The sequence below is a fragment of the Bacillus sp. P4_E1 genome (assembly GCF_056401715.1).
The window spans coordinates 1-57671 of sequence record NZ_JBFUIV010000008.1; the positions used below are offsets into that span (position 1 = coordinate 1).

Genomic DNA, 57671 nt, shown 5'->3' on the forward strand with positions numbered 1-57671 from the left:
TCGCAAAGTCGCAAAGGAAACTGCCATGACAATGCTTGTATTGAATCATTCTTTTCTCATTTTAAATCTGAAATGTTTTATCTCAATTATTATCAAACAAAAGAAGAATTGATTCAAGCAATTGAAACATACATCTATCATTATAACTACAAACGATTCCAAAAACGACTCAATCATCGAGCTCCGATTGAATATCGAATCTCAATGGCTGCTTAGTCTTTTTTTAAAGCTGTCTACTTGACGGGGATAAGACCAATGCCTTTTTCTTTTTATATTTCCTGTGCTTCTTCAAAATGCATTTGCGGAGGAGCTGAACGGAACATATTTGTAACATATAGAAGGTACCCAATTCCAATAGCAGCCCAGCAAAGTCCCAAAATAAGTGAATGGATATTGAGATTAAACCATAGTACGGCTACAGTAGCAGCACCCAAAATAGGCATAACTAAGTAATTTAAGAAATCTTTTATCGTCTTATATCTTTTTTGCTTGATTATATAGTAAGAAATTACAGACAAATTAACAAATGTAAATGCAATAAGCGCTCCAAAGTTAATAAGAGATGCTGCTGTTTCTAAATCAATGAATATAGCGAAGAGCGAAATAATTCCTACAAAAATAATATTATATACTGGGGTTCTCCAGCGAGGATGAATGTATCCGAATATTTTCTTCGGAATTACATTATCTCGCCCCATTACGTATAATAACCTGGATACACTTGTATGAGAAGCTAAACCGGACGCAAGTGTCCCCATAAGGGTTCCTACTAAAAAGAAAGCTTGAAATAATTTCCCGCCAACATATAGTGCAATTTCTGGAGATGCTGATTCTTGATTTTTAAATACAGATGTATCTGGAAACATAGATTGTGTAAAATACGTAGTAGTAATGAATAAAACTCCGCCGATTAAAGCAGTAAGAAAAATAGCTCGAGGAATTGTTTTCTTCGCGTTTGGTGTCTCTTCTGAAAATGTAGTTACTGCATCAAAACCTAAAAACGAGAAACAAAGAATTGTCGCACCTGCAACTAACGGTGATATTTGTATATCTGATTGAAAAAACGGCTGAATGGAAAAGATTTCTCCTGTTCCCTCTCCCGATAATAAACCTTTTATAACTAGAAAAACAAACACAGCCATTACTAACACCTGAAATATTACTAAGAAAGTATTGAAATTAGCAGTAGCATTTACGCTAATCATGTTTATTAATGTAATCAGGAGAACAAAGCCAATGACCCATACCCAATTAGGAACACTTGGGAAAAATGCTGACATATAAATTCTCGTTAATAGTGCGTTCACCATTGGTAGAAACAAATAATCCAATAATGCGGACCATCCAACAAGAAACCCCAGCCTTGCACTAATTGTCTTCTGTGTATACGTATAAGCAGATCCTGCCGTAGGAAAAACCTTTACCATTTTGCCGTAGCTTGCAGCGGTAAACAACATCCCTGCTAATGCAATAAGATAAGCTCCTGGAACATGACCACCCGTTTTTTCAGAAACGATTCCAAATGTATCAAACCCAACCATCGGTGTCATATACCCGACCCCTAGCATAACAATTGACCAAAGCCCTAATGAACGTTTTAAACCAACTACTTTTCCCACCTATCATTCCTCCTACTTTCTCTATCTAATTTCCATTTAAAAATCGACAGTTAAAAGGAAGCGTTTTCAAATGACTATATATCACACCGCATATTACCTCCCTTTTTGTTAATTTTTAAATATTCATGCAATTTTTAAGCCAAAATTTCTAGCATTTGAAAATTCAATACTAAAAAGAACGTATAGGTGGAGTTGGTCCTCATTTCTTCTCATTTTTTATTCATTTTGACATAAGTTATTCAATCTCTCATACGACTAAATATGAAAAATAAAACTTTAATCCTTGTTTTTTCATTCCCACTTCCTCAAAAATTGGGCTTTTACAAGATTAAAATATTCCCATGAAATAATAACATTATGTAAACTATTCATAGCAAAAAAGCTGTMTTTTCTATAAAGACAGCTTTTTCTATAACACTATATTAAAAATTGAATACGAAGTCATCGTCTGCTAACTTTTCAACATTCGTTGCTTTTACGTAACCATTTCCTTTTACAGAGAAGAAGTCATGGTTTTTCGTATCTGTACGTAAACCATTTAAAACGATTGGGTTAATTTCTTCTTCCTCAAACTTCGGCTCAAGTCCTAAGTTCATAAGTCCTTTATTCGCATTGTAACGAACGAAACGATTTACATCCTCTACAAGACCGATAGAAGTGTAAATTTCTTCTGTATATGCCAATTCAATTTCATACAGTTCCATTAATAACTCTTGCGTTTCCGTTTGTACTTCTTGTTGCTCTTCTGCAGAAAGTTCTGTGAAGATTTGTTGTGCTAAAATACCAACGAATACGCCGTGAATTGACTCGTCACGAATTATTAAGTTAATAATCTCACCACTTGCCGTCAATTTACCTTGACCCGCTAAGTAAAGTGGATAGAAGAATCCACTATAGAATAAGTAACTTTCTAAGAACACACTTGCTACCATTGCCATGTATAACTCTTTTTTCGTTACTTCAGGCTTTAATAAGCGACGATAGTAACTAGTAACAATACCAGCTTTTTTCTCAAGTAATGGATGGTTATCTACCCATTCAAAAATATCATCAATTTCTTCTTCAGTAGCTAACGTTGTGAAAATATGGCTGTAACTCTTCGCATGTACTTCTTCCATAGCGCCCATGAAAGCTAATACACTTTTCGCTTGTAAATTTTCAAGATGAACAAGTACAAGTGGCATCCCTTCGCCACCTTGTTTCGTATCTAAAAGTGTTAAACCACCTAATACACGCTTATAAGCAATTTGCTCTTCTTTTGATAATTGTGCCCAAGTATTTTTGTCAGAAGACACTGCGATTTCTTCTTCTGTCCAAAACTGAGCGATGTTTTGCTTCCAAAACATTAAACTAAAATCATCTTCTTTTTTGTTCCAGTTTACCGCACGCATTAAATCGCCCCTTCTCTAAATAAACATAAAAAATTGATAACTAAGCATGAGCAGGGTTCAGAAAAACCCTGCTCATAATGTCTCACTTTTTATATTAAACGGTACAAGCCACGCACTCTTCCACGCTTAATTTACGTGTTCTCGTATAATAAAGACTCTTCAAGCCTTTTTTATGTGCATAAATGTAGTAACGTGCTAACTCACGTGTTGAAATATCACTATTAACATAAAGAATTGTACTAATTCCTTGGTCAATATGTTCTTGAACTTCTGCGATTAAATCAATTAATTTAAACTGATTCATATCATAAGAAGATTTATAGTACCAAAACGTATCTTTTGATAAATACGGCATTGGATAATATGTTGTCGCATTCGCATACGTTCTTGATTCAATTTGACTTACGATTGGCATTACGCTTGAAGTTGCATTTTGAACGTAACTGATCGATTGTGTCGGAGCGATTGCAAGACGATATGAGTTGTATAAACCATTCTTCTGTACTTGCTCTTTTAAACTTGTCCAATCTTCTTTTGTTGGAATATGAATTCCTTCAAATAATTGCTGAATTTTTTCAGTTACTGGGCTGTAATCTGTCGTTTCATACTTTTCAAAGTATGTGCCGTTTGCATAATCAGACTTATCGAAGTCTTTAAATGTTTCGCCTTTTTCTTTAGCGATCTCCATACTTTTCTCAATCGAGTAGTAATTTAACATCATAAAGAATGTACGAGCGAATTCTTTCGCTTCAGCACTTTCATAAGCGATTTTATTTTTTGCTAAATATCCATGTAAGTTCATTGCTCCAAGTCCAACTGAATGAAGCTCATCATTTGCTTTTTTCACAGTTGGGGCATTCGGAATGATCGTCATATCAGAAACAGCTGTTAAAGCTTCCATTCCCGCATGAACTGCTTCACGAATTTCTTTATTTTCCATTACGTTTACGATATTTAACGATCCTAAGTTACAGTTAATATCACGGCGGATAATGTCTTCTGTACCGTAATCATTTATTTCAGAAGTTTCTTGTAGCTGGAAGATTTCTGTACATAAGTTCGACATCTTCACAGTTCCAATATCCTTCAGTGGATGCTGGTTATTTGCATTTGATTTAAACATTAAGTATGGGTAACCAGACTCAAGCTGAATCATAGCAATTTTAATAAGCATATCACGCGCACTAATATCTAATGGCTTCTTCTTCACTTTCGGATTGCTCATTAATTCATCGTACATTTCGTCGATATCTATATCATCTAAATGTTTTCCGTACTCTTTAAATACTGTATAAGGCGCGAAAACATGGAAAGGTTCGTTTTTCTCAGCAAGCTCAAAGAACTTACTTGGAACGATAATTCCGATTGATAGAGACTGAATACGGCTCTTCTCATCGGCATTTATTTTTTTAGTATCAAGGAATTCAATAATATCCCAATGGAAAATGTTTAAGTATACTGCACCTGCACCTTTTCGTTGCATATTGTTACTCCATATCGTCAAAACGTATGGGGGATAGTCATTTCTGCTATCCTCTCTATATCGCTATAGAGTTCAGACCATATCTTCTTCTCGCCAAATTCTTCATTTAACCATTTATCATATGTTTGATGCACATGAATATGGCATAAACTATAATAACTGTATACACCCTTTGAATTTGGTTGTTTTGAGAAGCCAGGTTCGAGCTACTTAGTCACCTACATAGCCACTTGGTCGTTGAACCTTCTCCTTATCTAATAAATTTAGGAGCTCGGCTGCTGATTTCCTGCAATCTTGGATTTTCAGGGTTCGCTACGTAATTTCTTCGTAGTATCCTACCTTGATATACTCAGGCGTTCCAGCAATTGACCTGGTTTTATAGTTGAGCCATAAAGTTAACCCAACTGATTCGCATACGAAAACGAATCTTCAAGTAATTTCATAACAGGTACTACACCACTTGCGGCGTTATCAATACCTTTAATTTGCTCACCACGTGCGCGTAGCTTAGATAAGTTTAAAGCTACTCCACCACCGATTTTCGATAATTGCATTGCAGTATTAATGTTAAAGCCGATTGAATTTAAGCTATCATCCATCTCTAACAAGAAACAAGACACCATTTCTCCTCTTCTGCTTCTTCCCGCATTTAAAAAGGTTGGTGTCGCTGGTTGGTAGTTTTGTTTTACAATCATGCTTGCGAAGTGTTTTGCCTTCGCAACATCACCGCGTCCTAAGTATAATGACACAATTGCTACACGATCTTCATAGCTTTCTAAGTATTGTTTTTGATCATTCGTTTTTAACGCATAATCTTTATAGAACTTAGATGCTGCCATATAAGATTGGAACTCGAAGTTTTCACCATAAGCGATGTTATAAACTCCTTCTACTTCCTCCAAGCTATACTCGTCCAGAACGTTGTAATAGTAATCATGTTCTTTCATATACTCCATTCGCTCTGCCACGCTATTAAAATGAACGGTATTCTCTCTAGCTTCTTCCATAAAGACTTCTAACGCCTCTTTATCTTTATGAAGCTGATAAAAACCGTCCTGCATTTGCGTGATTTCATTATTCAGTTCAATGTGTCGCAATCTCCCGCACCCTTTCTTTAAAATATTCTACATCATTATTTGTTCCAGATAACTCAAATTTTGATACAATAGGCACTTCATATTTAGTAGAGATTTTGTCAGCACTTGCACCAAACATGTCTCCCCAATTACGATTGCCACTTGCAGATACGCCTTTTAATTTTTCATTATTGCGTTCTAAAAAGTCTAAAACACGTTCCGGTACATTTCCAAAACCTGTTGTATACGTAATAAGAATAAAGTCTTCATCTAATACTAGAGCTTCATCAATTTGAACGGCCGGCATATTTAATTTGTGAATGAAACGCTTCACGTTTCCTGTCATAGAATCATATGCAACTAACATTTCCGACCCTCCCTCTCCAATCTATATTCTCTGTATGTCGTTTCTTGATTTCTCTATATATTGTATTACGTTTCAAAATAAGACACAAGATATATGTATAAATTCTTTCTTTTTTTAACTTTTACTTTTCGACATGACCGTCGATTTTTTTCAATACAAAGACTATGAAACAACATTCTAAAACTCATGTCAATAAAGTGCTTTTCAAAAAAGTTGTCAACGAATTTAACCTTATTTTTAAAAAAGTTACCAATATTTTTTGTCATAAAACAGTAAATGCTGGAGTAATATATTTCTCCAGCATCACGCAAAAAAGAACAGATATTAAACGATAATCTGTTCTAACAAACGATTACATTTATCAATTTTACTTTATTAAATATTATACATATTCTTTCGTTCCTCGTTACATACTAAAAGATAACTATTATAGAAAAAGATTATTATTATGGAACTTCAATTTATTTATGAAAAAAATTATTCAGGGTGCTCAATACGCAAAATATCTCTTACAAATATATGATGTGGATTCTCATCTTTATCGAGCATTGTACATACAGGAGCTTCTTCATCAAAGTATACGATCATTCCTTCTACGTACTGATATGTATGTTGAACTTGTACCGTTACTTTAATTTCTACTGCTTGTTCATACGCCCTTTTTATTTTCTGAAGCATTTTTGCTGAACATTTTCGTTTCTCTGGATACATAACCATTCCCATAAACCTATTCCCAGCTCTATCTTTCCACATATAATCCCAATGTGGCAATATGCCTTGTTTAAAATCCCCCATAATTCCCCTCTCCTTTATCTTCTATTTATGAACGTGGTGTTTCTGAATATGTATAAATTACCTGTCCACCGCGCTGTGCGTTCCCGATAATATGTTTAAAATCTTCTCGATTTACAACAACTTCTCTGAACGTATAAAATACATCTTTCTTCGCAACATACTCCTTTATTTCATCATTTTTCAGCTGATCCAAAATTGTATTTGCTAATTGTTTATCCATGTATTTCACCTCTCTGCAATATTTTATTCTATCGCATCTTCTATAGGTCGACAACGGTAAAATTATCCCGTTACTATTATGTAATTCACTTTCATTATTTTTATATCTATATCACTTTATTATATTCGCACTAAATATCATATACTAACATAGCTACTTCTCTATATCAAACTTTTTGATACCCTGTATAACAAAGTTCCAAATCACTGTTTGATATTTTATTTTATGCTACAATATACATTTAGAACTAGGAGGGATACTATGATTCGGAAAGCAAAAAAGACAGATGCGGTAGAAGTAGCACCTTTATTGTATAACGCTCTGCACGAAATTGCTGAAAAAATCACAGGTAGCACAGTTGAAGCAAAAGTAATACTAGGACTTGAAACATGGTTCGTAAAAGAAAATAATCGATTGAGCTATGAAAACTGTTTAGTGGCTGAACAAGGTGGAAAGGTAGTTGGGGTTATTGTCGTTTATCACGGTAGTGACACTGAACAACTTGATGCACCAATCATACACTACTTAAGAGAACTACATGAAGACGAATCCATTACGTTAGAAAAAGAAGCTGAACTTGATGAGTATTATATTGACACGTTGTCAGTTTCAAGTATGTACAGTGGACGTGGTATTGGCTCTAAATTAATCGATGCAGCTGAACTTCATGCAACTGAAAAAGGGCATGAAAAAATTGCCTTACTTGTTAATTTAGAAAACAAACGCGCTTTTTCACTATATGAAAAACTTGGTTACAAAGAAGATAAAACCGTTATGCTCGTCGGTGAATCGTATGCCCATCTAATAAAACCATTACGGTCATTGGTTTCTATATCTTAAAAGGACAATTCTTTTTTACTTGTTATGTAGAGAAAGAGGCTGCCAAAGGGACAGCCTCTTTTAAATTAATTTTGTATTTAATACATTTCCATCCATCGCCTCATGAAATGTATACGTTGTACATCCCCATGGCTTCCTATGAAAAATAGGCGAACCAGACCACCCCATTGCCCTCAGTTCAGTCCCAATCATCGCATTAAAATAACTATGACCTACAAGGGCAATATGTCCATGTACGAGCGCATAGCGGTGCAACATATTAGCGGCTTGCCTTGCTCTTTCTCGTACTTCCTTATAAGACTCAACCTCTTTACTATAACCAACTATCCATCGTGTACGTCCAATAAACATCCATACATTCGGTTTACATTTCAACCATTTTGGAGCATAAAAACTCGTTGGAACTTCCGCTTCCCTAAAAAGAGGATTTTGCACAAAAGATAGGGAATCCAATAACTCAGCCGCTGACTGTACAGCGCGCCTTTGATCACTCGTTACAACCAGTTTCGCTGATTCAATCGCCTCAATTGTTTCAATTGGTATAGGAGTTTCTTTTACTGTAGTCCCTAAATCATATTGCTTCATCCATTCACGAAATAAAATAATTGTCATTGGCTCTATAGTACTGTCCAAACGACCATGACGAATAAAAGAAATTCGCATTCTTTCCACTCCCCATTCATCACTTACGAACTATATTACGTACTATTTCTTCTTGCCATCATACCATGCATAAAAAGAAAGTTATATATCCCCACCACTATCATGTGTTATCGAAGTGTGCACACCATCCAGTCCATCAAAATATGTAGTTGTTTCATGATGACGCACTTTCTTCAACTGTATATATGAAAATAAAAATAATAAAATCGCTATAAAGCTCCCCACAATTTCAAACATCATTTTCCAGCCCCTAATTTCTCCCACTTTAGTAGGTCATTGTATCTTTTATTATACTCCCGTATAAAGATGTATGCATTTTCATCATTCTTCTCCTAAACAATATTTTTTACATATTTTCTTACAAAAAGTGAATATTTTTCGAATTTTTACTTTGGAAACATTTACAAAGTAGTAAATATAGTTCAAAATAAGAAGAAATAAAAAAGCCCAAATTATTCTTTTTTTGGGAAAACTGGAACAAGGAGAGTTGCTTATGCAGATCGCAGAAACTGGAGATATCATTGAATTTAAAGGTGGAATGCAAGGCCGTGTTCAAAAGGTAAATCAAAACTCCGTTATTGTTGATATAACAATTATGGAGAATTTTAGAGAACTAGATATGGAACCTCTTACAGTTGTAAGCCATAAAAACTATACTGTCATTAATCAACATGCATAATATAATAGAAAGAAAGGATCTGTATATCATACAGATCCTTTCTTTCTATATTAACGATTATCGATCTTTTCTGGATATAAATCGTGATTCATCATGCGGTAGTCTGCCATTTTCTCATACTTAGTTCCTGGGCGGCCGTAGTTACAGTAAGGATCGATTGAAATACCACCACGTGGTGTAAATTTCCCCCATACCTCAATATAGCGTGGATCCATTAATTTAATTAAATCATTCATAATAACGTTCATGCAATCTTCGTGGAAGTCACCATGATTTCGGAAGCTAAATAAATATAGCTTTAAAGATTTACTCTCTACCATTCTTTGTTCTGGAATGTAGCTAATATAAATTGTTGCAAAATCTGGTTGTCCTGTTTTCGGACATAAACTTGTAAATTCAGGACAATTGAATTTTACAAAGTAATCACGGTTTGGATGGTTATTATCAAATACCTCTAAAATTTCCGGGCTATATTCAAATACATATTTTGTATTTTGATTTCCTAATAATGTTACATCTTTTAAATCTTCATCTAATCTTCCTGCCATTTTAAACATCCCTTCTCATTATACCCCTCGTTTATTTCCCCATACTAACGCATGAAGCTGAGGCAGTACTTTCGCATCATTCATTTCTTTACAATTCACAGCTTTTTCAATAAGCCACTCATATTTTTCTAATAGTTTTTTTATAAGCACCGCATCATCCACTGTTTTCGTATCATCATTCCCTACTTGTAAGAAAAATGGTACATTCGGATAACGCTCGTGCATCTTAACTGCATATTCAAAATCTTGATCATCGAATACTACTACTTTTAAACTAAAATCTTTCCCTGCTAGTTTATGAATAACAGAATCTAACATATGAAAATCTGTTTTCATAGTTGAACTTGGTGGTTTTGGAGAAATCGTTACCTCATCAATTTGAAGCAACCAATCTTGCCATTTACTCCCTTGCGTTTCTACCGCTGTTCGCATTCCATTCTCCTTTAATATAGAAAGAAGAAATTGCATATTTTTCAGCAAAACAGGATTTCCACCCGAAATCGTAACATGAGAAAAATTTTCTCCACCAATTTCTACAAGCTCATTCCAAATGTCTTCCGGTGTCATTTGTTTAATTTGATCTTTGGCCGATCCATCCCATGTAAAAGCAGAATCACACCAAGCACAGCTATAATCACAGCCCGCTGTACGGATAAACATTGTCTTTTGTCCTACAACCATCCCTTCTCCTTGAATGGTTGGACCAAATATTTCTAAGACGGGAATTTTACTCATCGAGCATCCACTCCCGTCTTACTTCCGCATAACTAGTCGGCGTCTCAAAAAGACGAACAAATTCAACACGAGCTCCCTTATATTCGTTCGCACGATTATCTTTCGTTAATGCTTCTGCCATCTTTTCATAAATCCAAACGACCATATTTTCAGCAGTCGTATTCATTTCTGGCAATGTTTCGTTTAAATAACGATGATCTAAATAAATTTCTATTTCATTTTTCCAAATCTCTTTTATATCTCCAAAGTCAATTGCAAGGCCTATTTCATTTACATATCCGCTAATTCCAAATACGACTTTATATGTGTGTCCATGTAAATTTTTACATTTCCCTTCATAGCAGTGTAAATGGTGCGCTGCGTCAAATGTAAATTCCTTGCTGACCATTACTCTTTTATTATGATATTTGAGTTGTTCACGCTGAATATCCTTGTCCATTTTTTGCAAATTTTCTACGATGCGAAATCCAAAAAAGTTATCCATTAGTTGCTCGCTCCTTCGCGTTCTTGTAGATACGTATCTAATCCCGCTTTACGAAGTTGACATGCTGGACATTCACCGCAACCATCACCAATGATTCCGTTATAACATGTTAATGTTTTTTCTCTAACAAACTCAAATGCTCCAAGTTCATCAGATAATTTCCATGTCTCTGCTTTATCAATCCACATAAGTGGTGTATGAATAACAAACGGATAATCCATAGATAAATTTAATGTAACGTTTAATGATTTCACAAACACGTCACGACAATCTGGATAACCACTGAAATCAGTTTCACATACACCCGTTACAATATGACGTGCTCCAACTTGTTTTGCTAATACAGCCGCAAATGATAAAAATAGTAAATTTCGTCCATCTACAAATGTTGATGGCAATTCACCTTCTTCATGTGTAATCTCCATATCCGTTCTCGTTAACGCATTTGGAGCAAGTTGATTTAATAGGCTCATATCTAGTATCGTATGTTTAATTCCTAGCTCTTTCGCAATTTCCGCTGCACAATCAATTTCTAATTTATGACGTTGATTGTAGTTAAATGTTACAGCTTCCACTTCTTCAAACTGCTGTATCGCCCAAAATAAACATGTTGTACTATCTTGTCCACCACTAAAAACAACAACTGCTTTTTCTTTTTTCATTTCACTCATTCTCCTTCTCTACTACGAATAAGAAGAAAGAACGTTCTTGAACTGTCACAATAAAAAAACAAAACAATACCTAATGATATTGTTGTTTCCATAGTTTTTTATAGAGGGAGTTCGCGAACCTCTCCCATGCAGTGCACGGAATTTCTTCTTTCATTGACAAAGATTATTGTAACATATTGTATACTACCAGAAAAAATTTCTGATTTTTTCCGCTATTTCGCATTTCATTTATTTCATTTTATAGTATGATTAATTTAATGTTAAAAGAGAGGAGGCATCCCACTGGAACTCTTTATTATTTACCTCTTTTTAAATATATTATCTATTCTCGTTACAATGCTCGTATATCATTTATTTTGGAATCAGAAAGGGAAACGATCTCCTAAATTAAATTCAGCCATATTTATTGTATTGTGTTGCCTCGCTACCATACTATGTATCACTTTCGCAGCAAAAACAAATAATGGTTTTCAGTTCGACATGCGACATATCGTATTAATTGTCGGCACGTTAACGGGAGGGCCTATTGCTGGTGGTTCTATTTTAGCTGTATTAAACATTTATCGCTTTTTATTGGGAGGAATAGGTGCGTTTCCATCCTTTATCGCTTCTATTCTCCTATTTATTGTTCTACTATTAACTTACAAATTTTTTAATCGAAGTTCTAATCATATAAAAATAACACTTGCTATTTTTTACAGTCTTACTTATGGATTTGGTTGGATACCATTTTTCCTTGCAAGTGTTACAAATGAGGCAGATTATATACCACATATCATTGTGTACGAACTATGTACGATGATTGGTACAATCCTTATTTTATATTTACTACACATATTACAAATGCAAGTTCGTCTCCAAAATGAACTTATGAACGCTGAGAAATTTCATTTAATCGGCGAAATGGCAGCTTCTATCTCTCATGAAATTCGTAATCCTTTAACTGCAACGAAAGGTTTTTTACAACTTTTACAGTCAGATGCATGTTCTGAGAAAGAACGAAAATTATATATCGACATAGCCATTAATGGTATCGAACAAGCAAATCACGTTCTTACAGACTACTTAACTTTTGCAAAACCGAGTATTGAAAAAGAACAAAAATTACAAGTAGAGGAAGAATTACTTCATGCGTTGTCTTTGATCACACCTCTCGCCAATTTAGCAAATGTTCGTATAAATTATATAAAACAAAGTACATCTTTCTTTATCGCTGGCGAAAAGCAAAAACTGAACCAATGTTTATTAAATATTTTTAAAAATTGTATTGAGGCTATGCCTACAGGTGGCGATCTTATTCTTACATTAGTTCCAGACCATAAACATATACAATTATATATAAAAGATACAGGAGTTGGTATGGATCAAGAACAAATAAAACGCCTTGGATCACCTTTCTACTCAACGAAAGAAAAAGGTACCGGACTCGGAATGATGGTCGTCTTCAGCGTCATTCAAGCAATGGATGGAAAGATTGATATTATGAGCGAAAAAGGTACAGGTACAACTTTCTTATTAACTTTCCCACTCATACAAAAAACGTGATGAACTTCATCACGTTTTTTCTGTTCCTTCAACTAATTCTGCAAAAGCTTTCACTTTCCCATGCGGCTTTTGATTTTCTTTCCGAGCTTTCCAGGCGCGCTCTTCTTCTCTCTTTTTCTTTGACATGCTTTTCAACTCCTTCTTTTCTTTTCTCCATGTAGTATTCCAAAATGAGAAAGAAAACTATGCATGAGTAAAAAAGAAAAGAAGCGGTTCCCCACTTCTTTCATTTTAACGCTGTAAAATTGCATGTTTCGCTTCTTTTAGCTGTGTAAGATGTCTTTGTTCGTGTAAATCTAGAAATTGAACCCATTGATATAAATTCAAATCATTAAAAATAGGATGTTTTAATCCATTTTCAAATAATTCTTTTTCATCTATTACACTATGAAGGGCATGTAATAATTCTTGTCGTGAATGTTCTAGTAATTGAATTCCTTGCAGTTTTTTCATTAATGTTTCTGTTGGTTTCATTTGTTGAGGAGCTTCCCTTTTATGTGTGCGATCAAGCGTAAGTTGGAGGTCTTTAAATGGAGCAAGTTTTCTTTCTTTTTTTTGCAAAGCATATACAAGGGCAGATGTGACAGACTGTTCAACTAAATGCAAATGATGCAAAATTTGAATAATACTCCATTTATCACGGCGTGGCTTTACATTCACCTCCGTATCATTTAACATTTCAATTTCTGATAACAGCGTGCTTCGTGTAGACTGTAATGAGTGGACTAAAGTTTCTAAACTAACATCCATATTAGATTGAAGCATAGTGCTTTCCCCCCTTTTGTTGGTGAAAAGGGGCGCTCCCCATTAGAAACACCCCTAAAATAATTCTGAATTTTCTTTTATTATCTCATCATTTTTCTATTATGTCGATGTTAAACATAGGAAAAAAGTGCATGTTTTTTACAATTTTGTGTCGTCAACAGCACGTAACCACGCTTCAATTTCTGTAATTACACTTTTTACACACCCTTCAGCGAATGGTGATGTTAAATTTGCAACTTCTACTAATTCTAAGAATGATTTACTTCCACCTTGTTGACAAAGATTCACATAATCTTCCCAAACCTCTTGTCTATTATCTCTTGCACGTTTCCAAAATTGCAGTGCACAAATTTGAGCTAACGTGTAGTCAATATAATAGAAAGGTGAGCTATAAATATGACCTTGACGTTGCCAGAAACCACCACGCTCTAAATAATCATTATCTTCATAATCACGATGTGGTAAATACTTCTTCTCTATGTTACGCCATGCTGACTTACGTTCTGCTGGCGATGCTTCTGGATTTTCATATACATAATGTTGATATTCATCTACAGATACACCGTACGGTAAAAATAGAAGTGCTGAACTTAAGTGTGAGAAATAATATTTATCCGCATCTTCTTCAAAGAATAACTTCATCCATGGCCATGTAAAGAATTCCATACTCATTGAATGGATTTCACATGCTTCATATGTTGGCCAATTATATTCTGGAATTTCATACTTACGACTTTCATATACTTGGAAAGCATGACCAGCTTCATGTGTTAATACATCAATGTCCCCAGACGTTCCATTAAAGTTTGAGAAGATGAATGGCGCTTTATAATTCTCGATATATGTACAATATCCACCACCAGCTTTTCCTTTTTTCGCAACTAAATCTAATAAATCATTATCGAGCATGAAATTAAAAAACTCATCTGTTTCAGCTGATAATTCTTTATACATCGTTTTCCCGTGATTAATAATCCAATCGGCATCGCCTTTTGGAGTTGGATTACCTGTAGCAAACTCAAAGTTTTCATCATAATAAGCGAGCTTTTCTACACCAATGCGTGCTTTTTGTCTATTTCTTAACTCGGTTGCAACTGGAACGATATAATCTAATACTTGCTGACGATAGTTCGCTACCATTTCAGCATTATAATCTGTACGATACATTCTTGCATATCCTAATTCAACAAAGTTTTTAAAACCAAGTGTTTTTGCGATTTTCGTTCTCACTTTAACAAGCTCATCATAAATACGATCTAACTCTTCCTCGTTCTCAGCTAAAAATCCGTAGTATGCTTCACTTGCTGCTTTGCGTTCACTTCTTTCTTTTCCTTGCATAAACGGAATAAGTTGCGATAACGTTCTTTCTTCTCCTGCAAAGTCAATCTTTGCAGATGCTAATAACTGTGTATATTGCGAAGACAATTTATTCTCTAATTGTAAATCTTTCACTACTTCATCTGAATATGTTTTTAAATCACATTCAGCTAGAGCAAATAATTGCTTTCCATAATACGCTTCTAATTCTTCGCGGAATGGAGAATGAATTAACGCATTATAATACTTTGTACCATACCCTTGTACAACTGGAGAGAATTCATCAAAGAAATCCTGCTCATCCTTATAAAAGGCATCTGTCGTATCAACAGAATGACGAATGTAACAAAGGTTCCCCATTGTACCAAAGTCATTACGAATTTCGTTAATTGAATTGATAACTTGTTTTTGTTCTTCTACAGTTTTTGCGTTATCAAACTTCTCTAAAGCAACAGTAAATTTCCCTTTTAATTCTTCAATATTTGGCCGTTTATATTCATAGTCTTTAAATGACATGAACGAGCCCCCTCTCCATTATATGCATCATTATTATAATTCAATTCTTACTTACAAATCTCCTCTTATTCTTCAGCAAAATGCGGTAGATGATGTCATAAATACATGCACACAAAAAAGCCTTGGATTTCTTTATCCAAAGCTCCTTTGGAACATATCATCATTTTTCATACTTTCCAATTTTTTTCAATAGCTCGAGTAATTCATCCTTCTCATCCTTCGTTAACATTTCAAAAGACTGATATATAACTTGCTCATGACCTGGAAAAATAGAAGCAATAAAGCTCTCTCCAGACTCCGTTAATTGTGCATAAATAACACGCCTATCATTTGGACATGGAATTCGTTTTACAAGCCCTTTTTTCTCTAGCTTATCTACAACGTATGTAATGCTGCCACTAGCTATTAAAATACGCTCACCGATTTGCTGAAGTGGTTGGCCTCCTTTATGATATAGTAATTCTAATACAGCAAACTCAGTTGGATTTAATCCGTTACTTTGTATGGATTTATTTGTAGTATCCATAACAGAACGATGTACACGGGATAATGCAATAAATACTTTTAAAGATTGAGAAATGTCTTCTCGCTCATTATTTGATGTCATACCATTTCAACCCTTCACTTAAATTCTCCGCAACAAAAAGAAAAGCAACGTAGCACTTCATTACAACTTCCGAATGAATATTCACTCATTCCTTTTCCTTTCCCTAATGTAATGCAAATGATTCTTGAATAAAAACATGACAATTTTAACATAGTTTATATATAATGATAATAAAAAAAGAAGGAGTACCAAATTTGAAAGTCAAATTACAAAGCATAGTTTTTTACATACTGCTTGTTATACTGCCAACGATAGGGATTGGTGCCACATTTTTTTCATATCACACTTATCAAATGAAACAGGCAAACAAACTATCTGCTCACACTGTTCTCTTTTTATATAGAGACTATTTAGACCATCACCTTGGTGAAGCTATATCTGCCTTAGAAATGCTCGCAAAAGTCGTAGGGACCGAAACTGGAAACATCAATGGGATTAAACAGATTGTACATGATACCGATGGAAATGATGAACGTTTTTCCGGTCTATATTACGCTACGACAGATGGGATGATTACACTCGCATCCCAAGGCGATTCGCCGCCTATTGACGTTTCTGACCGCCAATACATCCAAGATGCGTTGCAATCTAAGAAAACAACTGTATCATCAGTTATTACAGATCGCGTTCTTGGACATCAAGCTATTATGATTGCGTCTCCAATATTTAATAGACAAAAGGAACTCTCAGGCTTATTATTAGCAAGTTTACGCTTTGACTACATTTCAGCCTCTTTAAATGCTATTAAACCACAATATCATTTCGAAGTGACTGATAAACATGATGTAGTTTTTCTAACCGATGATAATAACGAAACAAGCGATGGGCATTCTAACATGCTTACTACCCCACTCCAAAGATTAAATTGGAAAGTCTCTGTTTCTCCGTTACCTATTCATCAACAAACTTTATACCAGTTAGTTTCAATAGAGTGTATAGCTACTTTATTTTTAATGTCTATTTTATTTTTACTTGCTCAATATATGTTATTAAAACGTCAAACAAAACTAGAAAGACAACAAAATGAACTACAAAAAATTGAATTGGTTGGAACTTTTGCAGCTAGTACAGCTCATGAAATCCGTAACCCTCTTACTGGAATTAAAGGACTCGTTGCTCTGTTAAAAGAGAAATATAAAGATGAACAGGATCAGTTCTACTTTTCCGTAATCGAGCAAGAAATAGAGCGGATTAATGAAATTGTAAGCGAATTTCTTATTCTTGGAAAACCAACTGCCATCATTGAACAAACATATGATGTAAGAACGATTCTTAATGAGGTAGCATTAATTATCCAATCTGAATCGAATCTACATAACATTGTATTTCATTTACATTTGCCAGACCATCCTGTTCATATACGTTGCTCAAAAGACCATATGAAACAAGTGGTTTTAAACATTACAAAAAATGCAATTGAAGCCATGGCTTCTGGTGATACATTAACCATTGTAGTAACAAACAACGAAAAACACGCACACTTGCAAATTATTGATACTGGAAAAGGGATTCCTAAACATATTCAAAAACACCTCTTTCATCCGTTCTTTACTAATAAAGATACTGGAACAGGTCTTGGGCTTGTTATATGTAAACGAATTGTAGAGATGTACAATGGGCATATATTTATTGATAGTAAAGAAAACAAAGGAACGACAGTTCATATAGAGATTCCATTACATATAGTATAATTATCCTTATCCTAAAAGGGTAATTATACTTATTTCATAAAACCAGCTACAAACATTCTCCAAAAATTGTTTGATTTCCCTTCATACTCAATTTGAAAAATAGGAACCTTTATAATTGAAAACCATTTCGGTGTTTGTTTTTCTTTGTAACGCTGATACTGTACGATAAGCTTGTCCAATTCTTGACTAACTTGAATTGTCTCCATACTATTTAACCCACTTGTTAATCCTAAATGAATCATTTCTTCACGTTTCATATGAATATCATGCGAAAGCTTTTCTAATGTGTACTTCCTTTTTACAGTAAACATCCATATCCCCCTTATTTTTCTTCCATACTCTCAACGCCTCATCTACTTTAGCCCTTTAAACACTTAATTCTATTTAAAATTGAAGAATCAGAAAGTTTAACATTTTTCCCCTGTAATTTACAAATCTTTACCCTCACTTTGAGAATTATTACAAATTATTCTATCTTTGTAAATACATTCGCAATAATAGACATTTTTTTCATCTTCTTTTTTGTAAATACTCAGTAAACAGTGGATTCTCTATTTTCAATTTACTTTTCTTCGACATTTTTTGTTTAATTTATGTAAAAACGCAAAACATAATGATGATTGATAAAGTGAACTTTAATCAGTGGGGGTTTTGTCCATCCCCCACTAATTATTAGCCTTCACCAATCGGGCGTTTACGGGCAGTGGATTTTCCACCTAACTTCTTTACTCCAGCCAAATTTGGAGGTGGGAGTCTTACTGCCCGCAAATAGCGGGATAAAATAGAAAGGAAATATTTATATGCGCAAATATACTATTACAGTTCTCATCTTCACCCTGTTCATACCATTCTTCCTCTTTCCTATTCAAGCAAACGCTCATACGAATAAAGTTGCTATTGTCATCGATGATTTCGGCAATAATATGAAAGGCACAGATAAGATGTTATCACTTCCTATTCCACTCACTGTTGCTGTTATGCCATTTCTTCCTTCTACTAAACAAGATGCAATAGCTGCCCATAAAAAAGGGCATGAAGTTATTATACATATGCCAATGGAACCAATTAGAGGAAAAAAAGAGTGGCTTGGACCAAAAGCGATTACAACAGATTTAAGCGATGAAGAAATAAACAACCGACTCGAACAAGCAATTCAAGAAATACCTCATGCAATAGGAATGAACAATCATATGGGATCAAAAGTAACCGCTGATGAAAGGATTGTACGTCTTATACTTTCTGCCTGTAAAAAGCACGGTTTATTTTATTTAGATAGTAAAACAAACCCTAATAGTGTTGTCCCAAAAATCGGTAAAGAATTAGGCGTTCCTATTATTGAAAACCAATTATTTTTTGATGATGTATATACGGTAAGTCACATTTCAAAACAAGCACAATTACTCATAAAAAAAATCCAAGACAAACCCATTATGGTAGCTATCGGACACGTTGGGGCTCCAGGTGAAATTACATCACGTATTATCGAAACTTCTATTCCTAAAATTCGTGAGCATGCAGACTTTATTTTTTTATCTGATTTAGCATTATCTCCACCTTCTGTTTCAAAATAAAATTCATTTCTCGTACTAAAAAAGATACCTATCTACACATAGCAGATAGGTACCTTTCCTTTTCAACTTAAATATAATCTACATGACTCACCCTAAATCCCTTTTTCTCTATCTTTTCAATTAATTGCTTTAATTTTTTTTCATTTAACTCATCCGATATATTTACGATAACACGGCGAATATATTGATCACCGTTATCAAGCGTAAACAGTCCACCGATATTATATGCTTTTAATAATGTCCCAAGCTCTTTAATTGTTCCCTTACAATCTTGTGTTGCAATTGTTAATATATAACCACCCGTCCGCATACCGAACGAATCCTCAATAACATCAAATACATTAGAATGTGTTAAAATGCCGACAAATTCATTATACTCATTTAAAACCGCTAAAAACGGGAGACGACGGATAACGTAAAAAGCTCTAAAAAAAGAATCCTTTTCAAAAATAAACGAATTTGGATTTTCCAGTACATCTTCTGTACTTACATCCTCTAATCTGCTATTACACTTCTTTTCTAAAAGATCTACTTTATAAATAATCCCCGTGAATTCCTTCTCATTTTCTGCTAATACAGGAATTGCGCGAAATCCCGTTTCATTCATAATTTGTAGCGCCTTTTCACCAGAATCATTCGTTTTGCAAAATGTCACCTGCTGTTTTGGCAGAAAATGATATTTAACTCGCAAAATATGTTCCTCCTTACATGTCAACATGTAATCTATATATAATAAGGAGACCTATATTTTATGAGTAAAATTTCTTTTTAAAACGCTTTCATTTTTAAGGGATGATAATCTCTGTGAATACATCTTTATATAACAGAACTTTTTGCCCCTTTTATCATTAAAAGCTTTACGTGATAGTTCATTAAATACTCTATACCTTCCAACCATTTTTTCGCTTCTTCTGGAGTTTTCCCCCACACGATCATTCCGTAATTATGAACAAGGACTACTCCTCCACCTTCAATAAAATTCGGAACATTATTTTCTAATAAATTAGCGAATTTCTTTTCATCTTCTACAATTGGAATTGTCATTTCTGTAATACCGTCTTTTCCAAAAACACGTTCCACACTACGTTTTTCGAATGTTACTTCTCCTTCTTTCCCATATAGCTCTGACATTAAATGACTATCTACAGTCTGTACTTGTAAAATGCATTCTGCACTACTTTTTTTATAAATATCCGCATGCATAAATGACTCTATAGCTGGTTTTTCTTCGTTTTCAAATACTGGCTCACACATGCAATTTACGACAATAAAATCTTCTTCAGAAAATACCCCTTTATCTCTTCCCTCTACATTCACTAAAAATGTTAATGGCTCTTTTGACGTACACATCGATAAACTAATTTTCGTACCATAAAACCAATCGCGAAGTGCCAATTCTGCTTTCACATCTTTTAATTCGTTCCATTTTTTCAGAAAAAATAACATTTCGTCACCCCCGGCGTAATATTAATATAATATTCAAATCCTTTCTATATAAAAGGAATGTTTTTTGATTATTCTAAAAATTTAATTGAATTATCACACGAGAATGCCTTTTTGTCAATATGGTTTCAGCACCTATCGGAAAAATAGGCCTATCACATGTAAACACTCCTGTCTATTTAGCATTTGATTTTGTACATATAAAAAATACGTTATTCTTCTTATTAAAGAATAACGTATTTTTCTCATTTATTATTTTTTTATTGCCCTATACAGAAATTGCGCATATTGCTCACGTGTTACGAAATCATCTCCTAAAAAGTTCCCATTCCCGTCACCTTTTGATATATTATTATCCACTAATGCTTTCACATATCCTTCTGCCCAATGACCTGTTGGTACGTCTGTAAAGTTCTCCAAATTATTTTCATTTTCATTTAACTGAAATACTTTTTGTAATACTACTGACATCTCGTACCTAGTTAATACTCCTTCTGGACGAAACTTACCTGTACCATCTCCTTGCATAATTCCAGCTTGTGCAACTGTAGCAATATCTTGCTCAAACATATGCCCTTTCGTATCAGTAAACATCTCTTTCTGCTCTACTTTATTTTCTAATTTCAAGTACCTTTGTACTAAAGACGCAACTTGTCCACGAGTAATACTATCCCCAAATCCAAATTGTCCATTTCCATATCCCTTGAAAATATTTTCTTTCGCTAAATAATGAATTGCTTCTTCTGACCAATGTCCTTTTGGTACATCTTTAAATTCTACTACCTCTACTTTCTCATCTTCTTTAGAAGTATTGTCTTCTTTAGAATTGTTGTCCCCTTTACTTTCTACTACATTTTGAATTACAGATCCTGTAAAGAAGATTCCTGTATCCGCAAATGGATCTTTCACTCCAAATTCATATACTTTCTCACCTGGTGTACTCCATTTCACTACACCATTACTATACGTGCCACCATCACTCTTCAGACGGATTTTTGTAGATACCTCGCCGTCTTTTTCGTATATAGGTACTTTTACTTCTTTATTTACTTCTGTATCCTCTAAAAAGACTTTTTGGTTTTGGACATTAATATAAGCTTTCTTACTTAGTTCTATTACTGGTCTAACATCGCGGATTTCATTTGCAACAAAACTTAAATATACTAACTTATTCAACTTACTAACTGGCGATAAGTCTGAAATATAATTTGCTTCTAAATCAAGTTTTTGTAAGTTTACTAGATTTGATAATGGAGTAATATCCTTTAACTCATTATTAGGTAAATCTAATTCTGTAAGCTGAGTCATTTTAGCAAGTGGTGTCACATCTTCAATTTGATTTTTACCGATAAATAATTTATTTAATTGATTCATTTGATCAATACCCGATAAATCTTTAACCTTATTACGCGTTAATACTAAGTCCTTTAAAGGTAATGAATATAACGGTTTAATATCTTCAATTTGATTACCTGCTAAAGTTAAGTATGTTACATTTTTCAATGCGCTTAATGGAGCAACATCCGTAATTTTATTATTTGCTAAATTCAAGTAATCTAGTTGTTCCATTTTCGCTAATGCTGTTACATCTTCTATTTGGTTGCCTGATAGATATAAACTTTTTACATTTTTCATTTCAATTAGTGGTGCAACGTTTGTAATTTTATTATTACTCAAATCAATAGATTCTAAATTTTCCATCTTAATAAGTGGTGTTACATCTGAAAATTCATTACCACGCAAAGCTAAATGATTTAATTGCTTTAAATTCGCAAAGAACGACGGATCTGTTATCTTCGCATTCGCAACTGTTAAAGATTTTAAATTTGGCATATATTTTAATGCACTATAATCCAGAATCTCATTCGTGTTTAAAAACAAGTCCTTTACTTGTAATAACTCTTCTTTCGTAATTGGTGTATTTAAATCTTTTCTATTAAATACTTTTTTATTAACAAGTTCTCTTAATTTGTTATCTATTATCATATTTTGATTATCAACTGGATTATCTGTTTCCGTATTGCCTGAATTAGAGTTATCATCTGGTTTCTCTGTTTCTTTTTCACCTACAGTTGGATCTTTAATTTCAAATTGAACTTGATATTTGTGATCATATCCAATAGCCGGAATAAATATATGCATTTGCATATTGTGCTTCTGCTCAAATTCGCCAATTTCAAATTGGACTACTTTCGTTCCATTTTTTCTTTTATCTTCTGACAGAACTTTCACATCATGAAATACACCAGGTTGATTTCTATCTTCTATTCTAAGATATTGAAAATAATCGCTATCTTGTATTGTTACAGTAACGATTTTTTTCCCATCTTCAATTGCTACTTTAGGATTTTTTATGTACTGAGAAACCATAGATGGCTCATCTTTTTGATCCTTATATATTTTAATCTCAGTATCATACGTGCGATCACTGGCTGCTGCTACCGACTGGTTTGCTTCAATTTTTATTGCTGCTAACGCTGGAGTGGAATACGCAGCAAATGGAATAGCTAATGTTGTTGCTACTACTAGAGCTTTAATATAACTTTTTTTCAAAATAATATCCCCTTATCTTATATATATTTCAATTGATAATCACTATCAATCGCTAACATAATAAATGATAATGAATATCATTATCATTGTCAACAAGAATATTACATTAAGTTTATATTTCCATAGATAAAAAATAAAAAACCCTTTACTCAAAGGGCTTTTTTGCCTATCGTATGAAGGATTTCACTTTTTTCTTTTTCATTAATAACACCAATTTTTTGCAAAATGTTTGCATACAATACAAGTTTATTATATATCCGTTCCGACATACTTTCCCTTCTTTCCTTCGACCAACTTTTTTTGTATTGGTAAATTATATGAACGAGATGAGAAAATGTGTCCACTTTTTGCATAAATACAAAGCTTTTATTTTTTTACTTGCTGATAGTAAAACTCCCACCTAAAAATTAGGTGGGAGTCTAAACGTATTCAATTCATTTAGCAAACTGTCCATTGAATATTATGCTTTTTGACTTCTTCTTCAAAACTATAGGGCATTTTCTTATCACAAATAATATGTTGAATACGAGAAAATCCTGCTATTCGGTAGTTCCCTTTTACGCCTACCTTTGTATGATCGCATAAAATATACGTTTTCTCAGCTAATTTCATCATCGCTTCTGACAGTTTCGCCTTTTCTAATTCAAAGCTAGAAACCCCAAAACCTTGCAACAACCCATCAATCGAAACGAATGCTTTATGAAAATGAAATTGATGAATTACTTGCTGTGAAATAGACCCCGACACACGTGAATGTTTTGGAGATACTTTCCCGCCTATAAATAAAACTTCACCGTGAAACATCTTTTTATTAATAGAAGAAATTAATTGTGTTGCTACTGGAAATGAACTTGTTACAATCGTTAAATTTTTACGATGAACAAGATATGGCACCATTTGAAGTGGTGTACTTCCATCATCAATCGCAATAACATCTCCATCTTCCACAAACGTTGCTGCTTTATACCCAATTCTTTTCTTCTCTTCTATATGCAGCATCTCTCGTTCTAACATCGGTGCCTCTATCCCAGCTCCCGGAAGTTGAACGGCTCCACCGTACACTTTCTTCAATTTTTTTTCACGATCTAATTCTTCTAAATACCGACGAATCGTCTCTGTTGATACTGCGAACTCTCTCGCTAATTCTGAAACTTTTACTTTTCCTTTAAACTCTACCTTCTCAAGAATTGTCCTCTTTCTCTCTTCACCTACTACAGACATAGCCTCACCCCATTTATATCTACCTCATAAACTGTCTTACTTATACAAAGTTATAATTTTCTTTTTCAATGAAAATCCCTTCATGAATATAAATACCGCGCTTTTCTAGTTCGTCAAAAATAATTTGTGGATTTTCGAAAGCTTCTTCAGGAGTAATAACACCGACTTTATTAACTACTCCTTTTGCAATTAACTCTGCAGCGATTCCAAATGGGATACCAACATTTCTTGTATAGGCCCTTAATTTCTCCCAACCTACTACAGAACCGTCAGATAGCGGATGCGTATGGTATAACACATGCCTTTGTTTTTGATTATTTTTCATACCTACTACTTCTACATGAAGTGCATAACCATAAAGCTCTGTTGCTTGTCCTTCTTTCGATTTTAATAGATACTTCGAAATACAATCCATAATACCAATTTCTTTACCGTTTATTTCAACTTGATCATTACGCAATATACCATAATCATATAAAGCACGAACGAGCTGCATATTTTGCTCTGGCCAAGTTCCTCTTGTTTCAATAAGCTGTACACCTTTATCTTCCAGTTCCTTCGCTAACGTAATCGTTTCTGAATGCGGGATTATATACTGCATTGTTTTTCCGTAAGGTGCTGGTAATTCAATTTCTCTCGGGCGCGCAAACGGAGGTACTTGCTTAAATTCACCTTCCTCATACACTGTACGCGTCGGCAAATGTGGATCATATTCATATGTCGTTGTCTCTGTAATTGATGCAGAAAAAGCAATTGGACGATACGAGCCATGACTTACTCGAACTGACTCTACAGTATCTAACTGATTTGCTGCATACATGGCCATCATTTGCGTTACACCTGGTGTCATACCAAATCCAGGTAAACATGTTGTTCCATGTTGGACAAATTTAGAGTGGGATTCATTTTCTTCACCAAATCCATTTAAGTTCACACCGTGACAACCGGCATCTGCGATACAGCGAGTAGACAATCCATTTAACTTTATCGTCGTACCATCCATTACAATGTTATAGCCCTTCATTTTTGCGACCGTATCCTCATGATTTGTCACATCGACTTTCACAAAATCAACACGAGGATCATTTAACCACTCTACTACTTTTCGGCCTTCCTCTTCATTAAAATCGGCTACCGTAATCGTCTCAAAAGATGAAAATTGAACTAAATCTAAAATTGCTTCACGACAAATTTTACCTGCTCCACCTAAGCAAAATACTTTCACCCTATAACAACCCCTTTAGCAATACTATCAACTAAGCGATTAATATCGTCTTCATGTACATCACCGATATTTCCAATGCGGAACGTATCTACTTTCGAAATTTTACCTGGATAAATAACAAACCCATATCGCTTTAATTCATTATATAGCTGCAAAAATTCAAATCCTGCTTCTGGATAAATGAAAGATGTAATAATAGGAGATTGATATTTTTCATCTAATAATGGCTTAAAGCCTATTTCTTTCATTTTGTGCACTAGTAGTTTTTGATTGCTATAATATCGATTGTAACGGGCTCTTACCCCGCCTTCTTCTTCTAATTCAAGCAATGCCTGATAAAAAGCATGTACAACATGTGTAGGTGAAGTAAAGCGCCATTTCCCATTTTGCTCTTCCATCGTTTCCCACTGATCATATAAATCTAATGATAAAGAACGAGCTTGCCCTTTACATCTCAATAGTTCATCACGATTTGCGATGACAAAACCGAATCCGGGAACACCTTGAATACATTTATTCGCACTACTAATTAGAAAGTCAATTTGCAACTCAGCGATATCTATTTCAATACCACCGAAACTACTCATTGCGTCAACCAGTGTAACTTTTCCATATTGTTTTCCCAATTTACATACGTCTACAATTGGATTAATAATACCTGTAGTTGTTTCACAATGAACAACTACAATATGCGTAATCTCTTTATCTTGTTGTAATAACTGTTCTACTTCTGCAATATTAGTAGGCTCCCACTCTTCTGTTTGACTGACCACCACATCTATATGTAACATCTCTGCCATTTGTACAATCCGCTTACCATACGCACCATTTGTACAAACTAGCAGCTTTCCGTTTCTAGGAATAACAGAACCAATTACTGCTTCAACCGAAAACGTACCGCTTCCTTGCATTAAAACTGTTGTGTACTTTTCTTCTTCCTTTGTCGCTAACGATACAAGCCTATTTCTTACATCTTGCACCATCGTGTTATATTCAACATCCCACGTACACCAATCGTATAACATAACTTCTTTTACAGTTTTTGTTGTCGTTAATGGTCCTGGTGTTAATAATAAATAGTGATTTTCATTCATGATCGTGTGCCCCCTTTATGAAATAATAAGTTCTTGTTTCTCGATATGTTCAATTACGTTTTCGAGCTCCTGCATCGTTTCAATTGTAAAATGAGCCCCATTTTCAATGAAACGATTACGAACTACTTCTATTTTTTCACGAAGATCTAACGGATCCATATTCTCAACTTCCTCTTCCGTTAAACCGAGCTCACTACTACCGAGGATTACACCCACTGTCCACATTCCAGCATTTCTGCCCTCTTTCATATCTGACACGGTGTCTCCAACTTTTATCATATGATTCATTGGGTATACACAGAGTTCCATCGCATTTTTATAACACATCCACGGATATGGACGACCTGCTGGAACATCATTTGGCGTCACAAGAAAATCAGGTTTATACCCTTGTATTTCTGCTTCTTTTGCAACAATGTCCATCATTTCTCTCGTATAACCAGTTGTTGATCCAATTTTAATACCTCTTTCACGTAGTGAAGAAACCACTTCTTTTACCCCATCAATTGGCGTGGCATAGTACGGTAAAATAGCAAAGAGAATTTCTTCAAACTCTTCATACATCTCATGAATATCTTCTTCTGTTGGTAATTGTCCGAAGACATGCTTCCACTCATTCGAAATACGGGGCATTTCCGTTAATACCCTAATATGATCAATCTTCAATAACCCCATTGGTTTGCGAGCTTCTTCTGCTGTAATTTCAACACCGCGTTTATGAAAAATCTTCATGAATACTTCTAATGGTGCAAAACATCCGTAATCAACTGTCGTACCTGCCCAATCAAAAATAACTGCTTCAATTTTCATTCTATCCATCACCCTTCTTACTTATCTTTTTTGCCATTGTGACGTTCGGTTACGAAGTGCTTTCGTTCCCCATTCATATACAACCCTCACTACAATATTTGTAACAACAATAAGTACACTCATTGCAGCTGCTGGTGCTACATTTCCTGCATCGTCCATATTTACAATTGATACAGCAGCTAGTTTAAAATCAGCCGCATATAAGAACACTACTGCCGATACAGTCACCATTGAATTTACGAAATAGTACATAACCATTTCTAACATAGCTGGTAAACACATCGGTACTGTTACTCGAAAGAAAGTTTTATAAAACGGTACGCTCATCGACTGTGAAACAAGTTCAAACTCTCGGTCCAGTTTCTTTAAAGCAGTCGTTGCGGTAACAAACGTTACAGAGTAAAAATGAATGATATTTACTAATACTAAAACAGCAATTGTGCCATATAAGGAATGAAACGGATTTGTTACTGAAAGTCCTAGAATTTGAATTGTTGGTTGACTAAAGAAAAAGACATATCCTAATCCAAGTACTAATCCAGGAATCGCTAACGGTACAATAGAGAAAAAGTAGCCTACTTTTCTGAAAAACTGTAGCTGTTCTATTTTTTCAATCGCATAAGCGAACACAAATGTTAAAATCGCCCCGATAACTGCCGTAATAGCTGAGACAATTACACTATTTTTAAATGCTTCAATTCCGTCTCCTGTCAAACTTGAAAAATTAAAATGCTCAAGTGTAAAACTCATATTATATGGCCATACTTTCACACTTGCAGCAATACCAACTGCCACAAATAAAAGAATGATCATAAACGTGACTACGCTACAATATACGAATGAAATAACATCTCTTTTCTTATTATTTATTATTCTGTAAGGTACTGCTTTTGAAGATAAGAGATTCGCCTGTTTTCTTTGCGTAATACGATCAACTGCAAATGCGAAAATAGCTGGGATCAATAAAATCATTCCGACAGTTGCGCCCATGGACATATTTTGCTGTCCAATTACTTGCTTATATACGTCAGTAGCAAGTACGTTATATTGTCCTCCAACAATTTTAGGTGCCCCAAAATCAGTGAAACTAAGTGTAAATACAACGAACATCGCACTAATTAATCCGTATTTCACACTAGGTAAAGTAACCGTAAGAAACTGTTTCACTTTACTTGCACCCAACATATTAGAAGCTTCATATAAACGATAATCAGAACCTTGGAGAGCAATTAATAAAATAAGGAATGCTTGCGGAAATGTATACATAACTTCAGCCATTACAATTCCTACTGGTCCGTATAACGGTATTTGTATTCCTTCAAATAAACCAAACATTCCTTTTGTTATTAACCCTTGATTACCAAATAAATATGTAAGCGCAATACCGTGCATCATCGTTGGTGCGAATAATGGTAATAATGCTATGTATTGAAATACGCGCTTTCCAAAAACATTTGTACGAGCGATCGCATATGCGTAAGCGAAAGCGAGTGTAACCGAAATAATTGTTGTAGCGCCCGAAATCCATATCGTATTTTGTAGTGATTGAACTAGCGTTGGTGTTGTGAAATATTTACTGAAATTCGCAACACCAACAAAAGCTCCATCTTTATCATAAAAGGCTTGTGTAAACAGTTGTAATAAAGGCAATACAAGCATGATAAAAAACGCGAGAAGCATACCAATAATTAATAGTCTTTGTATCCACTCTTCTTTACCGATACGTCTCTTAATCTTTTTTTTTGTACTTTCTGCCTTAAAGTTTTCTAACATCTCCATCTATACAATGACCTTCTTTCCATATGACAACATATGATTTTCTGAGAAAGAGATTTGAATTGGCTTTCCTTTTCTAATAGCAGTTTCCTCTACTTCTGATGCCAATATATCCACTACAATTTTCTCATTATAAAGGTGTGTTTTCTCTTCTATGACCCGCACTTCCGTCCGGTATACAGAACCGCGAAATTCCATGCTTTCTACAACTGTTTTAATACCATTATTTTGTACAACTGTTACATGTTCAGGACGAATCGCATGTTCTTCGTTATTTTTCGAAAAGAAATTAATAGAACCAATAAAATCTGCCACAAACGGATTGGCTGGTCTTTGATAAATCTCCTCTGGTGTTCCAATCTGCATAATTTCCGCATGATTCATTACAACAATTTTATCAGCCATCGTTAATGCCTCTTCTTGATCATGCGTTACCATAATAGTTGTTACTCCCACTTTTTCTTGCAAATCACGCATTTCTCTGCGCAACTTTTCACGCACTTTTGCATCTAAAGCAGATAACGGCTCATCAAGTAACAAAATATCGGGAGACAGAGCGAGCGCACGTGCAAGTGCTACTCGCTGCTGTTGTCCACCAGACATTTGAGCAGGATATTTATCTTTTACATTCAGCAAATCAACAAGTTCTAACGCCGATAGCGCTTTTTCTTTTACTTCTGCTTTTCCATATTTTTTTGTTTTTAAGCCGTATTCAATGTTTTCAAGTGCAGTTAAATTCGGAAATAATGCATACGATTGAAAAACCATTCCGAAGTTCCTCTTTCCAGGTGGTAATGCTGTAATATCTTTTCCATTCACAGCAATACTACCTGTTGTCGCCTCTTCTAGCCCCGCTAAAATTCGGAGCAATGTCGTTTTCCCACAACCACTTGGGCCTAATAAACAAACAAACTCATTTTTTTTCACAGTAAAAGAAATATCCTTTAACGCTGTAAATGCATCAAACTGTTTTTGGATGTGTTGAATTGATAAATATTCGCTCATTTTTCTCTCTCCCACTCACTTACTTTTTCGGTTCTGCTTTTTGGCCAAACTCTTTTTCCCATTTTTCTAAAATTTTGTCACGATTTTCTGCTGCCCATTTAAAGTCATTCTTTTTATATAACTTTTCTGTCACATCTTTAGGGAATCCATCTGGAAGTTTATAATCATTTTTAATTGTCGCAAATCCATTTTTCTCGAAGTATAACTTCATTACATCATCTGTAATTGCCCAATCTAAAAATGCTTGCGCTAATTTATCATTTTTAGCATTATCTTTTTTAATAAGTGCGTTCGCTTCTACTTCCCAGCCTAATCCTTCTTTCGGCAGTACAACTTCAACTGGTGCACCTTTTTGTTTCTCTTTCAAAGCACTATAAACCATTGATACACCAACTGGATATTCACCTGCGCCTGCTAATTTCGCTGGTTTTGAACCTGAATGAGTATAAGTTGCCATATTATCATGAAGTTTCTTCATATAATCCCAGCCCTTATCTTCTCCCATAATTTGTAGCCATGCAGAAACTGTTAAAAATCCTGTTCCAGAAGAAGCCGGATGCGGCATAACTAGCGTTCCTTTATATTCTGGTTTCGTTAAATCTTCATATGATTCTGGCATCGGTAAATTTTTCTTCTTCAATTCTTCTTTATTTACAGCAATCCCCGTCATAAATGCAGTATTTCCTACCCATTTTTCTGGTTTCTTATCGTCTTTAAATTGCGAAAGGACACGATCTGCTCCTTTTGGAGAGTATCCTTTTAACATATCTTTTTTCTCTAAAGCTAATAGACTAGACGCTGCAGTTCCCCATACAACATCTGCTTGTGTATTTTTTCCTTCAGCTAGCAATTTCGCTGTAATAACTCCTGTTGAATCACGAACAATGTTCAACTTCACGTCTGGGTACTTCTGTTTAAAAGAATCAAGATAAATCGGTACAAGCTCTTCTTCAATCGCTGTGTAAACAGTTAATGATCCAGATAATTTATCATCTTTTACTTTTGCTCCAGCACTTTCTTYTTTCTTTGCACCACACCCCATTAATAACGAAAATACCATTCCAGTTGCTACAGCTTTAAAGATTGTTTTTTTCACTGTCTCTCTCTCCTTTTACAAATCTTATGTACAACTCTAATATAAACAACTAGTGTAAAAGCAGTATTAAACCAACATTAATCTTTTGTTTGTTGTTTGTTTTTGTGTAATACGTTGCTACTTCTATGTTTTTTCGCATTTTTCTGCTAATATCAAACGTGAAATTTACAAATAATTAAAAAAACCTTTATAATCCCACAAAAAAATGAGGCGTTTGTAAAAAACGCCTCATTTTTGTTTACCTTTTTTTGAATTACGATTTGCATACTTCGCACTATTTTCTCCTTCATACTCTAATGCAAATTCTGCATCTGGTAAGCTTTCTTTCGGAGTTTTATTATTATTAATTGCTGCATTTTGTTTTACTTTTCTTTTTACCAACATATTCACCTGCTCTCACGAAATAACTTTCTATTCTAGTTTGAAACAACTTACAGTAATTATTACTGGGAAGTGTTAACAAGTACATAAGAGCTTATAGATGGAAATACTACATACGAACAAGCCATTACAAAAAGGAGCGATTACTTTGAAAGAAAAAGAAACGATACAATCGCCAATTTTAGACGAGACGCTCCCTCATCAAATGAACTTTCCTTCTTTTAAAGGCACAGGCAAAAAGATGCAACAACCTTTTATAAATCAATATGATGTTGTAATTGGAGACAGTAAATACGATTCCACTAACAGTCCTCTTAATAATTGGAGTGATGAGGTAGATCCTGCTATTATGGCTGGGGAAGAATGGATCCATCCTACAAATGATATCGGATGGATTGCAGAAGAAAATCAAGAATTACTTAAAAACGAAGTTGATAATAAAAATGATGCTTTTATGCATCCCCAATTCGGAATTAACGACTAAAAAACCATTCTACCTAACGCAGGTAGAATGGTTTCATACTATCCAATAATAATTCTCTCTTTCGGATATTTATAGCGAGGCGGTTGCTCTCTTCCGCCACTAGCTAAAATAAATGTCAAAATACCGACGCGTCCGATAAACATAAGTACAATAAGTACAAGTTTACCAACAGTTGTTAAATCAGGAGTAACACCTGTTGATAGTCCCGTCGTCCCGAAAGCAGAACAAACTTCAACGATTAAGCTCATAAGCGGTACATTTTCCGTAATAGATAAAATGAATAGCGCTGAGGCACATAATAAAATCCCCATCGTCATAACGACAGATGCTTTCAACACGTCCTCTTCATGTAGCTGACGTTTGAAAACTCGAACTGTTCTCCCGCCTCTTGCAAATGTATATAACGATAATATACTAACTGCAAATGTTGTTGTACGTATTCCGCCCCCAACTGAACTTGGAGATGCCCCAATGAACATTAATATACTCATAAATAAAAGCGTTGGTTGTGATAATTCACGTATGTCCATTGTAGCCAGTCCTCCACTTCGCGTCGTCACAGATTGGAATAATGTATAAAATACAGTTTCATGCCATGACTTTCCTACTAAAAAATGATTTCGTTCCAATAGAAAAATCATAATTGTTCCAACAATAACGAGTACAAAAAATGTCGTTGTCGTCAATTTTGTAAATAACGAAAAGCGAAATAGTTGTTGTCGTCTTTTACTAAGGAATTGTTTTACTTCCATTAACACTGGGAAACCGATAGCTCCTAAAATAATAAGCAACATATGAATCATTTGAACAATATAATCTTTTTTGTACGGAATAAGTGATTGTCCTGTTAAATCAAATCCTCCGTTCGTTGTTGCGCTCACAGCGGCAAAGAAACCGTGAAAATAAGCTTCTTGCCAAGTCGGGAAATATAGTAAGAACCTTGTACCTAACAGTATTGCTCCAATGAGTTCTATCGAAATAATTACAATTAAAATAGAACGCATCAATTCTACAAGGCCCGATAAATTCCCTTGGTTATGGTCTGCCATAATTAATCTTCTTCTTTGCAAACCAATCTTTTTCCCCGTTATAATCCAGACGAATGTACCAAGCGCCATAATTCCTAATCCGCCTAATTGTAAAATAAGGGCTAAAACAATAATTCCTGCCGTTGTAAACGTATCTGAAATCGTAACAACAGACAGTCCCGTAACACTTACCGCACTAACAGATGTAAATAGTGCATCGATAAATGTCCATTTCACTTCAGGCTTCGTAACAAATGGTAAACTAAGCAAAATTACCGATACGACTACTGCTAGTAAATAAAATACAACGATAAGTTGTACGGGACGTAACTTTTGTAAAAACTTTTTTATATCTCTCATTCCATCACTTCGCTACCTTTTTTCTATCGATTAAATAAAGAAAAATCATCACTTTCTTCATTTGTAAATAACTGCTGAAATAGTTTCGCAAATACCATTCCGTATACAGTTCCATTTCCCCCATACGGCAGTGCGTAATATAAATTATGTATTTTTTTATCTTCTTTTAAAATAGGAAGACCGTCATGACTGCCACCAAATGCTGCTGCCCAATAGTACTCTGCCCGTATATTTTTATACTGCGGGAACATTTCTTTTACAATGTTAATAAGAAGATCACGCTTATGCAATAATTTCGTATCGCCGATTTTTTGAATTTTCAGCGCCTCATCTAATCCGCCTATAACAATGCGATTTTGATACGTTCGACTATACAAATACGGACGTGCTGTTTCCCAAATTAACGATTGCTCATGCCAGCCTTCAAAATAATCTATCTTATTTGTCACAACGGCATAAGACGTTTCTACTGTTGTATTTTTTTCTTTCTTTCCAAAAATTGCTTCATAACCTGTCGCCATAATAATATTCTTTGCTACTATTTTATTTCCTGTATTCGTGTAACAAATTAAATCATTTTGGATTTGTTTAATATGTAATGCCTCTGTATGTTCGTATATAGTAGCGCCCATTTGTTTCGCTTTATGCAAAAGACTATGCGCTAATAAATACGGATTCACTTCTGCATCACCGCTTGTATATAACGCTGCTTGTTTTGCAAATGAGTAACGTTTCTTAATATCAGACTCTGTAAAATATTCAACCGGAAATCCATAATGGCGTAACGTATTATATTCTTCTTGTAAAAATGAAACATCCTCATCTCTACTTGCATAATACAAACTATTTCGCGGAATAAAATGGGGATCAATATCGAGAGTTGGCACAACCTTCTCCATTGTTTGCAGCGCTTCATAACAAAGTCTATATGCTCGTACCCCTTTCTCTTCACCAAATGTATGAATAAGAGAGGTTAACGATTTATCATGAACAAATTGTAATAATCCTGTATTTGCAGCTGTGCTACCACATGCAATTGCTCTTTTTTCAATGAGCATAACACGCATTCCAATTTTAGCTAACGAATACGCTATATGAGCACCTGCTTCTCCACTTCCAATTACTAGTACATCACATATCATATCATTTTCTAACGTTGGATAACAAGGTACAGAAACTCCAGCATTCCAAAACAACTTACCAGTCATAAGCTTCATAATTATACTCCTACAATGTAATTTTCTCCTTTCTATGTTTCGTCATTTTCCATAAAAAAATCCAACTAACATACGCTAGTTGGATTTCTTCTCTTTAATTAGAACGCTCTTCCAGCCAATTTCCAACCGTCGGATATGTTTGCTTTACAGCCGTTCCACCATACACGATAGACATATGTCCTGTCGGTAAACATACATACTGTTTATCTGTGCTAGAAATATGATCAAGTAAAGCTTCTACTTGACATGGCAGAGCAATGTGATCACGTTTCGCAGAAATATTTAAGACATTCGCCTTAATATTTGCAAGGTCTACCTTTTGTCCGCGAATAACGAGTTCACCCTTCACTAATTTATTATTTTGATAAAAATCACGAATCCATTGTCTATACGATTCACCTGGGAACGGAATACCATCGCCTACCCACTTTTGAACTAATTTCCAACTTTCGACGAAGCGCTCATTTTCTGAACGATCGACTAAAGCAACATATGGACCGACAAAGTTTGTAATTGGTTTTAACATCTTATTTCCGAAATCAATCATTTCTGGCGGAATATTTCCGAATGTATCAACCGCTTTATCTAAATTGAAATATTTCTCATCTAATAAAGGACCGTATAATCCTGTTTCAGAGAAATCAAAAGGACTTGTCATAAAAATCAAGTTACGAATTGGCATGTCCGGATGAAGCGCTGCATAAATAGATGTTAACGTTCCACCCATGCAATAACCAAGTAAAGAAATCTCGTCCGATTTTGCAGTTCTCATTACTTTTTTCACTGCTTTTGCAATATAATCGAACACGAAATCATCAAACTTCAAATGACTATCTTCTAAACCGAATGTGCCCCAATCAAGCATATACACATCAAAACCACGATCTACTAAATATTCCACTAAACTATTTCCTGGAGTTAAATCCATAATATACGGTTTATTAATAAGAGCGTATATTAATAAGATTGGAACTCTCTGTGTTTTTTCTTGTTTTGGAATGTAACGATACAGCTTCGTTTTATTCTTCGTCCAAATAACCTCTTTCGGTGTTAAACCAACTTGTGGTTCTGGTTCGCGTAATAAAACTTCGCTCGCTCTTTTCACACGGCGATATGCTTTACGATATTCTTCTGGGTACAACTCCAATTGCTTTTCCCATTCCGTTACGAATGTAGTCATTTTTCCTATCTCCTTTTTGGTCAATTTCTTTCTAAAAAAAGAAGTGCATTCCTGCTATGGATATGCACTTTTTTCTTACTTCATTACATGTATAATCCGCCGTTAATGTTTAATTGCTGACCTGTGATATACGCACCGTCACGGCATAGATATACTACACCTTTTGCAATTTCATCAGCTTGACCAAAACGTTTTTTCGGGATTTTCGCAACGATTTTTTGACGCACTTCTTCTGGTACTTCTGCTACCATTTCAGTATCAATAAATCCTGGGCAAATTGCGTTTACAGTTACATTTGTTCTTGCAAGTTCTAACGCTAATGATTTTGTAAACCCTAGCATACCTGCTTTTGCTGCTGAGTAGTTTGTTTGTCCAAATCCACCAGCTTGGCCAATAATAGAAGAAATACTAATGATTCTTCCTTCTTCTGCTTCCGATATGTATGGAAGTACCGCGCTTGTCGTATTAAATACACTGCTTAAGTTCACGTCAATTACGCGCTCCCAATCTTCACGATTTAACTTCTTGAATGTACGATCTCTTGTAATACCAGCATTATTAACAAGAATATCAACTTGACCAAAATGATTCACAGCTTCTTCTACAAGTCTGTTTGCATCTTCTACTTTAGAAACATCCGCTTGAACTGCATAAACGTCATGTCCTTCTTTTCCTAATTCATTTACTAAGTTTTCAGCTGCTTCTTTACTGCTGTTATAGTTAATAACTACTTTTGCTCCCTCTTGTGCTAATGCTACTGTGATTGCTTTTCCAATTCCTTTTGCCCCACCTGTTACGATTGCTACTTTGCCATTTAATTGAACCATTTCTTTTCCCCCTTAAATGAATTTGTGAACGATTGTTATGAATCATTTTGGTACTCATACTAATTGAGTCCATATATTAATTATGTTTCGTTGTTTATACATGAAAAGAGATTCTCCCTCCCTCTTTTACACGTTATAAACAAACGCCATTATCATTTTTTATTTTCTGGCTTATTTACAGGCTTTACTTCTTCTTTTACAGGTACTTGTAGTTTAGCTAGTACTGCATTTTGCTTTTCTAGCAATTCTAAAATTTGATCAACTTTCGTTTCTAACGTGCGCATATCTTGTTTTACTTTCGTAACATCACGCTTTAATGTAGGAGCTTGTCCTAATGAATCCACTTTCTCTTCTAGAATTTCCTCGATGTTATCAACTTTATTTTCTAAGTTAATAACAAGCGTAGCTACTCTAGCGATATCCTCTCTCGTCGGCACATTCACCTGTTCTAAATAATTTTTTGTCGTATCATTTAATGCTTTTTGATAAAACAAATTCAAATCTAGAACGCTGCCCATCCAAGCAGAATATTCTTCTGTTTTAATTGTTTCATTGAGCGCTTTTCCCCAAAATGTTTCGGTTTGTTCATAAGCATTTTTCCATGCTTGCAATGGATCGAATTTTTGATCAATCACTTCGACTACACTCCCTTTTTCGTTTTTGAAACAATTCAACCTATTCACTATTTTCTAATATTCCGAATAAAACTTCAAGTATATATTTTATTTTTCTTTATTTTCTAACAAATGTATTGACATTAAAAACAGATAGGTGTAAATTGCACTTATAAGCAAAAAATTCCATCTAACTGATTCATGAGGTGATGTACAATCATGCTACATAATGAACCAGAACACCCAGAAAGTTTGGAAAAAAACCAAGCGAAACAACCAAACTCCATGCCAAAAAACTTCTTAGTTCCTTTCTTACTTCTCTGTCTAAAAGACTGGAGTCTTCATGGTTACAAACTTATTCAAATGCTAATGGACATCGGCTTTTCTTCTGTTGACCAAGGTAATGTGTATAGGACACTACGCAAATTAGAAAAAGAAAATCTTATTTCTTCTACTTGGGATACAAGCGAAGGCGGGCCAGCGAAACGAATTTATTCTTTAACAGAATATGGAGAGCAATATTTAACAACATGTGCGACTTCTTTTGAACATTATCAAAATATGTTGCGGACGTTTTTCACGTTATACACCAATGCATTCTTTCCATTTTCTACTTCTCCAGAAAAGGATGAAAAGGATTCTTCATCTTCACCTGGTGGTACAGCAGAGTAATCTGCGTTCACAATATGCAAAAAAACATTTGGAGGTCAAACAATGGAAACTAAGCCATACGAATTAGTCGATGCATTTTGGAAAAACTGGTCTCAATCTCTTTCCCTCTTCTCTTCAGCTGGGAAACAATTAGAGCAACTTACTTTAGAAACGTTAAAACAACAACAAGACGCTTTGCATAAATTAACATCAGGAGTAGATGAACTAGAAAAAGAACTACACCAATTCACAGCTCAGTTCAATAACCAATATACAGACTATGTGAAGCAATTAACTGGAAACTCCTTAAATGATCAAATTAACGAGTGGCAAGAAAAGTGGAATGAGCTTTCTAATCAAATGCACCAACTTACTGTTTCGCCTACGAAAACATCTTTGTCTATTCTTACTCAAACTAGCGGCCAATTTGAAGAAACGACAAAACACTTTATCGAACAACAACAGTCGCAACGTGAAGAGGTTCAAAAACAGTTAGAAGTTTTTTTGGGAGAGTTCAAGTCCAAACAACTAGAACTCGCAAAGCAGTTCGAGGAAAACTCAAAAAATCTATTTACTTCCATCAAGTAAGAAAAATGTGGCAACTAACTGCAGCACAAACAAAACTCTTTCTTCCTCCTACTACATCAAGATGGCTTACATTTTTCGATATGGAAAAGAAGGAGGACAAAATGAATCCATTTCAAGAAGCACAAACTGTTCCGGAGCTTCGTTACGATGAGATTCAAGTCGGTGATCAAGCATCACTTACAAAAAAAATTACGGATGAGGACGTTATCAATTTTGCAAAATTGACTGGAGATGTAAATCCTATTCACATTCTAGACTCTTTTGCAAAAACGACAATGTTCAAAGAACGTATTGCCCATGGCATGCTCGTTTCAAGTTTTATTTCTACCATTCTTGGAACGAAACTTCCTGGCAAAAATACGATTTATTTATCACAAAACGTTTCATTCCGTGCTCCTGTCAAAATCGGTGATACACTTCGCGTTGTGGCAGAAGTTATTAAAAAACGGGACGATAAAAAAATTATCACATTGCAAACAAACATATATAATCAATCTGATGATATTGTCGTAGAAGGTACAGCGACAATACTGAAAAAAGAGTAGCAAATTTGCTACTCTTTTTTCTATCCAAGAACTTCTAATCACACCGTTTACTTCCGGGTATGAGTACGTCTTTTACACATAAAATAACATTACCAGATAGCACTTAGCTAAACTGGATTACTCTTTAAGGATGTGTATCAACATGGTGAAAACAAACAAATTACTAGTTCCGGGTGCAGAGCAAGCACTTGAACAATTCAAATATGAAATCGCACAAGAATTCGGTGTAAGCTTAGGATCTAATACAGCATCTCGTTCTAACGGATCAGTTGGCGGTGAAGTAACGAAACGTCTTGTTGCTTTAGCTCAACAACAATTACGCGGATAACTATATAACCTATGGCTTAGAGGCAGATATTCTCTGCCTCTTTCTTTTTTAACATACATAATAGTGCTTCTTCACATACTAGTAAGAGCAAATCGAAAGGAACGATATGTGAAATGAAACGGATTAACATTAGCATGAGTCCTCCCCGTGTTCTTACTGTATCTTTTATTATGCTATCAATTATCGGTACATGCCTATTGAAATTGCCAATTGCTACAACAACGTCTATTTCATGGCTCGATGCCTTATTTACAACGGTTTCTGCTTGTACGGTTACAGGGCTTGGTGTTGTGGACACTGGTAAAGTATTTACCTTATTTGGCCAATGTGTAATTTTAACACTTATACAAGTTGGCGGGCTTGGCATTATGAGCTTTGCTGTTTTAATCGCAATTATGCTCGGCAGAAAAATCGGCCTTCAAAACCGGATTTTATTACAACAAGCATTAAACCAAACAAATGTCGGCGGAATCATTCGTCTTGCAAAAGCATTATTTTTATTTTCTTTTACTGTAGAATGTATCGCTACTTTACTTCTCTCTTTTGAATGGGTACCAAAATATGGGGTTGCCAAAGGTATATATTATAGCTTTTTTCATTCTATCTCAGCCTTTAACAATGCTGGGTTTTCTGTGTGGAGCGATAATTTAATGCCGCACTCCCATAGCATTCTCGTCAATCTCGTTATTTCTTCCCTCATTATTTTAGGTGGGATTGGTTTTACGGTTATCGTAGATATAAAAAGAAAGAAAAACTTTAAAAACCTTACTTTGCACTCAAAGCTTATGCTCTCTTCTACTCTAATCGTCAATATTATTGCTACAGCTTTTATCTTCATATTTGAGTTCCATAATTCAATTTCCATGAGAGGTTTTACACCATTTGAAGAAGGTATGGCTGCTTATTTTCAAGCGGTTTCAACACGTACTGCCGGGTTTAATACTGTTGATATCTCTGCATTATCAAAACCTTCACTTTTATTAATGATGCTTCTTATGTTTATTGGTGCTGGCAGTGCTTCAACTGGTGGTGGGATTAAGTTAACGACTTTTTTGATTATGTTTTTCGGCGTATTTAAATTTTTGCAAGAACAAGATGATATTGTCGTGTTTAAAAAATCCATTAAAGATACGCTCATTGTCAAATCATTAACGATTACTATTATTTCAATTTCTTTTATTTTTCTTTCCATTTTAATTTTAAGCATCACTGAGAAGGTTCCTTTATTAATGAGTGCTTTTGAAGTATTTTCAGCATTTGGAACTGTCGGCCTTAGCATGAATTTGACGCCACACTTAACAATCATCGGCAAAACAATTATTATCTTTATGATGTTTTTTGGAAAGATGGGGCCTTTAACATTAGCCTTTTCATTTGCACGTAAAAAACAAAGAAAAATAAAATATCCCAACGAAGATATTTTAACAGGTTGACAACCGTATAAATTATCCATATAATGAGAGTACAATAGCATATCTCCAAAGGGGAGTAGCGTCCAAGAACTATTTCTTGGAAACAAAGTCGTCATTACGTAGAACTTAGTTCTTCCGGCTTTGTTGGCATTTTCATTACATATGTCTAGCAAGACCTTTGCCTATCAACGGCAGAGGTCTTTTTTGTTTTCAAATTCCTTCCACCGTTGATGAGCAGGAGTATGGGGAAACTAAACAGTGGGGAACTTCTTCACTTGTTTAGTCTTTATAGAAATGAGAGGAGAATGTACATGGATGTATCATTATTATTGGAGTATGGTTGGGTATTACTCATCCTAATTGCACTAGAGGGGATTTTAGCGGCTGATAACGCTCTCGTTCTCGCAATTATGGTAAAACATTTACCAGAAGAAAAACGAAAGAAAGCACTATTTTATGGATTAGCAGGAGCGTTCGTTTTCCGCTTCGGATCACTATTTATGATTTCGTTCCTAGTAGATGTATGGCAAGTGCAAGCAATTGGTGCGCTTTATCTTATGTTTATCGCGGGGAATCACTTATTTAAAACGTATGTTAAAAAGAATACACATGAAGAAACAGAAGAAAAAGAAGCAAAGAAAAAACAAGAGAACTTTTGGTGGACTGTATTTAAAGTCGAAGTTGCTGATATCGCCTTCGCAGTTGATTCAATTTTAGCTGCTGTTGCACTAGCAGTGACTTTACCGAAAACAGGATTAGGTACGATTGGTAGTCTTGATACAGGTCAATTTATCGTTATCTTTACAGGTGGACTTATCGGATTAGTTATAATGCGATTTGCAGCAACTGCTTTCGTACAAATATTAAAACGTAAACCAGGACTTGAAACTGCAGCATTTTTAATTGTAGGTTGGGTTGGTGTGAAATTAACAGTTTATACGCTAGCACACCCTGCTTTAAATGTCCTTCCGCATTCATTCCCAGAATCCACTCCGTGGAAGCTTACATTCTGGATTGTATTAGTTGGAATCGCAGTTTGCGGTTGGTTCTTCTCGAAAGAAGTAGAAGTAAAAGTAGAAAAGAATTTAGACGAAAAAGCGCTGTAATTACAGCGCTTTTTCTTTTTTCTCGTTTCAATTCCCCTCTCTATTTTTAGAAAAAATTCCATTATACTACCTTTTGTAAACGCTTCCTTTCTAGATGTATGTCCTTTTTGTGAAATATTGCACAAACTTATTGAAACTATGAACAAATCCATGTACCTTATTCATATAAGGAGTATTTATAGACGATGTATTAAAGGAGCGTATTACTCATGCTAGAACAAGGATTAGATTACGTTGTAAAACTGGCTAAGAGCAAAAAACAAATGCTAGATATAAATCCAATGCAATATTTCATTCGTGCTGCACTTGCGGGCATTTATATCGGTTTTATTATTGTACTATGTTTTAAATTAGGTAACTTTTTTCATATTGCAGATTCACCAGCAACATATTTAGCTTCCTCCATGTTTTTCGGAATTGCTCTCGTACTTATTATATATGGCGGCGCTGAATTATTTACTGGCAATACGATGTACTTCACAGTGGCAACTTTAAGAAAAGAAACAACGATTTCTGATACACTTCGTAACTGGGTTGCTTGTTATGCAGGTAACTTAGCTGGCGCTTTATTCTTTGCCTTACTATTTTACGCAACTGGAATTTTCGAAGCAATTGATCACAGTCATTTAATGAATAAAGTTGTTGAAGGAAAGATGAATACACCTACAATGCAATTATTCTTTAAAGCGATTTTATGTAACTGGCTCGTATGTCTTGCCTGCTTCTTACCTTCTCAAGTGAAAGGTGACACAGCAAAAATATTAATGATGATGATGCTCGTTTTCACTTTCTTTTTATCTGGTTATGAGCATAGCATTGCAAACTTATCACTGTTTGCTTTATCTTTAGTATCACCACATCCTGAGACAATTTCTTTTGCGGGCGCTATTCATAACTTAATTCCAGTTACAATCGGTAACATTATTGGCGGATCCGTATTTGTCGGTATGGTATATCATTACTTAACAAAGAAAGCACCTGTTGTTGAACAAGAGAAAACTCAATTAGTTGGAGCTCAAACGGAGGAAATTATTCCTTTACAAGCACATATGAAACATTAAAAACTCCAAAGTTTTACTTTGGAGTTTTTAGCTCCCTACATATTTCAAGGCAATATAAGGATTAATTTCCCCGTTTTCCTTCCCTCTCTCTATGCTCTTTTTCATCTGATGCATACCGATGACATCATTTGTATGAAGGTGAATTTCATTAACATATAAACCTTCGTTGCAGAAAGCTTCTACGAAATCTAACCCACTTTTTTGTCGCCATCCCATATTATAATCGAGGGAAATAATATTCACCTCATTATCCCTAACAATTTGCAAGGCAGATTCTACTGTAGTTGCCAAAACATATCCGTATGGGCAACTTCTTTGATCATCCATATATACATTCATTTTCTATCTCCTCTCTATTTTGCATATGTGACCAACACATAACATATTGCTCCAAGGCTAATAAAAGGTCCGAACGGAATTGGAGTTCTTATGTTTATACGTTTTAGTGCTATACCTATCCCGAAAAAACAAAGACTAAAGCAAGATGCTAAAAATAAAGTTATAAAAACCCCTTTCACTCCGACTATACATCCGAGTAACGAAAGTAATTTTACATCACCTCCGCCAAGACCATCTGGATAAATCTTTTGCATGCAATATAACAAAATGAATATAGTTCCACTACCAGCTAAACTATCTATCCAAGTAACTAACGGTACAAAAATACATTCTAAAATAAGCAAAAGTGCAAACCAAATTAAAATACGATTAGGTATTAACATATATACTAAATCTGTAACTGAAATAATTAGAAGTAACGAAAAAAGCGATAAAATGATGATGAGCTCTCTTTCCATTCCTATTACATATACAGTAAGAAAAAATAAACTGCCTGTAACAAATTCAAATACTATGTACAAACTTGAGATTTTGCTCTTACAATTCGTACAACGCCCTTTTTGTATACAAAATGAAATGATTGGAATAAGTTCTTTCGGCTGTAACGTATACTTGCAGTAATGACAGTACGAACGCGGTGTAATAATAGATTCCCCTACTGGAACTCTCATCGCAATCACCATAAAAAAAGAACCAAACACCATACCTATTAACAATGCATATAAATAAGTGAACATCCCTTCCTCTCCTTTCCAAAAGAACATAACAAAAAAAGGAGAGAACTTCTACTTCATATTATCTTTATTCTATTAAAAAAGCAGGCCGTTTTCCGGCCTGCTTTCCCCTATTTTATACGATGAAATATACTGCTTTTAACGGCCCGTGTACTCCGACAACAAGATTCATTTCAATATCCGCAGAGTTACTTGGTCCTGTAATAAAGTTAATACAAGATGCGACTGCTTCACCTTTTTCCACACGTGAGTTCATATCCTGAACTGCTTGCGTAATACGAGGTACAAGTGTTTCACGTGGAATAATAGCAAAGTATACAGTCGGTAAAAAGTGTAAAGAACGCCCTTGTCCTTTATGACTTTGTACAACAATCGTACCAGATTCAGCTAAAGTATAATCACTAAATGCAATACCGATATTCGCTTTTTCCGCTATACGCATATTCTCTTCTTTTTTCTCAGGATCCCATACATTTACCTCAACATTTTGCTTTGGAAGCTCTTCTTTAAATAAAGAAGTCAATCCATAGGAATCAAAACGTTCATCTGCTGATAATATAATAGGTCCTCCACCGTTTTCAACGATTATTTTTTGAATATCTTCACGTAAGCGGTCGTTTGTCGTTTCCACAACAGTTGTATGAATGTTTGTACATTGCTTTTTAAATACTTCTAACAATTCTTCTTGTGAATAATCTTTTAACGTTTCTACATTCACATTACTTTTCCATGCTGGACGTTCTACGCCTTCTGTTTTACGCGCGCGCCCAAGTTCTTTTGCGATATTATCTAGAAAGGACTCACGGTTTTGAATTAATCCTGTCATTATTTGTCCCCGCCTTTCTTATGATCTTTATACCAATCACGGAATCGTTCTTTACTTGGAGCTGGGAATTCACGAATATCCGTCCAGTTTTTAAGTGGTCCAACACCTTTTGATACACGGTTACCAGATGTAAATGGACTCATTGCTGCCGGTGCCATTTTCGATCCCATTTTATATAAAGCTGCTGAAGAAGCACCCATACTAAACATTTTCATTGCTAATTTTTCTGCAAGTGGGGCACGACCTTCTTGCTCAACGATGACTTGACGATGTTTTAATAATAAATCATGTAATGGAATTTTTACTGGACAAGCTTCTGTACATGCTCCGCATAAACTAGATGCATAAGGAAGCTCTTTGTAATCGTCATACCCACCTAAAAGTGGTGTTAATACCGCACCGATTGGTCCTGAATAAATAGATCCATACGAATGTCCACCAACGTGACGATATACGGGACATACGTTAACACAAGCGGCACAACGAATACATTGCAATATTGAACGGAATTCCGATCCAAGAATTTGAGAGCGGCCATTATCAACAACGACTAAATGAAACTCTTCCGGTCCATCTACCTCTTCCTCTTGAATTGGTCCTGCTACTGTTACATAACTTGTTAATTTTTGACCTACCGCACTACGACATAGTAAACCAACTAAAACATCTAATTCTTCCATTGTCGGAACCATACGTTCCATACCCATTACTGCAATTTGTGTTTTCGGAATCGACATGACAAGATCGGCATTACCTTCGTTCGTCACTAAACAAAGAGAGCCAGTATTTGCAACAGCGAAGTTACAACCTGTCACACCAATTTCTGCATCCATAAATTTCTCACGAAGTTGTTTACGAACAAACTTTGTCATTTCGTATGGATCATCAGAATTTTCATATCCAAGTTTTTCTTTAAATACATCACGAATTTGCGTTCTGTTTTTATGAAGTGCAGGCGCAATAATATGTGATGGTGGGTCGTTATCTACTTGCAAGATATACTCTCCTAAGTCACTCTCTAACACTTCACAACCAATCTCTTCAAGGGCATGATTCATACTAATTTCTTCAGTTACCATTGATTTTGATTTTACAACTTTCTTCGCTTGTTTCTTTTTTGCAACGTCTTGAATATACTTTGCTGCATCCTCTTTCGTTTTCGCAAAGTAAACGTGACCGCCTCTTTTTGATACATTTTCACTTAACTGCATTAAATAATAATCAAGATTTTCTAACGTATGTTGACGAATTTGTTCACCTAGTTCACGCCACTCTTCCCAGTTTCCCAACTCGTCAGCTGCTTTTAATCGATTTGTATATAAACGCGTTTGTGCAGAAGATACCGCTCCGCGCATAAACGAATCTTGAATTCCATCGCCAACGCGATCATTAAATTTTTTCTCACTGATTTTCATAGACATAGCTTATGTTCCCCCTTCATGAGCGACTATTCAAGACCTCAGCAATATGCATTACTTTTACTTCTTTTCCTAAACGCTCAATACGTCCGCCAATGTTTAACAAACACCCACAATCTGCACCGATTAAATAATCAGCACCTGTTTCCATTACACTATCTACTTTTTCATCTACCATTTGCTCAGAAATTGGAGTCATCTTAACTGAAAACGTTCCCCCAAACCCACAACAATTTTGCACGTTCGGCAGTTCTCTCACAATTAATCCTTTTACGCTTGATAATAAAATTCCTGGTGCCTCTTTTACTCCAAGCAGGCGTGTCATATGACAAGATTTATGAATAGTAGCTATCCCTGGTAAACTTGCACCAACATCTGTAACTTTTAAAACATCTACAATAAATTGTGTAAATTCATATGTTTTATCAGCAACCTTTTGTGCACGTTTAGCCCACTTCGGATCATCTTTAAAAACATGCGGATACTCATGAAACATTGTCGCACAAGATCCAGATGGCGTAACGATATATTCTGCATCTTCGAAAGTTTCAATCATATGTTTCATCGCTTCTTTTGCTGCTTCTACATGGCCGCTATTATAAGCAGGCTGACCACAACAAACTTGTGCTTCTGGAAATTCAATTTCACAACCTAAACGCTCCAATACTTCAACTGTTGCTTTACCGACGTTTGTTTCAAACATATCGACTAAACAAGTAACAAATAAAGTAACTTTCATAACTATAATTCCCCCTCATTACAACTCCGCCAAAAATCATATGGTCATCAGATGACTAAGATTAGAAGAAGTAGGCTCAACCATGGCCTATCCTCTCCCTCTTCTAAAGAAAACGCTTACTTAATCTCTCTATTTTATCAGAAAATTAGATTTTTAAAAGATTAAATTACGAATTTATATCGCTTTTACCTGTGACAATATGTTCTACATTTGTTAAATGATCTAGCATCGCTTGCTGCGCTAATTCCACATCTTGCTTTAACACCGCATCATATATAGATTGATGCTCTTCTAAAAGTCGTTCTGATGTTGTTTGTTCACCATATAAAATAATGCGTCTTGATTCACCAATCGTTTCAGCAATCATCTCTGAAACATGATTCATGAGCTCAAGCAAGATGTTATTATGCGAAGATTCTGCAATTCCCATGTGAAAATGAAAGTCTGCTTTTTCGCCAGCCTTCTCATCTCCAATGCTCTTTGCCATTTCATCTAACCACTGCTTCATATTTTGCAAATTAGCTTCCGTACGTTTTGCCGCTGCCGCTCGAACTGCCCCCACTTCGAGCACCTTCCGTACTTCTAATAAATTCAAAATATCCTCTTTCTTCATTAATAACTTGTTATTTAGTGATTTTGTTAATGAAGAAGGATCGAAATTCCTTACATATGTACCTTCTCCTTGTTTCATTTCAATTAAGCCCATTGCTCTTAGCGCACTTAGCGCTTCACGAACAGCAGATCTGCCAACTTGAAACTGCTCAGCTAATTGATGAACAGGAAGTAGTTTGTCACCAGGTTTTAACGTACCATTTTTAATCATTGTTAAAATAGCTTCAGATACTTCTTCGTAAATTTTTTTCGGTTTAATAGATTTGTACTCCAGTTAAATCACCTCAGTATCTTCCAAACAACAATTGTAACGTTTTATAAGAACTTAGCATCCATAACTATTTTAGAACGAATTAGTAAGAAGTACAAATGTTTTGTTCATAAAATAGTCAAATTTTTGATATTTGTTTGATATTAATTAATACATTTACGCGTAACTATTTACCTTCAATATGAAGAGCATATTCCAAAAGTTAGAATATGCTCTCCTCATCTTGTGCTTTTAATTTAATACTAACTGTCGTGCCCTTACCTTTTTCACTTTCTATTCTCCACTCACCGTCATGTATATGAACAATTTGCCTTACAATTGCAAGACCTAAACCTGTTCCACCGTGTTGACGACTTCTCGCTTTATCTACTCGGTAAAAGCGTTCCCCCAGATTTTCTAAATGCTCTCTATCAATACCTATTCCTGTATCTTTTATGTGCAATTCACAATAATCATCGATTTGCTTTAATGTTATTATGATATCCCCGTTTTGATTTGTATAACGTATCGCATTATCTAATACATTATGAAGTACTTGTTGCATACGATCCTCATCAATCATTACGATAATTTCAGGATTTAAATTCGTTGAAATACGAAGGTTTTTTTCTACAAACTGTAACTCGTACGTATTTAGTACATCTTCAATAAGCTGTGAAAAAACGATAGGTTGTTTCTTTAAGGGAAAGTGTTCACCTTCTAGCTGCGCTAGATCTAATAAATCATGAACGAGGCGCTGCATGCGACCTGCTTCTTTATGAATAAGTTGCGTTACTTTTTCCTGCTGCGGCCCCTTCGCTACACCGTCTAAAATAGCTTCACTATATCCTTTAATATAACTAAGCGGTGTTCTAAGTTCATGCGAAACATTAGCTAAAAATTCCTTACGCTTTACATCTTCTGTTTCTAAGGAATTTGCCATTTTATTAAAGGCTTTTCCCAATCGTCCAATTTCATCTTCTGAAGAAATTGTAATCCGCTCTGAGAAATCTCCAGTAGCCAAATGATTTGCAACTCGTTCCATTTGCGAAAGCGGTCTCGTAATGGCGATAATAATTTTTCTACCAATCCATATTGTAATTAAAATCATTGCAAGTGCTAACGGCGCTAAAATAAGACCCATATCAAATATTAAGTCTTTTATACTTTTTAAAGGAATATAAGAGTATACAATACCAACTAATTTTTTATTATCTAAAACAGGGATGACAACACCCATAATATTACGATCAAAATGTTCTTCATACCCTATCTTTGTCACTGTTTTCCCATCTAATAGCGCCTGTCTATCCCCTTCACTTATAAGAGAATGATGGTGAACATCAAAAGGCAAACATGCGCTTAAATCACGCGGATTGTATACGAAAAGGACATCTGAACTAGATATTTGATCATATGCCCTTACTTTCTCTTCAAAAGTGGATACTCCTTCACGTTTATCATATTGCGTGGCAAGACGTTTCCCTTCCATTACTAATGAATCTTTTAAATTATCAACGTATAACTTTTCATATGAGTATAAAGATACAAAATAAAGAAAGGAAACTGTTACACATACTGCACATACTACTGTAAGCCAAAGCTTTTGTACCATCGTAAACATACGTTACACCTCAAATTTATAACCTACACCCCAAACGGTTTGAATGTAGTTTCCACTTTCTCCTAGCTTTAGACGCATCGTTTTCACATGCGTATCTACCGTTCTTGTACTTCCTGCATAATCATATCCCCACACCTTTTCAAGCAATTGTTCCCGGCTAAATACTTGTCCATTATGTTGGCAAAGAAAATATAGTAAATCGAACTCTTTTACCGTAAGAGGAATCGTCTCACCATTCGTCTCGACCCTCCTACTTTTTTCATTAATAAGAATCGGTCCAAATTGAATCTCTTCTTGCTGTTCTTGCTTTGTATATCGTCTTAAAACAGCTTCCATACGAGCAATTAGTTCCCCGGGACTAAATGGTTTTACAATATAATCATCTGCTCCCATACGTAAGCCGTTCACCCTATTCCACTCTTCACCTTTTGCTGTTAAAAATATAATAGGTACATCCGACGTTTTTCGAATCTCTTTACAAACTGAAAGCCCATCCATCTCAGGCATCATAATATCTAGTACAACGAAATCGTAATGATCCGTCTCTAATTTTCGAAGTGCCTCTTTTCCATTTTCAGCTTCTCCCCACTCGTATCCGAAGTTATCTAAGTACATTCCGACAAGTTGCCTCATATCACTTTCGTCATCTACGACTAGCACGTTATATTTACTCATTGTCCTTCCCCTTCTCTCTCTATGAGTTGAAACGGTCCTTTTCCGACTTTAATTGTTTGTTTTATTTTCATATTCTTCATATCCATTACGCATACTTCATCGCTATCATAACTAGCTACATATCCTTCTGCACCGCTTTTCAAAAATGCAAATGGATTAGATCCTACTTCTACAAATCCTACCTCTTGATACGTACTTGCATCAAACTTTCTAAGCGTATTTGAACCGTGACTTAGCGCATATACATACTTATCATCCTTTGTTATATTCACAGGCATAAACGGAGCATGTAAAGAACGCATCATCTCTCCGCTCTGTAAAGAATACACTAATACTTTCTCATTCACTTGACTTCCATCACCATGTCCACCAATCCATATTTCTTTCCCATCAGCGCTAACCGTTGCTCCTGTTGATGCTGGTGGAATCATAAAGGACTGTATCACTTCTTTTTTCTTTGTATCAATGGTCGTTAGTTTCGTATCATAAAAGTTGAGTACAGATAACTGGTTATGATGCTCTACCATCGTTATCGGCCCTTTTCCTGTTGAAACACTCCCTGTCTCTTTTCCTTTTATCGCAAAGAACCTTACCTTTTGTTCATTTTGATCGGCAGCAAATAATTGTGTTCCATCATCTGATGCGATAACATTAGCAATTCCTTTTCCAGTCTTATATTTGTCCACTTGTCTTCCTTCTGCTAGTGAATATACATACATATATTCTAATTGCTTACCATAAACAAGTATTTCCTCACCATTTGGAAGTAGCGTAACCCCCGCAATCGGCTCATTTAATTCCCATGTTGTTAATAGCTTCTTTGTTTTTTTATCAATAAAACTAATACTACCTTCCTTTATATTCGTTGTTATAATAACACTTTTATCTTTAGCAATCGGTGTATACGAACTTCCTTGACACCCTACTAATAGAAATAAAAAACAGAGAAGAAAAACATACTTTCTCAAAAGATTCCCTCCATCTTCGGATGATTTCGTTATAATTGTAAAATAACAAATAAATGTGTGGAAAATGTGAAATCTTCCTTTATTAATAAAGTGAAACTTTAATCAGTGGGGGTTTTCTTCATCCACCACTGATTATTAGTTGAACCAATCGGGCTTTTATGGGCAGTTGATCCCCCATCTAACTTCTTTGCTTTCGCTGAATTTTGAGGTGGGGGTCTTACTGCCCATTAATGCGGGATAAACTTACATATATAATGTACAACAAATAGAATTTGAGGTGTGTAAATTATGCTTTTTCCTGATTTAGCGAATAAAATTGTACGTGAAGTACGCAGATTAATTACTGAAAACATTATTATTATTAATATACAAGGCGTTATTATCGCAAGTACAGATGCGGAAAGAATCGGTCAATTTCATGAAGGTGCACTCCGCTGTGCGAAACAAAAGAAAACTGTCATTATTACAAAAGACGATGAACGACGACTGCAAGGTGTAAAAGCTGGGATGAACCTTCCTTTACTATTCCATGACGAAGTAATCGGCGTGATTGGAATTACAGGAGAACCTGAAAATATTTCACAATACGGAGAAATATTACGTAAGATGACAGAATTATTAATTCATGAAAACTACTTTTTAGAACAACTAGAACTTGAGCACCGTTCTTATGAAGCATTTGTCTTTGATTGGCTTCAAAATACAGACTGGTTTCCAAGTTTTCTCGATCGTGCAAAAACGCTTGGCATTGATTTATATAAGAAGAAACAACTTATTTTATTATCAATCGCCCAAGATAATACGATGCTCCAGCGTAAAATTTGGCAACATATGCGCAACATTTTAGCAAAAGAAAATTTATTTGTTCGCTGGGGAAATGATCGGTTTATTTTGTTTACAACAATCCAATCCAAAGAGCAAACCTTTCAATTTTTAAAACGGTTAAAACAAGACTGTGAAACTTTATTTTCTATTACTTTATATATCGGGATTGGACAAACAGTTACGCCAAGCAATATGAACTTATCGTACGAACAAGCATTACGCGCCCTTTCAGTATCACTTGAAACGAAAAAAATTGTATTTAATGAAGATTTACGTTTAGAAATGTGTTTACAAGATATTTCTACTGAAACTCGAGAACAGTTTCTAGAGCGTACCATTGAAAACTTAGTATCATCTCCTGAGCTTATGCACACTTTACGTTTATTTATCGATTATAACCAATCTTATAAGCAGACAGCTGAGCAATTACATATACACATTAACACATTGCATTACAGGCTAAAAAAGATTGAAGAACATACAGGACTTGACCCGAAACAATTCAAAGATTTAAATGTTTTATACTTCGCACTCCTCTTATTAGATAATCATACAAAAAATAACGATAAAATTGATTAATCTTTAGATGATTGTACATAGAAAGAATCCTCCAACTTTTTTATCATTATAATGAAAGCACTGTTACAACGTTTTTTATTATGACGAAATACGTTAACAGTTTGAGGGGGATTTCCAATGTTAGAAAAGCAAATTATTGATTCATTCGTATCTATTGTTGGCGAAGATAATGTAGATACATCCAATATGGGGCGTTTAACTTATAGTTATGATGCCACTCCAAACTTCCAAGCGATGCCTGATGCAGTCATTGCTCCTCGTAATACAAATGAAATAGCAGACGTGTTAAAAGTGTGTAACACTCATAAAATCCCAGTATACGTTCGCGGGTCTGGAACAAATCTTTGCGCTGGAACGTGTCCACTTGAAGGTGGTATCGTCCTTATTTTCCGCCATATGAACAATATTTTAGAAATTGACGAAGAGAATTTAACAATTACTGTACAAGCTGGTGTTATTACACTTGATATTATTAAAGCAGTAGAAGAAAAAGGTTTATTTTATCCACCAGATCCAAGCTCTATGAAAATTTCTACAATCGGCGGTAACATTAATGAAAACTCCGGCGGATTACGTGGTTTAAAATATGGCGTAACACGTGATTATGTAATGGGGCTTGAACTTGTCTTACCGAACGGCGATATCATTCGTACTGGTGGTAAATTAGCAAAAGATGTCGCTGGTTATGATTTAACTCGTTTATTTATTGGTTCTGAAGGAACACTTGGTGTTGTTACGGAAGCTATATTAAAACTTGTCCCTATGCCTGAAACGAAGAAAACGATGCTTGCGCTATATGAAGATATTAACGAAGCTGCTCGAGCTGTTTCTGCTATTATTGCAAATAAAATTATTCCGGCGACACTTGAGTTTTTAGACCAACCAACAATTGAAGTTGTAGAAGAGTTTGCACAAATCGGTTTACCAACTGACGTTAAAGCAATTTTATTAATTGAACAAGATGGCCCGCCCGAGGTTGTCAATCGAGATATCGAAAAAATGGCTAACGTTTGCCGTGCTATGAATGCGGTCGATGTTCGCGTTGCAAAAGATGAAGCCGAAGCAGATGCGCTTCGTACAGCACGCCGGAGTGCACTATCAGCACTTGCAAGACTAAAACCGACAACAATATTAGAAGATGCAACTGTACCACGTTCACAAATCGCTCCAATGGTTGAAGCAATTAATGCAATTGCAAAGAAATTTAATATTCCTATTTGTACTTTTGGTCATGCTGGTGATGGTAATTTGCATCCGACTTGTATGACAGATGCCCGTAATGAAGACGAAATGCACCGTGCTGAACAGGCTTTTGCTGAAATATTTGCGAAAGCGATTGAGCTTGGTGGTACGATTACCGGCGAACATGGTGTTGGCGCGATGAAAGCTCCGTATTTAGAAATGAAATTAGGTAAAGAAGGTATTGCTGCTATGCAAGGGATTAAACAAGCCTTCGATCCAAACAACATTATGAATCCTGGAAAGATGTTCGCGAAAGACTCTCGTAAAAGAGTGGTGGTTGAGCGATGACCACATTAAATAAAGAAAACATTCAAAAGGAATTTAAAGAACGATTAAGTGAAGATGAACTACTAAACTGTATGCGATGCGGCTTTTGTTTACCAACTTGCCCTACTTACATTCAATCTGGGTATAAAGAATCACATTCCCCACGCGGACGTATCGCCTTAATGAAAGCCGTCGTTGATGGTTTAATTGAGCCGGATGAAGATGTTGAAGATACATTAAATGTTTGCCTTGGCTGCCGCGCTTGTGAACCTGTTTGTCCATCTGGTGTGAATTATGGACATTTATTAGAAGAAGCTCGTGATATTATTAATCAAAATAAAAAGTTCTCCATGCCCGTGAGAGCTGTTCGTAAAGTTGTTTTTGACGGACTATTCCCGCATCAAAACCGAATGCGAACATTAACAGGACTAATCGGATTTTACCAGCGTTCTGGTTTACAAACGCTAACACATAAAACAGGTATTATGAAGTTATTCCCTGAAACACTTGCAACGATGGACCTCGTTTTGCCAAAAATCCCTAAAATGAAAGCAATGAAAGATCGTCCTGAATTTTTACCTGCTGAGGTGGAAAAGAAGAAACAAGTTGCATTCTTCACAGGCTGTTTAATGGATACGATGTTTTTAGAAACAAATAACGCAACGATGAAACTTCTTCAGTTAGCTGGTTGTGATATCGTTATTCCGAAAACACAAAGTTGCTGCGGGGCATTACATGGGCATGCTGGTGAAAAGAGTGGAGCAAAAGAATTAGCGAAACGAAATATACAAGCGTTCGAAGATTTACAAATCGACTATATCATTACGAATGCAGGTGGTTGCGGGGCTTATCTCGTAGATTATGATTATCTGTTAAAAGATGATCCCAAATGGGCTGAACGCGCAAAGCAATTTGTTTCTAAAATTAAAGATATTACTGCTATACTAGTAGAACTAGATTTCCATAAACGTAATGACTTACGACTCACGCCGCAAATCATTACGTATCAAGACTCTTGTCATTTACGTAATGTTATGCGAACATCTTCTGAACCTCGTATGTTACTAGAGGCCATTCAAGGCGCAACATACCGCGAAATGAAAGATGCAGACCGCTGCTGTGGTTCTGCTGGTATTTATAATATTGTCCATTCGGAGTTATCAATGGAATTTCTAGATTACAAAATGGACCGTGTACATGAAACAGATGCAGCGACAATTGTTACTGCAAACCCTGGATGTCTATTACAAATGAAACTAGGTATTGAACGTGAAGGTCTTTCTCATAAAATGAGAGGAATTCACATTGTTGATCTATTATTAGAAGCAATTGAAACCAACTCGTAATAACTCGTAACATACGTAATAATAGGAAAACGGCTATCTCCTTCGTCTATGTAAAGAGATAGCCGCTTTTTTGTCCGCTACAACATTAAAAATATGTTACTTTATTATAAAAAAGAACAACAGAAACATTACAGTTTTGTAAAAATACATCCAGTATATTCCTCAAAAAAATGCTAAAATCATTGATACAATAGGATTCTTCATTTTTAATATAGGTACATTTTTCCAAAAACCCCCTCTTAAAACCAAGTATAAAAATGCTGAAAATTCCTTTTATACTCTATGTTTCTCTTATTTCATCCCTTTCCTCCTCTTAGGATAAATTAGGAAAATTTTAAGTCTATGAATTTTTTTCCATCTTTTTTCTCGCAAATTGTATGCTACGATGAATTGGTCAGTCAGACAGGCTGTCAAAAACAAATCGTGTGAAAACAAATTAAAACTTTATATAGGGGGACACACATCATGAAAAAGCGTGTTTTATTATCTGTAGCTGCTGCAACAGCTCTTACTTTAGGAGTATCTTCTTTAGATGCACAAGCTGCAACAGTACAACCATCTAACATAAAGGTTCAAAATATTCAGCATTCAAAAATGATGATGAAGCAAATGAGCCAACAAGAATTACAAGCATTCTTACAATCTATGGGAGTTGAATCATTAGCACAATGGAACCAAGGACAATTCCAACAAGATTGCTTCATTCCTGGTCAACAGCCTACTGAAAATGTTGTTACTGAACAACCAACAGCTAAGCCAGAAGCTCAAAAGCCTGCTGAGGAAACTCAAAAACCAGCTGAACAAAAGCCTGCTGAAGAAGTTGCTAAACCAGAAGCTCAAAAACCAGCTGAAAACAACAATACTCAAAACGAAACACAAAAACCTGCTGAGCAAAAGCCTGCTGAAGAAGCAAAATCTTTAAGCGAATTCGAACAACGCGTTGTTGAATTAACAAACGCAGAGCGTACAAAACAAGGCTTATCAGCATTACAAATCGATACTGAATTAAGCAAAGTAGCACGCATTAAGTCTGAAGATATGCAAAAAAACAACTACTTTGATCATAACAGCCCTACATACGGGTCTCCGTTTGACATGATGAAGAAATTTGGTATTTCTTATAAATCTGCAGGTGAAAACATCGCCCAAGGACAACGTACTCCAGAAGAAGTTGTACAAGCTTGGATGAACAGTGCTGGACACCGTGCAAACATCTTAAATAGTGGCTTCACTCATATCGGTGTTGGCTATGTAGAAAGCGGCAACTACTGGACACAACAATTTATTACGAAGTAAATAAAAAGAGAGTCTTCTAGGAGAAGACTCTTTTTTTATGTTTCATAGCTTTCTAATATGTATGCGTATAAAATGTAGAACATAAACAAAATAGACCCGCAGCTTATTACACTAATTAACAAGTAAAATCCCCACTTCAGGCTCAAAAGCAACGAAAATAATATGCCACATGCCATCACTTGAAAGATTCGCCTACTAACTAAACGGATTTTTTGTAATTTGATCGGTTCTTTCTCTCTATCCTTCACCTTTTTAAACACTTTACTAAACATAAAAAGAAACATACTAATTCCAATCGTTAGTCCTGTCTGAAAGGATATAATACTTCCCAAATTAATAAAGA

Annotated in this window: 60 protein-coding genes, 2 pseudogenes and 2 riboswitches (1 of these 64 running past the window's edge); of the genes and pseudogenes, 18 read left to right on the forward strand and 44 right to left on the reverse strand. The window is 35.2% G+C overall.

The genetic code is table 11. The features are described 5' to 3' along the window. A partial coding sequence (locus tag AC1DS7_RS12795; RefSeq protein WP_476999022.1) for an IS3 family transposase occupies positions 1 to 216 on the forward strand: 216 nt, incomplete at its 5' end. 53 nt (positions 217 to 269) lie between these two features. Here AC1DS7_RS12795 and AC1DS7_RS12800 read toward each other — a convergent pair. The 7 genes and pseudogenes from AC1DS7_RS12800 to AC1DS7_RS12830 all read right to left on the reverse strand — a co-directional run bounded on the left by AC1DS7_RS12800 (position 270) and on the right by AC1DS7_RS12830 (position 6951). Further along, a complete protein-coding gene (locus tag AC1DS7_RS12800; RefSeq protein WP_078175598.1) occupies positions 270 to 1619 on the reverse strand; it encodes an APC family permease in 1350 nt (449 codons plus the stop codon). A gap of 422 nt (positions 1620 to 2041) precedes the next feature. Continuing rightward, entirely contained in the window at positions 2042 to 3010 is a 969-nt protein-coding gene (nrdF, locus tag AC1DS7_RS12805; RefSeq protein WP_002011508.1) for a class 1b ribonucleoside-diphosphate reductase subunit beta, read from the reverse strand. Between the two features lie 94 nt (positions 3011 to 3104). Beyond that, positions 3105 to 4490, reverse strand: a pseudogene (locus tag AC1DS7_RS12810) (ribonucleoside-diphosphate reductase subunit alpha); the annotation flags it as partial. A 401-nt stretch (positions 4491 to 4891) separates the two neighbouring features. Next, positions 4892 to 5590: pseudogene (locus AC1DS7_RS12815) on the reverse strand (ribonucleotide reductase N-terminal alpha domain-containing protein); the annotation flags it as partial. Continuing rightward, positions 5577 to 5936 carry a class Ib ribonucleoside-diphosphate reductase assembly flavoprotein NrdI gene (gene nrdI, locus AC1DS7_RS12820; RefSeq protein ID WP_000959445.1) on the reverse strand — a complete coding sequence of 120 codons (360 nt, stop codon included), beginning with the start codon at positions 5934 to 5936 and terminating at the stop codon, positions 5577 to 5579. The pseudogene AC1DS7_RS12815 and the gene nrdI, both read right to left, overlap by 14 nt. A 477-nt stretch (positions 5937 to 6413) precedes the next feature. Continuing rightward, positions 6414 to 6731, reverse strand: coding sequence for a hypothetical protein (locus AC1DS7_RS12825; RefSeq protein WP_002011512.1), 318 nt, complete (start codon positions 6729 to 6731; stop codon positions 6414 to 6416). Positions 6732 to 6756: 25 nt separating this feature from the next. Further along, the gene (locus AC1DS7_RS12830; protein ID WP_002030563.1) at positions 6757 to 6951 is read right to left on the reverse strand and encodes a hypothetical protein; all 195 of its coding nucleotides are present in this window, start codon (positions 6949 to 6951) and stop codon (positions 6757 to 6759) included. Positions 6952 to 7212: 261 nt separating this feature from the next. Here AC1DS7_RS12830 and AC1DS7_RS12835 point away from each other — a divergent pair, with 261 nt between their 5' ends. Next, on the forward strand, positions 7213 to 7791 hold the full coding sequence (locus AC1DS7_RS12835) for a GNAT family N-acetyltransferase (protein ID WP_215588856.1): 579 nt from the start codon (positions 7213 to 7215) through the stop codon (positions 7789 to 7791). Positions 7792 to 7851: 60 nt separating this feature from the next. Here the strand turns inward: AC1DS7_RS12835 and AC1DS7_RS12840 are convergent, their stop codons facing one another. Together AC1DS7_RS12840 and AC1DS7_RS12845 are read right to left on the reverse strand one after the other, a co-directional pair. After that, positions 7852 to 8454 (reverse strand): histidine phosphatase family protein, encoded by a 603-nt coding sequence (locus tag AC1DS7_RS12840; RefSeq protein ID WP_002126185.1) that lies wholly within the window; start codon positions 8452 to 8454, stop codon positions 7852 to 7854. 81 nt (positions 8455 to 8535) lie between these two features. Continuing rightward, positions 8536 to 8694, reverse strand: a complete 159-nt coding sequence (locus AC1DS7_RS12845; protein WP_002086806.1) for a hypothetical protein — start codon at positions 8692 to 8694, stop codon at positions 8536 to 8538. 253 nt (positions 8695 to 8947) lie between these two features. Here AC1DS7_RS12845 and AC1DS7_RS12850 point away from each other — a divergent pair, with 253 nt between their 5' ends. Beyond that, positions 8948 to 9133: a YkvS family protein gene (locus AC1DS7_RS12850; RefSeq protein WP_002064385.1), complete on the forward strand. Its 186-nt coding sequence runs from the start codon at positions 8948 to 8950 to the stop codon at positions 9131 to 9133. A gap of 50 nt (positions 9134 to 9183) precedes the next feature. Here AC1DS7_RS12850 and queF read toward each other — a convergent pair whose 3' ends face one another. The 4 genes from queF to queC are packed head-to-tail and all read right to left on the reverse strand — an operon-like array spanning position 9184 to position 11562. Next, on the reverse strand, positions 9184 to 9681 hold the full coding sequence (queF, locus tag AC1DS7_RS12855) for a preQ(1) synthase (protein WP_002140938.1): 498 nt from the start codon (positions 9679 to 9681) through the stop codon (positions 9184 to 9186). A gap of 18 nt (positions 9682 to 9699) precedes the next feature. After that, the gene (queE, locus tag AC1DS7_RS12860; RefSeq protein WP_002126181.1) at positions 9700 to 10416 is read right to left on the reverse strand and encodes a 7-carboxy-7-deazaguanine synthase QueE; all 717 of its coding nucleotides are present in this window, start codon (positions 10414 to 10416) and stop codon (positions 9700 to 9702) included. Further along, positions 10409 to 10900, reverse strand: a complete 492-nt coding sequence (queD, locus tag AC1DS7_RS12865) for a 6-carboxytetrahydropterin synthase QueD (RefSeq protein WP_002011526.1) — start codon at positions 10898 to 10900, stop codon at positions 10409 to 10411. The genes queE and queD overlap by 8 nt, the downstream gene beginning before the upstream one ends. Continuing rightward, positions 10900 to 11562, reverse strand: a complete 663-nt coding sequence (queC, locus tag AC1DS7_RS12870) for a 7-cyano-7-deazaguanine synthase QueC (RefSeq protein WP_002086813.1) — start codon at positions 11560 to 11562, stop codon at positions 10900 to 10902. Before queC ends, queD begins: the two co-directional genes overlap by 1 nt. Positions 11563 to 11655: 93 nt before the next feature. After that, a riboswitch (PreQ1 riboswitch) is annotated at positions 11656 to 11699 on the reverse strand. A gap of 208 nt (positions 11700 to 11907) precedes the next feature. Here queC and AC1DS7_RS12875 point away from each other — a divergent pair. Next, positions 11908 to 13116 (forward strand): ATP-binding protein, encoded by a 1209-nt coding sequence (locus AC1DS7_RS12875; protein ID WP_002140936.1) that lies wholly within the window; start codon positions 11908 to 11910, stop codon positions 13114 to 13116. A 9-nt stretch (positions 13117 to 13125) separates the two neighbouring features. On the opposite strand, the gene AC1DS7_RS12880 is transcribed toward AC1DS7_RS12875, so the two are convergent. From AC1DS7_RS12880 to AC1DS7_RS12895, 4 genes are all read right to left on the reverse strand, one after another. After that, positions 13126 to 13242 carry a DUF6254 family protein gene (locus tag AC1DS7_RS12880; protein ID WP_000038354.1) on the reverse strand — a complete coding sequence of 39 codons (117 nt, stop codon included), beginning with the start codon at positions 13240 to 13242 and terminating at the stop codon, positions 13126 to 13128. Between the two features lie 105 nt (positions 13243 to 13347). After that, positions 13348 to 13881 carry a DinB family protein gene (locus tag AC1DS7_RS12885; RefSeq protein WP_002030551.1) on the reverse strand — a complete coding sequence of 178 codons (534 nt, stop codon included), beginning with the start codon at positions 13879 to 13881 and terminating at the stop codon, positions 13348 to 13350. 138 nt (positions 13882 to 14019) lie between these two features. Then, a complete protein-coding gene (locus tag AC1DS7_RS12890; RefSeq protein WP_215588855.1) occupies positions 14020 to 15714 on the reverse strand; it encodes a M3 family oligoendopeptidase in 1695 nt (564 codons plus the stop codon). A 160-nt stretch (positions 15715 to 15874) separates the two neighbouring features. Then, positions 15875 to 16321, reverse strand: a complete 447-nt coding sequence (locus AC1DS7_RS12895; protein WP_002011538.1) for a MarR family winged helix-turn-helix transcriptional regulator — start codon at positions 16319 to 16321, stop codon at positions 15875 to 15877. Between the two features lie 194 nt (positions 16322 to 16515). On the opposite strand from AC1DS7_RS12895, the gene AC1DS7_RS12900 reads away from it, so the two are divergent. Continuing rightward, positions 16516 to 18012 (forward strand): DUF3149 domain-containing protein, encoded by a 1497-nt coding sequence (locus tag AC1DS7_RS12900; RefSeq protein ID WP_002140933.1) that lies wholly within the window; start codon positions 16516 to 16518, stop codon positions 18010 to 18012. A 29-nt stretch (positions 18013 to 18041) separates the two neighbouring features. On the opposite strand, the gene AC1DS7_RS12905 is transcribed toward AC1DS7_RS12900, so the two are convergent. Beyond that, on the reverse strand, positions 18042 to 18323 hold the full coding sequence (locus tag AC1DS7_RS12905) for an aspartyl-phosphate phosphatase Spo0E family protein (protein ID WP_002030543.1): 282 nt from the start codon (positions 18321 to 18323) through the stop codon (positions 18042 to 18044). Positions 18324 to 18812: 489 nt separating this feature from the next. On the opposite strand from AC1DS7_RS12905, the gene AC1DS7_RS12910 reads away from it, so the two are divergent. After that, complete coding sequence (locus tag AC1DS7_RS12910; protein ID WP_002011545.1) at positions 18813 to 19583, forward strand: divergent polysaccharide deacetylase family protein; 771 nt, start codon at positions 18813 to 18815, stop codon at positions 19581 to 19583. Positions 19584 to 19650: 67 nt separating this feature from the next. Here the strand turns inward: AC1DS7_RS12910 and cbpA are convergent, their stop codons facing one another. The 11 genes from cbpA to AC1DS7_RS12965 all read right to left on the reverse strand — a co-directional run bounded on the left by cbpA (position 19651) and on the right by AC1DS7_RS12965 (position 32190). Continuing rightward, complete coding sequence (cbpA, locus tag AC1DS7_RS12915) at positions 19651 to 20274, reverse strand: cyclic di-AMP binding protein CbpA (RefSeq protein ID WP_002140932.1); 624 nt, start codon at positions 20272 to 20274, stop codon at positions 19651 to 19653. A gap of 125 nt (positions 20275 to 20399) precedes the next feature. Continuing rightward, positions 20400 to 21029 (reverse strand): class II aldolase/adducin family protein, encoded by a 630-nt coding sequence (locus AC1DS7_RS12920; protein ID WP_002011549.1) that lies wholly within the window; start codon positions 21027 to 21029, stop codon positions 20400 to 20402. A gap of 249 nt (positions 21030 to 21278) precedes the next feature. Next, the gene (locus AC1DS7_RS12925) at positions 21279 to 23579 is read right to left on the reverse strand and encodes an NEAT domain-containing leucine-rich repeat protein (RefSeq protein ID WP_215588854.1); all 2301 of its coding nucleotides are present in this window, start codon (positions 23577 to 23579) and stop codon (positions 21279 to 21281) included. Between the two features lie 438 nt (positions 23580 to 24017). Beyond that, the gene (locus AC1DS7_RS12930; protein ID WP_002030497.1) at positions 24018 to 24800 is read right to left on the reverse strand and encodes a DeoR/GlpR family DNA-binding transcription regulator; all 783 of its coding nucleotides are present in this window, start codon (positions 24798 to 24800) and stop codon (positions 24018 to 24020) included. A 40-nt stretch (positions 24801 to 24840) separates the two neighbouring features. Beyond that, positions 24841 to 26025 (reverse strand): saccharopine dehydrogenase family protein, encoded by a 1185-nt coding sequence (locus AC1DS7_RS12935; RefSeq protein WP_476999023.1) that lies wholly within the window; start codon positions 26023 to 26025, stop codon positions 24841 to 24843. Further along, positions 26022 to 27119 (reverse strand): 2-aminoethylphosphonate--pyruvate transaminase, encoded by a 1098-nt coding sequence (gene phnW / locus AC1DS7_RS12940; protein ID WP_016101504.1) that lies wholly within the window; start codon positions 27117 to 27119, stop codon positions 26022 to 26024. Before phnW ends, AC1DS7_RS12935 begins: the two co-directional genes overlap by 4 nt. A gap of 15 nt (positions 27120 to 27134) precedes the next feature. After that, entirely contained in the window at positions 27135 to 27929 is a 795-nt protein-coding gene (phnX, locus tag AC1DS7_RS12945) for a phosphonoacetaldehyde hydrolase (protein WP_016101505.1), read from the reverse strand. A gap of 21 nt (positions 27930 to 27950) precedes the next feature. Next, positions 27951 to 29708, reverse strand: coding sequence for a putative 2-aminoethylphosphonate ABC transporter permease subunit (locus tag AC1DS7_RS12950; protein WP_016101506.1), 1758 nt, complete (start codon positions 29706 to 29708; stop codon positions 27951 to 27953). Then, positions 29709 to 30710, reverse strand: coding sequence for a putative 2-aminoethylphosphonate ABC transporter ATP-binding protein (locus AC1DS7_RS12955; protein ID WP_002086828.1), 1002 nt, complete (start codon positions 30708 to 30710; stop codon positions 29709 to 29711). A gap of 19 nt (positions 30711 to 30729) precedes the next feature. Beyond that, complete coding sequence (locus AC1DS7_RS12960; protein ID WP_476999024.1) at positions 30730 to 31806, reverse strand: putative 2-aminoethylphosphonate ABC transporter substrate-binding protein; 1077 nt, start codon at positions 31804 to 31806, stop codon at positions 30730 to 30732. Positions 31807 to 32034: 228 nt separating this feature from the next. Next, positions 32035 to 32190 carry a hypothetical protein gene (locus tag AC1DS7_RS12965; protein WP_002011566.1) on the reverse strand — a complete coding sequence of 52 codons (156 nt, stop codon included), beginning with the start codon at positions 32188 to 32190 and terminating at the stop codon, positions 32035 to 32037. 97 nt (positions 32191 to 32287) lie between these two features. On the opposite strand from AC1DS7_RS12965, the gene AC1DS7_RS12970 reads away from it, so the two are divergent. Continuing rightward, positions 32288 to 32671, forward strand: a complete 384-nt coding sequence (locus AC1DS7_RS12970; protein WP_002011568.1) for a DUF3905 domain-containing protein — start codon at positions 32288 to 32290, stop codon at positions 32669 to 32671. 38 nt (positions 32672 to 32709) lie between these two features. Here the strand turns inward: AC1DS7_RS12970 and AC1DS7_RS12975 are convergent, their stop codons facing one another. The 5 genes from AC1DS7_RS12975 to phaR all read right to left on the reverse strand — a co-directional run bounded on the left by AC1DS7_RS12975 (position 32710) and on the right by phaR (position 37918). After that, the gene (locus tag AC1DS7_RS12975) at positions 32710 to 34059 is read right to left on the reverse strand and encodes a TrkH family potassium uptake protein (RefSeq protein WP_002126155.1); all 1350 of its coding nucleotides are present in this window, start codon (positions 34057 to 34059) and stop codon (positions 32710 to 32712) included. Positions 34060 to 34082: 23 nt separating this feature from the next. Beyond that, positions 34083 to 35276 (reverse strand): NAD(P)/FAD-dependent oxidoreductase, encoded by a 1194-nt coding sequence (locus AC1DS7_RS12980; RefSeq protein WP_002030511.1) that lies wholly within the window; start codon positions 35274 to 35276, stop codon positions 34083 to 34085. Between the two features lie 94 nt (positions 35277 to 35370). Continuing rightward, complete coding sequence (gene phaC, locus AC1DS7_RS12985) at positions 35371 to 36456, reverse strand: class III poly(R)-hydroxyalkanoic acid synthase subunit PhaC (RefSeq protein WP_000206840.1); 1086 nt, start codon at positions 36454 to 36456, stop codon at positions 35371 to 35373. Between the two features lie 83 nt (positions 36457 to 36539). Then, positions 36540 to 37283, reverse strand: coding sequence for an acetoacetyl-CoA reductase (locus AC1DS7_RS12990; protein WP_002030515.1), 744 nt, complete (start codon positions 37281 to 37283; stop codon positions 36540 to 36542). A 152-nt stretch (positions 37284 to 37435) separates the two neighbouring features. Beyond that, complete coding sequence (gene phaR / locus AC1DS7_RS12995) at positions 37436 to 37918, reverse strand: polyhydroxyalkanoic acid synthase subunit PhaR (protein WP_000566956.1); 483 nt, start codon at positions 37916 to 37918, stop codon at positions 37436 to 37438. Positions 37919 to 38116: 198 nt separating this feature from the next. On the opposite strand from phaR, the gene phaQ reads away from it, so the two are divergent. The 7 genes from phaQ to AC1DS7_RS13030 all read left to right on the forward strand — a co-directional run bounded on the left by phaQ (position 38117) and on the right by AC1DS7_RS13030 (position 43588). Further along, entirely contained in the window at positions 38117 to 38569 is a 453-nt protein-coding gene (phaQ, locus tag AC1DS7_RS13000) for a poly-beta-hydroxybutyrate-responsive repressor (RefSeq protein ID WP_000903018.1), read from the forward strand. A 42-nt stretch (positions 38570 to 38611) separates the two neighbouring features. Next, positions 38612 to 39136: a polyhydroxyalkanoic acid inclusion protein PhaP gene (gene phaP / locus AC1DS7_RS13005; RefSeq protein ID WP_002011575.1), complete on the forward strand. Its 525-nt coding sequence runs from the start codon at positions 38612 to 38614 to the stop codon at positions 39134 to 39136. A gap of 101 nt (positions 39137 to 39237) precedes the next feature. Next, entirely contained in the window at positions 39238 to 39681 is a 444-nt protein-coding gene (locus AC1DS7_RS13010) for a MaoC family dehydratase (RefSeq protein WP_001067911.1), read from the forward strand. A 142-nt stretch (positions 39682 to 39823) separates the two neighbouring features. Continuing rightward, a complete protein-coding gene (locus AC1DS7_RS13015; protein ID WP_000241212.1) occupies positions 39824 to 40009 on the forward strand; it encodes an alpha/beta-type small acid-soluble spore protein in 186 nt (61 codons plus the stop codon). Positions 40010 to 40122: 113 nt separating this feature from the next. Then, on the forward strand, positions 40123 to 41442 hold the full coding sequence (locus tag AC1DS7_RS13020) for a TrkH family potassium uptake protein (protein WP_215588849.1): 1320 nt from the start codon (positions 40123 to 40125) through the stop codon (positions 41440 to 41442). 38 nt (positions 41443 to 41480) lie between these two features. Further along, positions 41481 to 41653, forward strand: a riboswitch (yybP-ykoY riboswitch). Positions 41654 to 41732: 79 nt separating this feature from the next. Beyond that, positions 41733 to 42527, forward strand: coding sequence for a TerC family protein (locus AC1DS7_RS13025; RefSeq protein WP_002086840.1), 795 nt, complete (start codon positions 41733 to 41735; stop codon positions 42525 to 42527). A gap of 209 nt (positions 42528 to 42736) precedes the next feature. Beyond that, positions 42737 to 43588: a formate/nitrite transporter family protein gene (locus AC1DS7_RS13030; RefSeq protein WP_002011581.1), complete on the forward strand. Its 852-nt coding sequence runs from the start codon at positions 42737 to 42739 to the stop codon at positions 43586 to 43588. Between the two features lie 27 nt (positions 43589 to 43615). Here the strand turns inward: AC1DS7_RS13030 and AC1DS7_RS13035 are convergent, their stop codons facing one another. The 9 genes from AC1DS7_RS13035 to AC1DS7_RS13075 form a co-directional block, all read right to left on the reverse strand. Further along, a complete protein-coding gene (locus tag AC1DS7_RS13035; protein WP_002064363.1) occupies positions 43616 to 43927 on the reverse strand; it encodes a cyclic-phosphate processing receiver domain-containing protein in 312 nt (103 codons plus the stop codon). A gap of 14 nt (positions 43928 to 43941) precedes the next feature. After that, entirely contained in the window at positions 43942 to 44664 is a 723-nt protein-coding gene (locus tag AC1DS7_RS13040; RefSeq protein WP_002086842.1) for a prepilin peptidase, read from the reverse strand. Positions 44665 to 44776: 112 nt separating this feature from the next. Then, on the reverse strand, positions 44777 to 45487 hold the full coding sequence (locus AC1DS7_RS13045; protein WP_215588848.1) for a LutC/YkgG family protein: 711 nt from the start codon (positions 45485 to 45487) through the stop codon (positions 44777 to 44779). Then, positions 45487 to 46908: a LutB/LldF family L-lactate oxidation iron-sulfur protein gene (locus tag AC1DS7_RS13050; protein WP_002011586.1), complete on the reverse strand. Its 1422-nt coding sequence runs from the start codon at positions 46906 to 46908 to the stop codon at positions 45487 to 45489. The genes AC1DS7_RS13045 and AC1DS7_RS13050 overlap by 1 nt, the downstream gene beginning before the upstream one ends. Before the next feature lie 16 nt (positions 46909 to 46924). Continuing rightward, a complete protein-coding gene (locus AC1DS7_RS13055) occupies positions 46925 to 47644 on the reverse strand; it encodes a (Fe-S)-binding protein (RefSeq protein WP_002011587.1) in 720 nt (239 codons plus the stop codon). A 166-nt stretch (positions 47645 to 47810) separates the two neighbouring features. Continuing rightward, positions 47811 to 48500: a FadR/GntR family transcriptional regulator gene (locus AC1DS7_RS13060; protein ID WP_201053587.1), complete on the reverse strand. Its 690-nt coding sequence runs from the start codon at positions 48498 to 48500 to the stop codon at positions 47811 to 47813. Positions 48501 to 48729: 229 nt separating this feature from the next. Continuing rightward, positions 48730 to 50130, reverse strand: a complete 1401-nt coding sequence (locus AC1DS7_RS13065; RefSeq protein WP_002011591.1) for a sensor histidine kinase — start codon at positions 50128 to 50130, stop codon at positions 48730 to 48732. Between the two features lie 3 nt (positions 50131 to 50133). Continuing rightward, entirely contained in the window at positions 50134 to 50805 is a 672-nt protein-coding gene (locus tag AC1DS7_RS13070; RefSeq protein WP_002126137.1) for a response regulator transcription factor, read from the reverse strand. Beyond that, on the reverse strand, positions 50802 to 51773 hold the full coding sequence (locus tag AC1DS7_RS13075; protein WP_002030528.1) for a YncE family protein: 972 nt from the start codon (positions 51771 to 51773) through the stop codon (positions 50802 to 50804). The genes AC1DS7_RS13070 and AC1DS7_RS13075 overlap by 4 nt, the downstream gene beginning before the upstream one ends. A 288-nt stretch (positions 51774 to 52061) precedes the next feature. Between AC1DS7_RS13075 and AC1DS7_RS13080 the strand changes: the two genes are divergently transcribed. From AC1DS7_RS13080 to AC1DS7_RS13095, 4 genes are all read left to right on the forward strand, one after another. After that, positions 52062 to 53177: a CdaR family transcriptional regulator gene (locus tag AC1DS7_RS13080; protein ID WP_476999025.1), complete on the forward strand. Its 1116-nt coding sequence runs from the start codon at positions 52062 to 52064 to the stop codon at positions 53175 to 53177. 117 nt (positions 53178 to 53294) lie between these two features. Beyond that, positions 53295 to 54707, forward strand: a complete 1413-nt coding sequence (gene glcD / locus AC1DS7_RS13085) for a glycolate oxidase subunit GlcD (RefSeq protein WP_149190278.1) — start codon at positions 53295 to 53297, stop codon at positions 54705 to 54707. Then, on the forward strand, positions 54704 to 56032 hold the full coding sequence (locus tag AC1DS7_RS13090; RefSeq protein WP_476999026.1) for a (Fe-S)-binding protein: 1329 nt from the start codon (positions 54704 to 54706) through the stop codon (positions 56030 to 56032). Before glcD ends, AC1DS7_RS13090 begins: the two co-directional genes overlap by 4 nt. A gap of 465 nt (positions 56033 to 56497) precedes the next feature. Continuing rightward, positions 56498 to 57328, forward strand: coding sequence for a CAP domain-containing protein (locus tag AC1DS7_RS13095; protein WP_002030537.1), 831 nt, complete (start codon positions 56498 to 56500; stop codon positions 57326 to 57328). A 35-nt stretch (positions 57329 to 57363) separates the two neighbouring features. Here AC1DS7_RS13095 and AC1DS7_RS13100 read toward each other — a convergent pair whose 3' ends face one another. Then, on the reverse strand, positions 57364 to 57671 hold the 3' portion of the coding sequence (locus tag AC1DS7_RS13100; RefSeq protein ID WP_215588846.1) for a DUF1648 domain-containing protein. Its footprint extends 298 nt past the window's final position; the window shows 308 of its 606 coding nt (coding positions 299–606); its start codon lies beyond the right edge, outside the window — the gene reads right to left on this strand; its stop codon occupies positions 57364 to 57366.

What these genes read in the sequence shown, in the direction of transcription:
- AC1DS7_RS12845 (WP_002086806.1), bottom strand. Translation starts at nt 8,694, where the DNA reads ATGATGTTTGAAATTGTGGGGAGCTTTATAGCGATTTTATTATTTTTA.
- phaP (WP_002011575.1), top strand. Translation starts at nt 38,612, where the DNA reads ATGGAAACTAAGCCATACGAATTAGTCGATGCATTTTGGAAAAACTGG.
- queE (WP_002126181.1), bottom strand. Translation starts at nt 10,416, where the DNA reads ATGAGTAAAATTCCCGTCTTAGAAATATTTGGTCCAACCATTCAAGGA.
- AC1DS7_RS12830 (WP_002030563.1), bottom strand. Translation starts at nt 6,951, where the DNA reads ATGGATAAACAATTAGCAAATACAATTTTGGATCAGCTGAAAAATGAT.
- AC1DS7_RS12970 (WP_002011568.1), top strand. Translation starts at nt 32,288, where the DNA reads ATGGAAATACTACATACGAACAAGCCATTACAAAAAGGAGCGATTACT.
- queC (WP_002086813.1), bottom strand. Translation starts at nt 11,562, where the DNA reads ATGAAAAAAGAAAAAGCAGTTGTTGTTTTTAGTGGTGGACAAGATAGT.
- AC1DS7_RS12965 (WP_002011566.1), bottom strand. Translation starts at nt 32,190, where the DNA reads ATGTTGGTAAAAAGAAAAGTAAAACAAAATGCAGCAATTAATAATAAT.
- AC1DS7_RS12890 (WP_215588855.1), bottom strand. Translation starts at nt 15,714, where the DNA reads ATGTCATTTAAAGACTATGAATATAAACGGCCAAATATTGAAGAATTA.
- phaC (WP_000206840.1), bottom strand. Translation starts at nt 36,456, where the DNA reads ATGACTACATTCGTAACGGAATGGGAAAAGCAATTGGAGTTGTACCCA.
- AC1DS7_RS13090 (WP_476999026.1), top strand. Translation starts at nt 54,704, where the DNA reads ATGACCACATTAAATAAAGAAAACATTCAAAAGGAATTTAAAGAACGA.
- AC1DS7_RS13010 (WP_001067911.1), top strand. Translation starts at nt 39,238, where the DNA reads ATGAATCCATTTCAAGAAGCACAAACTGTTCCGGAGCTTCGTTACGAT.
- AC1DS7_RS13020 (WP_215588849.1), top strand. Translation starts at nt 40,123, where the DNA reads ATGAAACGGATTAACATTAGCATGAGTCCTCCCCGTGTTCTTACTGTA.
- AC1DS7_RS13080 (WP_476999025.1), top strand. Translation starts at nt 52,062, where the DNA reads ATGCTTTTTCCTGATTTAGCGAATAAAATTGTACGTGAAGTACGCAGA.
- phnW (WP_016101504.1), bottom strand. Translation starts at nt 27,119, where the DNA reads ATGAATGAAAATCACTATTTATTATTAACACCAGGACCATTAACGACA.
- AC1DS7_RS13095 (WP_002030537.1), top strand. Translation starts at nt 56,498, where the DNA reads ATGAAAAAGCGTGTTTTATTATCTGTAGCTGCTGCAACAGCTCTTACT.
- AC1DS7_RS13035 (WP_002064363.1), bottom strand. Translation starts at nt 43,927, where the DNA reads ATGAATGTATATATGGATGATCAAAGAAGTTGCCCATACGGATATGTT.
- nrdF (WP_002011508.1), bottom strand. Translation starts at nt 3,010, where the DNA reads ATGCGTGCGGTAAACTGGAACAAAAAAGAAGATGATTTTAGTTTAATG.
- AC1DS7_RS12980 (WP_002030511.1), bottom strand. Translation starts at nt 35,276, where the DNA reads ATGAAGCTTATGACTGGTAAGTTGTTTTGGAATGCTGGAGTTTCTGTA.
- AC1DS7_RS12910 (WP_002011545.1), top strand. Translation starts at nt 18,813, where the DNA reads ATGCGCAAATATACTATTACAGTTCTCATCTTCACCCTGTTCATACCA.
- AC1DS7_RS13050 (WP_002011586.1), bottom strand. Translation starts at nt 46,908, where the DNA reads ATGTCTATGAAAATCAGTGAGAAAAAATTTAATGATCGCGTTGGCGAT.
- phnX (WP_016101505.1), bottom strand. Translation starts at nt 27,929, where the DNA reads ATGAAAATTGAAGCAGTTATTTTTGATTGGGCAGGTACGACAGTTGAT.
- queF (WP_002140938.1), bottom strand. Translation starts at nt 9,681, where the DNA reads ATGGCAGGAAGATTAGATGAAGATTTAAAAGATGTAACATTATTAGGA.
- AC1DS7_RS13030 (WP_002011581.1), top strand. Translation starts at nt 42,737, where the DNA reads ATGCTAGAACAAGGATTAGATTACGTTGTAAAACTGGCTAAGAGCAAA.
- AC1DS7_RS12880 (WP_000038354.1), bottom strand. Translation starts at nt 13,242, where the DNA reads ATGTCAAAGAAAAAGAGAGAAGAAGAGCGCGCCTGGAAAGCTCGGAAA.
- AC1DS7_RS13055 (WP_002011587.1), bottom strand. Translation starts at nt 47,644, where the DNA reads ATGAAAGTTACTTTATTTGTTACTTGTTTAGTCGATATGTTTGAAACA.
- AC1DS7_RS13070 (WP_002126137.1), bottom strand. Translation starts at nt 50,805, where the DNA reads ATGAGTAAATATAACGTGCTAGTCGTAGATGACGAAAGTGATATGAGG.
- phaQ (WP_000903018.1), top strand. Translation starts at nt 38,117, where the DNA reads ATGCTACATAATGAACCAGAACACCCAGAAAGTTTGGAAAAAAACCAA.
- AC1DS7_RS12955 (WP_002086828.1), bottom strand. Translation starts at nt 30,710, where the DNA reads ATGAGCGAATATTTATCAATTCAACACATCCAAAAACAGTTTGATGCA.
- queD (WP_002011526.1), bottom strand. Translation starts at nt 10,900, where the DNA reads ATGGATAACTTTTTTGGATTTCGCATCGTAGAAAATTTGCAAAAAATG.
- AC1DS7_RS12885 (WP_002030551.1), bottom strand. Translation starts at nt 13,881, where the DNA reads ATGCTTCAATCTAATATGGATGTTAGTTTAGAAACTTTAGTCCACTCA.
- AC1DS7_RS12840 (WP_002126185.1), bottom strand. Translation starts at nt 8,454, where the DNA reads ATGCGAATTTCTTTTATTCGTCATGGTCGTTTGGACAGTACTATAGAG.
- AC1DS7_RS12990 (WP_002030515.1), bottom strand. Translation starts at nt 37,283, where the DNA reads ATGGTTCAATTAAATGGCAAAGTAGCAATCGTAACAGGTGGGGCAAAA.
- AC1DS7_RS12920 (WP_002011549.1), bottom strand. Translation starts at nt 21,029, where the DNA reads ATGTTATTTTTTCTGAAAAAATGGAACGAATTAAAAGATGTGAAAGCA.
- AC1DS7_RS12835 (WP_215588856.1), top strand. Translation starts at nt 7,213, where the DNA reads ATGATTCGGAAAGCAAAAAAGACAGATGCGGTAGAAGTAGCACCTTTA.
- AC1DS7_RS13045 (WP_215588848.1), bottom strand. Translation starts at nt 45,487, where the DNA reads ATGACAGGATTAATTCAAAACCGTGAGTCCTTTCTAGATAATATCGCA.
- AC1DS7_RS12825 (WP_002011512.1), bottom strand. Translation starts at nt 6,731, where the DNA reads ATGGGGGATTTTAAACAAGGCATATTGCCACATTGGGATTATATGTGG.
- nrdI (WP_000959445.1), bottom strand. Translation starts at nt 5,936, where the DNA reads ATGTTAGTTGCATATGATTCTATGACAGGAAACGTGAAGCGTTTCATT.
- AC1DS7_RS12850 (WP_002064385.1), top strand. Translation starts at nt 8,948, where the DNA reads ATGCAGATCGCAGAAACTGGAGATATCATTGAATTTAAAGGTGGAATG.
- AC1DS7_RS13065 (WP_002011591.1), bottom strand. Translation starts at nt 50,130, where the DNA reads ATGTTTACGATGGTACAAAAGCTTTGGCTTACAGTAGTATGTGCAGTA.
- AC1DS7_RS13015 (WP_000241212.1), top strand. Translation starts at nt 39,824, where the DNA reads ATGGTGAAAACAAACAAATTACTAGTTCCGGGTGCAGAGCAAGCACTT.
- AC1DS7_RS12930 (WP_002030497.1), bottom strand. Translation starts at nt 24,800, where the DNA reads ATGTCTGTAGTAGGTGAAGAGAGAAAGAGGACAATTCTTGAGAAGGTA.
- AC1DS7_RS13025 (WP_002086840.1), top strand. Translation starts at nt 41,733, where the DNA reads ATGGATGTATCATTATTATTGGAGTATGGTTGGGTATTACTCATCCTA.
- AC1DS7_RS12950 (WP_016101506.1), bottom strand. Translation starts at nt 29,708, where the DNA reads ATGGAGATGTTAGAAAACTTTAAGGCAGAAAGTACAAAAAAAAAGATT.
- AC1DS7_RS12905 (WP_002030543.1), bottom strand. Translation starts at nt 18,323, where the DNA reads ATGTTTACTGTAAAAAGGAAGTACACATTAGAAAAGCTTTCGCATGAT.
- AC1DS7_RS12975 (WP_002126155.1), bottom strand. Translation starts at nt 34,059, where the DNA reads ATGAGAGATATAAAAAAGTTTTTACAAAAGTTACGTCCCGTACAACTT.
- AC1DS7_RS12875 (WP_002140936.1), top strand. Translation starts at nt 11,908, where the DNA reads ATGCTCGTATATCATTTATTTTGGAATCAGAAAGGGAAACGATCTCCT.
- AC1DS7_RS13040 (WP_002086842.1), bottom strand. Translation starts at nt 44,664, where the DNA reads ATGTTCACTTATTTATATGCATTGTTAATAGGTATGGTGTTTGGTTCT.
- glcD (WP_149190278.1), top strand. Translation starts at nt 53,295, where the DNA reads ATGTTAGAAAAGCAAATTATTGATTCATTCGTATCTATTGTTGGCGAA.
- AC1DS7_RS12895 (WP_002011538.1), bottom strand. Translation starts at nt 16,321, where the DNA reads ATGACATCAAATAATGAGCGAGAAGACATTTCTCAATCTTTAAAAGTA.